General features: G+C 70.6%; 51 protein-coding genes (1 of these 51 running past the window's edge). 22 read left to right on the top strand and 29 right to left on the bottom strand.

The window, feature by feature from the left end:
• Positions 1 to 230: 230 nt before the first annotated feature.
• Together CW359_RS24945 and CW359_RS24940 are read right to left on the bottom strand one after the other, a co-directional pair.
• Positions 231 to 1967 carry a serine/threonine-protein kinase gene (locus tag CW359_RS24945; RefSeq protein ID WP_105972356.1) on the bottom strand — a complete coding sequence of 579 codons (1737 nt, stop codon included), beginning with the start codon at positions 1965 to 1967 and terminating at the stop codon, positions 231 to 233.
• 46 nt (positions 1968 to 2013) lie between these two features.
• Complete coding sequence (locus CW359_RS24940; protein ID WP_105972333.1) at positions 2014 to 2862, bottom strand: menaquinone biosynthetic enzyme MqnA/MqnD family protein; 849 nt, start codon at positions 2860 to 2862, stop codon at positions 2014 to 2016.
• Between the two features lie 325 nt (positions 2863 to 3187).
• Here CW359_RS24940 and CW359_RS24935 point away from each other — a divergent pair, with 325 nt between their 5' ends.
• Together CW359_RS24935 and CW359_RS24930 are read left to right on the top strand one after the other, a co-directional pair.
• Positions 3188 to 3391 carry a cold-shock protein gene (locus CW359_RS24935; RefSeq protein WP_053740801.1) on the top strand — a complete coding sequence of 68 codons (204 nt, stop codon included), beginning with the start codon at positions 3188 to 3190 and terminating at the stop codon, positions 3389 to 3391.
• Positions 3392 to 3542: 151 nt separating this feature from the next.
• Complete coding sequence (locus CW359_RS24930; RefSeq protein ID WP_105972332.1) at positions 3543 to 4193, top strand: class I SAM-dependent methyltransferase; 651 nt, start codon at positions 3543 to 3545, stop codon at positions 4191 to 4193.
• A 39-nt stretch (positions 4194 to 4232) separates the two neighbouring features.
• Here CW359_RS24930 and CW359_RS24925 read toward each other — a convergent pair whose 3' ends face one another.
• The 9 genes from CW359_RS24925 to CW359_RS24885 form a co-directional block, all read right to left on the bottom strand.
• Positions 4233 to 4994, bottom strand: coding sequence for a DsbA family protein (locus CW359_RS24925; RefSeq protein ID WP_232838588.1), 762 nt, complete (start codon positions 4992 to 4994; stop codon positions 4233 to 4235).
• A gap of 102 nt (positions 4995 to 5096) precedes the next feature.
• Positions 5097 to 6887 (bottom strand): 3-oxosteroid 1-dehydrogenase, encoded by a 1791-nt coding sequence (gene kstD / locus CW359_RS24920; protein WP_105972331.1) that lies wholly within the window; start codon positions 6885 to 6887, stop codon positions 5097 to 5099.
• A gap of 33 nt (positions 6888 to 6920) precedes the next feature.
• A complete protein-coding gene (locus CW359_RS24915) occupies positions 6921 to 7520 on the bottom strand; it encodes an SMI1/KNR4 family protein (protein WP_232838587.1) in 600 nt (199 codons plus the stop codon).
• A gap of 49 nt (positions 7521 to 7569) precedes the next feature.
• A complete protein-coding gene (locus CW359_RS24910; RefSeq protein WP_232838586.1) occupies positions 7570 to 8037 on the bottom strand; it encodes a hypothetical protein in 468 nt (155 codons plus the stop codon).
• Between the two features lie 14 nt (positions 8038 to 8051).
• The gene (locus tag CW359_RS24905; protein WP_105972329.1) at positions 8052 to 8378 is read right to left on the bottom strand and encodes a plasmid mobilization protein; all 327 of its coding nucleotides are present in this window, start codon (positions 8376 to 8378) and stop codon (positions 8052 to 8054) included.
• Between the two features lie 81 nt (positions 8379 to 8459).
• Positions 8460 to 9608 (bottom strand): N(5)-(carboxyethyl)ornithine synthase, encoded by a 1149-nt coding sequence (locus tag CW359_RS24900; protein WP_105972328.1) that lies wholly within the window; start codon positions 9606 to 9608, stop codon positions 8460 to 8462.
• A 164-nt stretch (positions 9609 to 9772) separates the two neighbouring features.
• Positions 9773 to 10291 carry a DUF6817 domain-containing protein gene (locus tag CW359_RS24895; protein WP_232838585.1) on the bottom strand — a complete coding sequence of 173 codons (519 nt, stop codon included), beginning with the start codon at positions 10289 to 10291 and terminating at the stop codon, positions 9773 to 9775.
• 329 nt (positions 10292 to 10620) lie between these two features.
• Entirely contained in the window at positions 10621 to 11733 is a 1113-nt protein-coding gene (locus CW359_RS24890) for a hypothetical protein (protein ID WP_105972352.1), read from the bottom strand.
• Between the two features lie 107 nt (positions 11734 to 11840).
• Positions 11841 to 13784, bottom strand: coding sequence for an AMP-dependent synthetase/ligase (locus tag CW359_RS24885; protein WP_105972327.1), 1944 nt, complete (start codon positions 13782 to 13784; stop codon positions 11841 to 11843).
• Positions 13785 to 14153: 369 nt separating this feature from the next.
• On the opposite strand from CW359_RS24885, the gene CW359_RS24880 reads away from it, so the two are divergent.
• Positions 14154 to 15032 carry a MaoC family dehydratase gene (locus CW359_RS24880; protein WP_105972326.1) on the top strand — a complete coding sequence of 293 codons (879 nt, stop codon included), beginning with the start codon at positions 14154 to 14156 and terminating at the stop codon, positions 15030 to 15032.
• 85 nt (positions 15033 to 15117) lie between these two features.
• On the opposite strand, the gene CW359_RS24875 is transcribed toward CW359_RS24880, so the two are convergent.
• The 6 genes from CW359_RS24875 to CW359_RS24850 all read right to left on the bottom strand — a co-directional run bounded on the left by CW359_RS24875 (position 15118) and on the right by CW359_RS24850 (position 19383).
• Positions 15118 to 15759 (bottom strand): TetR/AcrR family transcriptional regulator, encoded by a 642-nt coding sequence (locus CW359_RS24875; RefSeq protein ID WP_105972325.1) that lies wholly within the window; start codon positions 15757 to 15759, stop codon positions 15118 to 15120.
• A gap of 25 nt (positions 15760 to 15784) precedes the next feature.
• The gene (locus CW359_RS24870; protein ID WP_105972324.1) at positions 15785 to 16147 is read right to left on the bottom strand and encodes a DUF4229 domain-containing protein; all 363 of its coding nucleotides are present in this window, start codon (positions 16145 to 16147) and stop codon (positions 15785 to 15787) included.
• Between the two features lie 80 nt (positions 16148 to 16227).
• Positions 16228 to 16752 (bottom strand): GNAT family N-acetyltransferase, encoded by a 525-nt coding sequence (locus tag CW359_RS24865; protein WP_105972323.1) that lies wholly within the window; start codon positions 16750 to 16752, stop codon positions 16228 to 16230.
• A 66-nt stretch (positions 16753 to 16818) separates the two neighbouring features.
• The gene (mqnE, locus tag CW359_RS24860; protein WP_105972322.1) at positions 16819 to 17982 is read right to left on the bottom strand and encodes an aminofutalosine synthase MqnE; all 1164 of its coding nucleotides are present in this window, start codon (positions 17980 to 17982) and stop codon (positions 16819 to 16821) included.
• A 71-nt stretch (positions 17983 to 18053) separates the two neighbouring features.
• Positions 18054 to 18509 (bottom strand): Lrp/AsnC family transcriptional regulator, encoded by a 456-nt coding sequence (locus tag CW359_RS24855; protein WP_105972321.1) that lies wholly within the window; start codon positions 18507 to 18509, stop codon positions 18054 to 18056.
• Between the two features lie 133 nt (positions 18510 to 18642).
• Positions 18643 to 19383, bottom strand: a complete 741-nt coding sequence (locus CW359_RS24850) for a UbiX family flavin prenyltransferase (protein WP_105972320.1) — start codon at positions 19381 to 19383, stop codon at positions 18643 to 18645.
• Between the two features lie 210 nt (positions 19384 to 19593).
• On the opposite strand from CW359_RS24850, the gene CW359_RS24845 reads away from it, so the two are divergent.
• A complete protein-coding gene (locus CW359_RS24845) occupies positions 19594 to 20145 on the top strand; it encodes a rhomboid family intramembrane serine protease (protein WP_232838590.1) in 552 nt (183 codons plus the stop codon).
• A gap of 4 nt (positions 20146 to 20149) precedes the next feature.
• On the opposite strand, the gene mqnP is transcribed toward CW359_RS24845, so the two are convergent.
• Together mqnP and CW359_RS24835 are read right to left on the bottom strand one after the other, a co-directional pair.
• Positions 20150 to 21058, bottom strand: a complete 909-nt coding sequence (mqnP, locus tag CW359_RS24840; RefSeq protein ID WP_105972318.1) for a menaquinone biosynthesis prenyltransferase MqnP — start codon at positions 21056 to 21058, stop codon at positions 20150 to 20152.
• The gene (locus tag CW359_RS24835) at positions 21055 to 22512 is read right to left on the bottom strand and encodes a menaquinone biosynthesis decarboxylase (protein WP_105972317.1); all 1458 of its coding nucleotides are present in this window, start codon (positions 22510 to 22512) and stop codon (positions 21055 to 21057) included. Before CW359_RS24835 ends, mqnP begins: the two co-directional genes overlap by 4 nt.
• 96 nt (positions 22513 to 22608) lie before the next feature.
• Between CW359_RS24835 and CW359_RS24830 the strand changes: the two genes are divergently transcribed.
• A complete protein-coding gene (locus CW359_RS24830; RefSeq protein WP_105972316.1) occupies positions 22609 to 23019 on the top strand; it encodes a PLD nuclease N-terminal domain-containing protein in 411 nt (136 codons plus the stop codon).
• Positions 23020 to 23115: 96 nt separating this feature from the next.
• On the top strand, positions 23116 to 24498 hold the full coding sequence (locus CW359_RS24825) for a purine-cytosine permease family protein (protein ID WP_105972315.1): 1383 nt from the start codon (positions 23116 to 23118) through the stop codon (positions 24496 to 24498).
• A 154-nt stretch (positions 24499 to 24652) separates the two neighbouring features.
• On the opposite strand, the gene CW359_RS24820 is transcribed toward CW359_RS24825, so the two are convergent.
• On the bottom strand, positions 24653 to 26443 hold the full coding sequence (locus tag CW359_RS24820; RefSeq protein ID WP_232838583.1) for an acyl-CoA dehydrogenase family protein: 1791 nt from the start codon (positions 26441 to 26443) through the stop codon (positions 24653 to 24655).
• A 291-nt stretch (positions 26444 to 26734) separates the two neighbouring features.
• Between CW359_RS24820 and CW359_RS24815 the strand changes: the two genes are divergently transcribed.
• From CW359_RS24815 to CW359_RS24800, 4 genes are read left to right on the top strand one after another with little or no spacing between them, the layout of a single operon-like run.
• Entirely contained in the window at positions 26735 to 27160 is a 426-nt protein-coding gene (locus CW359_RS24815; RefSeq protein ID WP_105972313.1) for a hypothetical protein, read from the top strand.
• Entirely contained in the window at positions 27157 to 27624 is a 468-nt protein-coding gene (locus tag CW359_RS24810; RefSeq protein ID WP_105972312.1) for a hypothetical protein, read from the top strand. The genes CW359_RS24815 and CW359_RS24810 overlap by 4 nt, the downstream gene beginning before the upstream one ends.
• Before the next feature lie 42 nt (positions 27625 to 27666).
• Entirely contained in the window at positions 27667 to 28470 is an 804-nt protein-coding gene (locus CW359_RS24805) for an SAM-dependent methyltransferase (RefSeq protein WP_105972311.1), read from the top strand.
• 33 nt (positions 28471 to 28503) lie between these two features.
• The gene (locus CW359_RS24800; RefSeq protein WP_105972310.1) at positions 28504 to 29031 is read left to right on the top strand and encodes a GNAT family N-acetyltransferase; all 528 of its coding nucleotides are present in this window, start codon (positions 28504 to 28506) and stop codon (positions 29029 to 29031) included.
• 186 nt (positions 29032 to 29217) lie between these two features.
• On the opposite strand, the gene CW359_RS24795 is transcribed toward CW359_RS24800, so the two are convergent.
• Positions 29218 to 29403, bottom strand: coding sequence for a hypothetical protein (locus CW359_RS24795; RefSeq protein ID WP_105972309.1), 186 nt, complete (start codon positions 29401 to 29403; stop codon positions 29218 to 29220).
• A gap of 504 nt (positions 29404 to 29907) precedes the next feature.
• Between CW359_RS24795 and CW359_RS24790 the strand changes: the two genes are divergently transcribed.
• The 6 genes from CW359_RS24790 to CW359_RS24765 all read left to right on the top strand — a co-directional run bounded on the left by CW359_RS24790 (position 29908) and on the right by CW359_RS24765 (position 35083).
• Positions 29908 to 30432: a toxin-antitoxin system HicB family antitoxin gene (locus CW359_RS24790; protein WP_105972308.1), complete on the top strand. Its 525-nt coding sequence runs from the start codon at positions 29908 to 29910 to the stop codon at positions 30430 to 30432.
• Positions 30433 to 30542: 110 nt separating this feature from the next.
• Positions 30543 to 31394: a DUF4097 family beta strand repeat-containing protein gene (locus CW359_RS24785; protein ID WP_105972307.1), complete on the top strand. Its 852-nt coding sequence runs from the start codon at positions 30543 to 30545 to the stop codon at positions 31392 to 31394.
• Between the two features lie 110 nt (positions 31395 to 31504).
• The gene (locus CW359_RS24780) at positions 31505 to 32509 is read left to right on the top strand and encodes an ATP-binding cassette domain-containing protein (protein WP_105972306.1); all 1005 of its coding nucleotides are present in this window, start codon (positions 31505 to 31507) and stop codon (positions 32507 to 32509) included.
• On the top strand, positions 32506 to 33327 hold the full coding sequence (locus tag CW359_RS24775) for an ABC transporter permease (protein ID WP_105972305.1): 822 nt from the start codon (positions 32506 to 32508) through the stop codon (positions 33325 to 33327). Before CW359_RS24780 ends, CW359_RS24775 begins: the two co-directional genes overlap by 4 nt.
• A gap of 125 nt (positions 33328 to 33452) precedes the next feature.
• Positions 33453 to 33869, top strand: coding sequence for a YciI family protein (locus CW359_RS24770; RefSeq protein WP_105972304.1), 417 nt, complete (start codon positions 33453 to 33455; stop codon positions 33867 to 33869).
• A gap of 74 nt (positions 33870 to 33943) precedes the next feature.
• Positions 33944 to 35083: an RNA polymerase sigma factor gene (locus CW359_RS24765; protein WP_105972303.1), complete on the top strand. Its 1140-nt coding sequence runs from the start codon at positions 33944 to 33946 to the stop codon at positions 35081 to 35083.
• An 8-nt stretch (positions 35084 to 35091) separates the two neighbouring features.
• On the opposite strand, the gene CW359_RS24760 is transcribed toward CW359_RS24765, so the two are convergent.
• Complete coding sequence (locus CW359_RS24760) at positions 35092 to 35646, bottom strand: Uma2 family endonuclease (RefSeq protein ID WP_105972302.1); 555 nt, start codon at positions 35644 to 35646, stop codon at positions 35092 to 35094.
• Positions 35647 to 35683: 37 nt separating this feature from the next.
• Positions 35684 to 35803 carry a DUF397 domain-containing protein gene (locus tag CW359_RS24755; protein ID WP_332874994.1) on the bottom strand — a complete coding sequence of 40 codons (120 nt, stop codon included), beginning with the start codon at positions 35801 to 35803 and terminating at the stop codon, positions 35684 to 35686.
• A 325-nt stretch (positions 35804 to 36128) separates the two neighbouring features.
• On the opposite strand from CW359_RS24755, the gene CW359_RS24745 reads away from it, so the two are divergent.
• On the top strand, positions 36129 to 36467 hold the full coding sequence (locus CW359_RS24745) for a DUF7848 domain-containing protein (RefSeq protein ID WP_232838581.1): 339 nt from the start codon (positions 36129 to 36131) through the stop codon (positions 36465 to 36467).
• 15 nt (positions 36468 to 36482) lie between these two features.
• Here CW359_RS24745 and CW359_RS24740 read toward each other — a convergent pair whose 3' ends face one another.
• Positions 36483 to 36680: a hypothetical protein gene (locus CW359_RS24740; RefSeq protein ID WP_105972300.1), complete on the bottom strand. Its 198-nt coding sequence runs from the start codon at positions 36678 to 36680 to the stop codon at positions 36483 to 36485.
• Positions 36681 to 36908: 228 nt separating this feature from the next.
• Here CW359_RS24740 and CW359_RS24735 point away from each other — a divergent pair, with 228 nt between their 5' ends.
• On the top strand, positions 36909 to 38564 hold the full coding sequence (locus CW359_RS24735) for a hypothetical protein (RefSeq protein WP_105972299.1): 1656 nt from the start codon (positions 36909 to 36911) through the stop codon (positions 38562 to 38564).
• Between the two features lie 66 nt (positions 38565 to 38630).
• Here the strand turns inward: CW359_RS24735 and prcB are convergent, their stop codons facing one another.
• Together prcB and uvrA are read right to left on the bottom strand one after the other, a co-directional pair.
• Complete coding sequence (prcB, locus tag CW359_RS24730; protein ID WP_105972298.1) at positions 38631 to 39506, bottom strand: proteasome subunit beta; 876 nt, start codon at positions 39504 to 39506, stop codon at positions 38631 to 38633.
• A gap of 35 nt (positions 39507 to 39541) precedes the next feature.
• The gene (uvrA, locus tag CW359_RS24725) at positions 39542 to 42073 is read right to left on the bottom strand and encodes an excinuclease ABC subunit UvrA (protein ID WP_232838580.1); all 2532 of its coding nucleotides are present in this window, start codon (positions 42071 to 42073) and stop codon (positions 39542 to 39544) included.
• A 91-nt stretch (positions 42074 to 42164) separates the two neighbouring features.
• Between uvrA and CW359_RS24720 the strand changes: the two genes are divergently transcribed.
• Positions 42165 to 42911 (top strand): MerR family transcriptional regulator, encoded by a 747-nt coding sequence (locus tag CW359_RS24720; RefSeq protein ID WP_105972297.1) that lies wholly within the window; start codon positions 42165 to 42167, stop codon positions 42909 to 42911.
• Positions 42912 to 42996: 85 nt separating this feature from the next.
• On the opposite strand, the gene CW359_RS24715 is transcribed toward CW359_RS24720, so the two are convergent.
• From CW359_RS24715 to CW359_RS47155, 3 genes are all read right to left on the bottom strand, one after another.
• Positions 42997 to 44448 carry a hypothetical protein gene (locus CW359_RS24715; protein ID WP_105972349.1) on the bottom strand — a complete coding sequence of 484 codons (1452 nt, stop codon included), beginning with the start codon at positions 44446 to 44448 and terminating at the stop codon, positions 42997 to 42999.
• A gap of 110 nt (positions 44449 to 44558) precedes the next feature.
• Positions 44559 to 45104 (bottom strand): GNAT family N-acetyltransferase, encoded by a 546-nt coding sequence (locus CW359_RS24710; protein ID WP_105972296.1) that lies wholly within the window; start codon positions 45102 to 45104, stop codon positions 44559 to 44561.
• Between the two features lie 9 nt (positions 45105 to 45113).
• Complete coding sequence (locus CW359_RS47155; RefSeq protein WP_105972295.1) at positions 45114 to 46352, bottom strand: PucR family transcriptional regulator; 1239 nt, start codon at positions 46350 to 46352, stop codon at positions 45114 to 45116.
• Positions 46353 to 46470: 118 nt separating this feature from the next.
• On the opposite strand from CW359_RS47155, the gene CW359_RS24700 reads away from it, so the two are divergent.
• The 3 genes from CW359_RS24700 to CW359_RS24690 form a co-directional block, all read left to right on the top strand.
• On the top strand, positions 46471 to 46929 hold the full coding sequence (locus CW359_RS24700) for a nucleoside deaminase (RefSeq protein WP_105972348.1): 459 nt from the start codon (positions 46471 to 46473) through the stop codon (positions 46927 to 46929).
• Positions 46922 to 47917 carry an isopenicillin N synthase family dioxygenase gene (locus tag CW359_RS24695; RefSeq protein WP_105972294.1) on the top strand — a complete coding sequence of 332 codons (996 nt, stop codon included), beginning with the start codon at positions 46922 to 46924 and terminating at the stop codon, positions 47915 to 47917. Before CW359_RS24700 ends, CW359_RS24695 begins: the two co-directional genes overlap by 8 nt.
• A gap of 172 nt (positions 47918 to 48089) precedes the next feature.
• Positions 48090 to 49321, top strand: the 5' portion of a protein-coding gene (locus tag CW359_RS24690; protein WP_105972293.1) for a hypothetical protein. Its footprint extends 898 nt past the window's final position; only the first 1232 of its 2130 coding nucleotides appear in the window; it begins with the start codon at positions 48090 to 48092; its stop codon lies beyond the right edge, outside the window.

Raw genomic sequence — 49321 nt, 5'->3', positions numbered from 1 at the left:
ATCGGCCTGAAGGGCCTTGTCCTCAAACGCCGGACGGGCTAAAAGACCAAGCCCCGGCCGGCACCATTCGCAGCCCAGGTCGGCACCCCTCAGCCCGTCCGGCGTTTGAGGACGAGGCCGTTCAGGCCGACAGCGGGGGTCTGGGGGCGCAGCCCCCAGGGATGGGAACGGGTAGGGGCGGCGGGGGCGAGGAAAACCCACCCCCGCCACCCGCACCCCTCTCCCCTCCCCTACTCCACCTTCGACATCTGAGCCACCGGATCCCCCGCCTCCGGATTGTCCGTCTCGTACTTCAGATCGGCGCCAACCGGCGTCAGCAGCACCCTGTGGGAACCCGTCGTGCACACGTTCCTGTTCGACTTCTCGGCGATCGACGTCACGACCAGGTGGGTCGTCGTGACCTCTTTAAGAATCAGTACGTCGTCGCAGATGCCGCCGATCTGGTCGGTCTGGCGGAACGTGCCCAGTTCCTCGCCCACCGCCACCCTGCGGACCGTCACCCGGAACGTCCCCATCGGCAGCGCCCCGTCGAGCGCGACAGCCGGGCCCTCCCAGGTGCCGACGTACGACGTCGGGACCGTCACCGTGCCGCTCGCCGGATCCGGCACCGTACTCGCCGTCGTGCTAGGCACCGCGCTCCCCGCCGCCTGGCCGGAGTCGCTGTCGGCCGCCGAGTCCGAGCCGCTGATCGCGCGCCCCTCCTTGCTGTCGCCCGGCAGCAGGTCGAACAACCAGGCCGAGCCCAGCGTCACCGCGGCCAGCGCGCCCGCCACCGCGAGGGCGACCGTGCAGCTCAGCCTCCGGCCACGCCCCCCGGCCACCGGCGCCGAGGTCGCCGCCACGCTCACGGACACCTTCCCAGGCGTACGGTCGGACGGCTCGGCCTCCTTGTCGGGCTCCGCGCCCCGAGGCCCCGGCATCGCCGGCATCAGGGGCATCACCGGCGGCGGACCGAACTCGCCCGTTCCTGTCCCTGTCCCCGACCCCGACCCCACCCCGACAGCCGGCGTACCGAACCGCACGTCCGCCTCCGCCGGTACTTCCGACGCCTCCGTGACCGCCGATACCTCCGACACCTCCAGGTTCAGCAGCGCCACCGCCTCCCTGCTGACCCGCTCCACCAGCGCCCCCGGCAACCACCCGCCCGCCACCAACCGCGCCGCCCCCTCCGGAGCGAGCCGTCGGGCCACCTCCCCGGGGGCCGGTCTCGCGGACGGGTCCTTCGTCAGGCAGGACTCCGCCACCTCCCGCAACTCCCCTTCCAGGCCGCCGAGTTCGGGCTCCTCGTGCACGACCTTGTAGAGCAGGGCCGCCGACGAGTCGCCGGGGAAGGGGGAACGGCCCGTCGCCGCGTACGCGATCACCGCGCCCAACGAGAAGACGTCCGCCGCTCCCGTGACCGGCTTGCCGAGGATCTGTTCCGGTGACATGTAGCCGGGCGAGCCCACCGAGACGCCGGTCGACGTCAGGGACGCCGTACCGTCCGTCGCCCGCGCGATGCCGAAGTCGATGAGGAGGGGGCCGTCGAGGGTCAGCAGGACGTTCGACGGCTTCACGTCCCGGTGGACCAGTCGCAGCTCGTGCACCGCCGTCAGCGCCTCCGCGAGGCCCGCGCCCAGCGCCCGTACGGAATCCACCGGCAGCGGGCCGTCCCCCGTGACCGCGGCCGTCAGGGAGGGACCGGCCGCGTACGCCGTCGCCACCCACGGCACCGGGGCGTCGGGGTCCGCGTCCAGGACCGGCGCCGTCCACGCGCCGCCGACCCGCCGCGCGGCCTCGACCTCGCGGCGGAACCTGGCCCGGAACTCCTCGTCGAGCGCGAAGTGCGGGTGCACGATCTTCACCGCGACGGTACGGCCGCCCGCGCTGCGCCCCAGGTAGACCCGGCCCATCCCGCCCGAGCCGAGCCGCCCGAGCAGCCGGTAGGGCCCGATCACGGTCGGCTCACCGACGTCCAGCGGCTGCATGGCCCCCACCTCTCCCCCGTAGACCATCAGACAGGCCAGCAGCAGCCTACGGCTCCAGCAACGCCACCTCCACGTCCGCCGGGAAGCCCGTCGTCGGGCCCACCCGGCGGGCGAACTCCCGTACGGCCGCGAGCTGCGGGCCGCCGAAGCGGAAGTCGAGCGTCGTGAAGTAGCGCTCCAGGACCTGGGCGTCGAACTCCTCCCAGCGGGCCGCCTGTTCGGCGACCTTGCCGACCTCCTCCAGGGAGAGGTCGCGGGAGGCGAGGAACGCCTCGTGAACCTTCCGGGTGAGGGCCGGTTCGCGGTCCAGGTACTCCCTCCGCGCCGCCCAGACCGCGAAGACGAACGGCAGTCCGGTCCACTCCTTCCACAGCGTGCCCAGGTCGTGCACCTGGAGGCCGTAGCGCGGGCCGTCGAGGAGGTTGGCGCGCAGGGCCGCGTCCCCGATCAGCACCGCCGCGTCCGCCTCCTGCATCATCAGGCTGAGATCGGGCGGACACGTGTAGTAGTCGGGTTGTACGCCGTAGCGCTCGGCCAGAAGCAGCTGCGCCAGGCGTACTGAGGTGCGGGAGGTCGAGCCGAGCGCCACCCGTGCGCCGTCCAGGCGGTCCAGCGGGACCTGGGAGACGATCACGCACGACATCACCGGGCCGTCGCAGCCGACGGCGATGTCCGGGAAGGCGACCAGGTCGTCGGCGTTGCGGAGGAACTCGACGAGGGTGATGGGCCCGATGTCGAGTTCGCCGCGCACCAAGCGCTCGCTGAGCTTCTCAGGGGTGTCCTTCGTCAGCTCGAAGTCGAGGAGCGTGCCCGTTCTCGCGAGCCCCCAGTACAGGGGCAGGCAGTTCAGGAACTGGATGTGGCCGACGCGCGGCCGGGTGCGAGAATTGTCCACCTCGCGAGGCTAACCCTCGCGGGGTCCGGCGCACCCTCCTGGGGGTCACCGGCGAGCGTCGCCCACGACTGCTGGCCTGCGGTTGTCAAGACCGCGCGCCGCCTCTCAAACGTCCGGGTGACGTGATCTTTCCCTCTATTGCTTTCGCCTGCCCGAGTGCTAAGCTCACCGCAAGTTGCAGTTTGGTTTCCCTTGCAGTACAGAGCCTGCGGAGCATGTGACCGCGGGCTCTCGTCGTTTTCAGATGAATGCAGTTGTTTACAAGTTTTTGTTTACACCTTGCAGGTTCTGGAGCAGGGCAACCCTTTGGGCCCAAGGAGGGCTTATGGCTACCGGAACCGTGAAGTGGTTCAACGCCGAAAAGGGCTTTGGTTTCATTGCCCAGGAAGGCGGCGGCCCGGACGTCTTCGTCCACTACTCCGCGATCAACGCGAGCGGATTCCGCTCCCTCGAAGAGAACCAGGCGGTTTCCTTCGACGTCACGCAGGGTCCGAAGGGCCCGCAGGCGGAGAACGTCACCCCGATCTAAGTCGGCGGCTCTGCTGAGCCAATTACTCTGATCCGGAACGTGTGCAGTACCCAAGGAGCTCCGAGCCATCCGGCATCGGAGCTCCTGCCTTTTCCCTACCTCCGCTCGCTCCCCGGACGCGTTGTCAGTGGCCCTGGCTAGGGTCCTGCCCATGACCGACTACGTCGCCGCCACCCGCGTCTTCTACGACGCCATCGCCGAGGACTACTCCGCCCACTTCCGCTCCGTGGGCGCGGGCCGACCACTGGAGCGGGCCGTGATGGCCGCGTTCGCGGAGTTCGTACGGAGTTCGGCGGGCGGTGGCGGACAGGTCGCCGACCTCGGGTGCGGGCCCGGGCGGGTCACGGCGTATCTCGACTCGCTCGGGCTGTCGGTGTTCGGGCTCGACCTGTCGGCGTCCATGCTCGCGGTGGCCCGCCGGGAGAACCCGGGGCTGCGGTTCGAGCAGGGCTCGATGCTGGAGCTGGACCTCGCGGACGGGTCGCTCGGCGGGGTCGTGGCCTGGTACTCGACCATCCACACCCCGGACGAACGCCTGCCCGCCCTCTTCGGCGAGTTCCTGCGCGTGCTCGCACCCGGCGGCTATCTGCTGCTCGGCTTCCAGGTGGGGGACGAGCCCAGGCACCTCGACCAGCCGTTCGGGCACCCCGTGTCCATGGACTTCCTGCGCCGCCGCCCCGACCCGATCGCCGGTCTGCTGACCGACGCCGGTTTCACCCTCGTCTCCCAGACCGTGCGGGAGGCGGACGAGGAGGTCGGGGAGTCGTCCCCGCAGGCGTTCCTGATGGCCCGCAGACCGTAGGAAACTACTGAGGACACAGAGGCAACAGAGGGCGCGGGCTCAGTAGCCGTAGTCCTCGGGGTCCGGGAGCGGCTTGTAGTCCTTGTACTCCTGCCACTCCCCCGGGCGGTCCCGGATCGCCTCCAGCAACTCCCCGAAGAGCTTCCCGTCGTACAGCGCCCCGCCGATCTCCTCGGGGAGCTTGACGCCGTCGATCACGGCGGTGGGTGTGCCCGGACCCTGCCCCCGGCTCTGCTCCTCCGCCGTACCGGCGCGTTCGTAGGCGCGCTCGGAGTCGGTCACGAAGGCGCGGTACTTCATGGTCTTCACCGCCGACTCGAGGGCCGGGGTGCGCAACCCGTCGACCTGACCGGCCAGTTCGAGGAGGCGGGCGTCGGTGAAGCCGTCGTCCTCCTCCTCGGGCTGGTTGTCGTAGAGCACCTCGTGGTACTCGGCGAACCTGTCGCCCTCCAGCGCGGCGCGCAGCGCGTTGGCCGCCTTCTTCGAGCCGCTGCCGCCGAGCCGGTCGTCGAGGAAGGAGGCGAGGGTGTACTCGGCCTTCACCTCGCGGTTCAGCACGGCCTGCTGGAGTTCGTGGCCGCCACCGACCGTCTCGAACTCCTCGCAGTACGGGCACCGCATGTCCTCGTACAGGTGCACGGTCACCTCGGCGGTCGGGTCGCCGACCGTGATGGTCGTACCGTTCGCCGCGAGCTTCTCCGGCACCTGCGCGAGACTGTCGTACGGCTCCGCGTACCGCTGCCCGCACCCCGTGACGAGCAGCGACATGCCCACCATGGCCGCCGCACACACGGCGGCCATCCCCCTGTTTCGCACTTCTTGCCTCCCCAGCAATCAGCGCGACCTTAGGGCATGTTCATGCGGAACGCACAGAAATAACAGCGGCGGAGCGGTCGTGGACGGTCACAGCACCCCCGCCGCCGCGAGTGCCGCCACATAGCCGAACGTCATCGCCGGGCCGATGGTCGAACCGGCGCCGGCGTAGCTGTGGCCCATGACGGCGGCGCTGGCGTTCCCGGCGGCGTACAGGCCGGGGATCGCCGTGCCGTCGGCGCGCAGGACCCGCGCGCGGGCGTCGGTGCGCAGGCCGCCCTTCGTGCCCAGGTCGCCGGGGACGATCCGGAAGGCGTAGTACGGGGGCAGCCACAGCGGGGCCAGACAGGAGTTCGGGAGGACCGCCGGGTCGGTGTAGTAGTGGTCGTACGCGCTGTCGCCGCGTCCGAAGTCGGTGTCGTCGCCGTTCAGGGCAAGGGAGTTGAAGCGGCTGACGGTGGTGCGCAGGGCGGCGGGCGGTACGCCGATCGAGGTCGCGAGGGCGTCGAGGTTCCACGCCTTGTACGCGGCACCGGAGTTGTACCAGTCCGCCGGGAGTACGAAGGTCGGGGCGACGTCCTTGAAGAGGTAGCGGTTGCGGTAGTTCTGGTCGACGATCAGCCAGGCCGGGATGTCGGGGTCGGTGGGGTTGCGCTCGTACATGGTGTGGACGACGTCGCTGTAGGGACCGGCCTCGTTGACGAAGCGGGAACCGGCCGCGTTGACCAACAGGCCGCCGGGGAGGGTGCGTTCGGCGAGGCAGAAGTAGGGCTCGCCGGGGAGCGGGATCGCGGGCCCCCACCAGGCGTCGTCCATGAGGGCGAGGGAACCGCCGGCGCGCTCTCCCGCCCGGATCCCGTCTCCCGTGTTCTCCTTCGCGCCGACAGTCCACTCGGTACCGATGGGCTGCTGCTGGTACTGGTTGCGCATGGCCGCGTTGTGCTCGAAGCCGCCCGAGCCGACGATCACGCCGCGCCGGGCGCGGAGGAGACCGGGGGTGCCGTTGCGGGTGACGACGGCGCCGGTGACCGTGCCGGACTCCAAGTAGAGGTCGGTGAGGGGGGTGTTGAGCCAGACGGGCACTCCCGCCGAGGCCAGCCCCGCCCGCAGTCCACCGGCCAGGGCCTGCCCCATGGTGAGCGGCTTCTGCCCGAGGAGGGCGGCCTTCGTACCGCGCGCCAGGCACTCGACGGCGACGGCGGTGCCCTTCGCGTTGACGGCGGAGAGGGCGAGCCATTTGTAGTCGGCGCTGAAGACGACCATGCCGGAAGGGACGGCGAGGTAGGGCGGGTTGAGGTTGGCGAGTTCGGCGCCGAGGACGTTGCCGTCGAGCTGGTCGGGCTCTATGGAACGGCCGTTGGGGAGGCCGCCGGGCAACTCCGGGTAGTAGTCGCTGTATCCCTCCATCCAGCGGAAACGGAGAGGGCTGTTGGCCATGACGAAGGAGATCATGGCGGGTCCGTGCGCGAGGAAGGCTTGCCGGCGGGCGGCGGGGATGTCCGGTCCGACGACCGCGGCGAGGTAGGCGGCGGCCTTGGCGGGGGTGTCGGGCACGCCCGCCGCGAGGATCACGGAGTTGTTGGGAATCCAGATCCCGGCACCGGACCGGGCGGCGGACCCACCGAAGGTCGGCGCCTTCTCGACGACGACGCAGGTGAGCCCCTGTTTGGCGGCGGTGAGCGCGGCGGTCATCCCGGCGGCACCCGACCCGATCACGACGACGTCGTAGGTGCCGAGGAGGGGCGGGGTCGCGGCACGGGCGGCGGTCGCGCCGACACCGACACCGACCCCGACCGCAACACCCGCCCCGGCGGCGCCTGCCAACACGCCTCGTCTGGAAGGAAGTTGGGTTTGTCTCGCGGGGTCCGTTTCTGGGTTCATGGGGCGGGAATGTCTTACTTGGGTCTTGTGAAGTCAAGAACCATGCCCAGGGAAAACGGGCGCCGAGGGCATGGGCGGCCCCCAGTCCGACGGCAGCAGCGCCACCGAACCGTGCTTGAGCCACTCCCCGAACCGGACGGGGGTGGCCCCTCCGGGGTGGTCGAGGGAGAGCGTGACGATACGGCCGCAGGTCGCCCGCCCGTCCCACCACATCGTGCCCGCGAGCGGCCCGGTCACCGCCAGCAGCGTGGAGAACCCGCATCCGTTCTCCTGCACGACCACGGCGCCGGCGGTCTTCAACTCCTCGAACGCGTCCGCCTCGTCGGCCCAGACCCGCCAGGCGGCGGCGTACGCGGCCTCGCCCTCGAACGCCTCGGCCTCCGGCATACGGTCCATCAACTCGTCGTCGGCCCGGGCGTAGGAGTCGGGGTGCGGAAACGGCACGGCCAGCAGGGCGCGGGCCTCCGGGTGGTTCCCGGCCCACCACCACCCACGATCGGTCCGCCCGAGCCGAGCGAGCGGCCCACCGGCGCTCACCTCGCGCAGATAGGCGCGGTACTCCTGCGGGAGGGCCACGGCGAGTTCACGTTCGGCTTCGACGACCTCGGCTTCGGAGAGGGGGCGTTCTGTCATGGGGTGAGGGTAGGCGGGGCCACGGCATGCACACCGTCGAATTCATGTGTCATACGCGCTCGACGTGGACATCTCTGGGGTTCAGCACCGCCAGGTACGCCTCGATGTCCTCCGGATCGCTGGTGAAGATGACCGCGCTGCCGTGCTTCACGGCGGACAGGGCCACCCAGGCGTCCACCGCGTCCGGCTTCTTCTTCGCGGGGAGCCGCGCCTCACCCAGGGCCACACCGACACGACGCCAGTCGGTGAGGTCGGGACCGCCCGCGCATGCCATGCACTCGGGCTGACCGACCCTGGTCGCACGCATTGACGGCTCGGAGGTACGAGCCCCGGGCACGGTGCAGTCCCTCAGCACCCCGGCCAGGGCATGGACGACCGCCGGTCGCGGACGCCAGACCTGGGCCAGGACCGGCCCGAGGAGAAGTGCGCGGTGGGGCGCCGCCCTGAGACCGCCGTGCAGGGCGACCGCCTTCGCCTTGCGGTCCGCGAGGGCGATGAGCATTCCGGTGTCGTACACCGGCACCCTTGCCGTCACGCCGCGTGGCCGGGTCGGGCGGTCTCGCGGTCTTCGCCATAGACGAGGTTCAGCGCGGCCTCGACATCCCGACGCTCCTGCTCGGTCAGCTCCGGCGCGGCATCGCCCGGCTCGGTCGGCAGCGCGTCCGCTTCCGCTTCCACGCGCGCGATCAGGGCGTCGACTCCGGAGAACTGTTCCTCTATGGCCTCGCTCTCCGCCATCTGACGCGTCGCGGCGTGCACGAGGTACGCCGAGACGTCCAGCCCCGCCCGCTCCGCGTGCCGCCTGATGCGATCGGCCTGCTCCCGCTCAAGGCTGATGCTGATCCTGGTCTTCGCCACGAAGGCAGTGTATTACGCGTATTACACCCCCCTCAAGCACCGCCGAGAGCCTGCCGCCCTGGCCCGCCTTCCTCTCTGCCCCTAGGGCAGATCCGTGGCGTGCGGGTAGGTGGCCGATCGGTGTTGGAAGGACAGGATCTTCGGGTTCTGGACGACTCCGTCGCGGATCTCGATCGCCTTGCTGACCGTGATGTCCGTGTCCCAGGCCGTCGGGCCGTTCATGACCTTGCGCAGGTACGGCAGCAGGGCCTCGCTGATTTCCCAGGTGGCCGAGTTCCAGAGGTGGGACGGGCTGTGGTCGACGCCGTAGTAGTGGCAGCCCGGGCCCACCTCGTGCATCGGTTCGCCGAACGTCGTCGGGCGGGCGAAGTCGAAGCCCATGCCCTCGTCGCAGGCCACGTCCACGAAGAAGGTGCCCGGGCGGAACAGGGGCAGTTCCTCGTCCGTCACGAAGGTCAGGGGTGCGTCGGTGTCCTGGAGGACGCAGTTGACGATTATGTCGAAACCGGCCAGGTACTCCGCCAGCGGCATCGAACCGGCCGCTGTCACCGCCCGTAGACGTGTCGGGTCGTCCCGCTCCTCCTCGAAGTGCGCCATCACCACCGACGGCATCGGCGAGGCCACCGCCGCCGCCGCGCGCTGGGTGAGGACCGTGACGTCGGTGACGCCCATGGCGCCCAGGCCGGTCACCGCGCCGCGTGCCGTCGCGCCGAAGCTGATGACCACCGCGCGGAGGCGGCGGCCGTAGTGGCCGGTCAGGCCGCCCAGTTGGAGGGCGTGCAGGACCGAGCAGTAGCCGGCCAGCTCGTTGTTCTTGTGGAAGACGTGGACGCTGAAGGCACCCGAGGCGGTCCAGTGGTTCATCGCCTCCCAGGCGATCAGGGTCAGCCGCCGGTCGATGCCGATCTGCGTCATCTTCTCGTCCTGCACGCAGTGCGGCCAGCCCCACAGCACCTGGCCCTCGCGCAGTTCGGCCATGTCGTCGTGCATCGGCTTGGGCAGCAGCATCACGTCGCACTCGGCGACGAGCTGATCGCGCGTGCGCAACCCCGCCACCAGGGGGCGCAGCGCGTCGTCGGAGACGCCGAACCGCTCCCCGTAACCCTGTTCGAGGAAGATCTTCTCGCGCAGGTCCGGGGCGATCCGGTCGAGGTGGCGGGGGTGCAGCGGAAGGCGGAACTCGTTCTCCTTGCGGGAGGAGGCGAGCACTCCGAGACTCAGCAGGCTCATGTGGGGCGGCTCATTTCCGACCGGGCACGCGGTGCTCCGGCATTGCCGTTCCCCGAGGGCGACACCGCCACTGACGACGGGGTACAAGGTGCGCTCGGTAGCACCACGGTACTCCGTCCCCCGTACAACCCCAGTGCTACCGCACCGACCACCTACCGTGACGCTCAGTGGCCGCGACGCCGGTCCCGCCGCCCCAGCAGCGCCCCCACCTCCTCCCACGCCGGCCCGCTCAGCAGCGGCCGGAAGCCGGTGAACAGCGCCAGCAGCTCCGAACCCCACTGCTCGCGGAACACCGGATTCACCCGTGCGAGGTCGAGTTCGTTCGCCGCCGTCAGCTCGGCCAGGTCCTCGCACAGGCTCCGGGTCACCGTCCGGGCACCGCCCGTGAAGCGGTCGTGGAACACCGCGTCCGGCACGGCCAGGCCCGGATACGTCGCCTTGCGGTCCGTCGCGGCGTACACGTGGACGATCTCCTCCGCCTCCGGGCCGATCACCCGCGCCAGTTCGGCCCGGCGGTCGAGGGACAGCAGGGCGGTGGGGAAGCCGTCGGTGCCGTACGCGGCATGGCAGAGGCCCGCCAGCCGGAGCGCCGGCCGGGCCTCCCACGCGGCGAGCAGCCGGTACACCCGGCAGAGGTGGGCGAGCAGGGTGCCCCCGGGGTGCGCGATCTGTTCCGCGCCCAACTCCCTCAGGAATCCGACCGCTTGGGCTGCGGGCGACGGGGCGAGGGCAGAGGGAGGGGGAGGCGAAAGGGACGGGGGAAAGGGGGACGAGGAAAAGGGAGGAGAAGCGGACATGGGTGACGTCCTCTCGGTGCGCTAGTGGTCGACACCCGTCCGCTCTCCGCCCCCTGGCCCGAACGCCGGTGAGGGAGGTGCGGTACGGGTTGCCGCCTGGGCCCTTGCGACGATCGTGACGCAGCCCCCCGTACCCGGTCAATCCTGAGGTTCTGTCACCAACTCCGAGACTCCGAGAGAGAATCCCGCGGCAGCCACGGGCGGCAGCACCCGCCTCACCCCGCTGCGGGATTCCGCTGTACGACCTTCCCCTTGCCGTCCGCCACCAGCGACGCCGTGTCGCCGTCCGCGCCCGTCACACCGATCCGCAGGCTGAGGGAGCCCGTGAGGCTCTCGGCCGTCAGCTGCCAGGACTTCGGGGAGCGGACGCCGAGCGTCGCCCTCGCCTCCTTCACCAGGGCCGGGACGCGGTCGTACGGGAGGGAGTCGGGGTCGAAGACAGGCAGTTGGGCGCCCGAGGGCGGGAAGACCACCGACAGCATGCTGTCCTGTACGGACACCGTGAGCGCCTCACCCCTGTTGTCGCCCTTGGTCAGCGACTCGACCGCCTTCCGCAACTCGCCCTTGTCCAGGAACGATTGACCCGAGCCCAGGACGACCGTCCCCGAACCCGAGGACACCACCGTCGAGGACGAGGTCGAGGTCGTGGAGGACGTCGTGGTCGAGGTCGTTGTCGTCGAGTCCGAGTCGTTGATCTTGTCCATGAGGTCCGCCCGGTACGCCGTCAGTATCAGCGCCACCCCGAGCAGCACGCCCACCACCAGCGTCACCTTGTACGCGGTGCCCTCCGGCGGTTCCCGCATCAGCGTCGCCGCGGGCGCCGAGTCGAAGGCGGCGTCGGACACCCGGTCCCGCCACTCCGGTGTCGCTTTCGTGACCAGTTTCGCCTTCCACGGGCGGTCCGGCGGGAACGCGACGATCACGATGTCGCCCGGCCGGTACTTCTGCACGTCCACGAGGTTGACGCTGTCGCGCATCCGGAGGCGGAACGCCGGCCCCTCGTCCGGGGCGACCGTCAGCTCGAAGTTGATCGGTACGTCTGCCGACAGCTCGGCGCCGGTGGCCTCCAGACTCTCGATCCGCGCGAGCGCGGTGACGGGCACGACGGCCGCCAGCCGGGCCTTCGTCGGCGCCCCGGCGATCACGTTGAGCACCCCGTACACCACCGGCCCGACCAGACTCCCGATGATCAGCGGCACGTTCTCCAGAATGGCGCCCACGGCGAACGCGGCCAGCCCGGCCCCGCACACACAGCTCGACAGCAGTCCGCGGACGAGGGCCACCGGGTGGTTGTGGGTGGCCGCCGGAGCGCTCGTGATGATCGTCATGGCGTGATTGTCACCCGCCCGGGTGGCCACCGGAAGACGTACCGCCCATTACGGACGATCACCCGGGTTACCACTCACTACCACCCACTACCACCCACTACCGCTCACTACCGCTCGTACAGCCCTTCCACCTCGTCCGCGAAGTCCCGCATGATCTCGAACCGCCGCAGCTTCATCGACGGCGTCAGATGACCCGCCTCCTCGGTGAAGTCGACGGGCAGGATCGTGAACCGGCGGATCGACTCCGGGCGCGAGACCAGCTTGTTGGCCTCCTCCACCGCCCGCTGGATGACCGCCCTCAAGTCGGCGTCGTCCATGAGGAGTTCGGCCGGGACCGGGTGCTTGCCCTGCATCTGGCGCCAGTGGGTGAGACCGGGCGGGTCCAGGGTGATCAGGGCCGAGATGTAGGGGCGGCCGTCGCCGAGGACCATCGCCTGGGAGATCAGCGGGTGCGCCCGCAGCCAGTTCTCCATCGGCGCCGGCGCCACGCTCTTGCCGCCCGCCGTGATCAGGATCTCCTTCTTGCGGCCGGTGATCGTCAGATAGCCCTCGTCGTCCAGCGACCCGATGTCACCGGTCGCCAGCCAGCCGTCCGGCGCCGCCGGGACGACACCGCCCGCGCCCGGGTCCCAGTAGCCGCGCAGGATGTGCTCGCCCGACAGCTCCACCTCACCGTCGGCGGCGATCCGGACCCGGGTGCCGGGCAGGGGCCAACCGACCGTGCCCACCCGGGGTTTGAGCGGTGGCGTGACCGTGGTCGCGCCGGTGGACTCGGTCAGGCCGTAGCCCTCGTAGATCTCGATGCCAGCCCCGGCGAAGAACCCGGCGAGCGGCCGGCCGAGCGGTGAGCCGCCGCAGATCATGTAACGGACCCTGCCGCCCATGGCGTTGCGGATACGGCGGTACACCAGGGGGTCGTAGAAGGTGCGCGCGGTGCGCAGCGCGCGGCCGGGGCCGTGGCCGATGCCGTGCCGCTGGTCCTCCACCGCCTCGCTGTAGCGGCGGGCCACGTTCACCGCGCGGTCGAAGGACGAGAGCCGCTTGCCCGCCTCGGCCCTGGCGCGGGCGGTGTTGAAGACCTTCTCCAGCATGTACGGGATCGCGAGCAGGCAGGTGGGCTTGAACTCCGCCAAGTCCCCCATCAGGTCCTCGGACTTGAGGCTCGGGGCATGGCCGAGCCGCACCCCGGCCCGGATGCACGCGATGGCCACCATCCGGCCGAAGACATGGGACATCGGCAGGAACAGCAGCACCGACGCCTCCTCGTTCGTCCGGTCCCGGAAGACGGGGTAGAGGAGTTCGATGGCGTTGTCGACCTCGGCGAAGAAGTTGCCGTGCGTGAGCGCGCAGCCCTTCGGGCGGCCGGTCGTGCCCGAGGTGTAGATCAGGGTGGCGAGCGTGTCGGGGCCCAACACCCCACGCCGTACGCCGACTTCCTGGTCCGGCACGTCCTTGCCCAGCTCGGCGAGCCGGTCCACGTGGCCCTTCTCGAAGACCCACATGTGCTGGAGGTCGGGGATGCGGTCGCGCTCGGGGCCGAGGGCGGCGGCCTGCGTGACCGTCTCCGCCGCGAGGGCGACGGCGCCGGAGTCCTGGAGGATCCAGCGCGTCTGGAAGGCGGAGGAGGTCGGGTAGATGGGCACGGTGACGAGTCCGGCCGCCCACGCGGCGAAGTCCATCAGCGTCCACTCGTACGTCGTACGCGCCATGATGGCCAGCCGGTCGCCCGGCACCAGCCCCTCGGCGATCAGCCCCTTGGCCACCGCGAGCACCTGCTCGGCGAACTCGGCCGCCGACACGTCCACCCAACTCCCGTCCGCCGTGCGGCGGCTGAGGACCGTCGCCGCGGGCGCCCGGTCCGCGTTCTCGAAGGGGAGGTCCGCCAGCGAGCCGTAGGTCACGGGCGCCACGAAGCCCGGTACGGCCACCTCGCGCACGGCCCCGTCCAGTCGCCGTATCTCGGGCTCCACCAGAAGGGGCTCGCCGTCGTACCCGACAGCGGTCACGAGCTGTTGCGGGGTCGGCGAGGAGGACGGGAACGACGAGGACACTGGCGGCTCCTGTGGCGTGCAGCGGCCTTCCGGGGCGTACACCTCCGGGTGGCGTGTGCCACGGGTGTACGACGTCGGCGGGTGCCGCTGGTCAGAAACCGGATCGTACGGCTCGCACGTGTGGGGTTCGTGCGGGTTCGGGGGTGGTGGAGCGGCGGGGGTGTGGAAGCTCAGGCTTCGCACAGGTTACCGGTGGGTCAACTTGCCCTGTCCTGAGTGTTTTTCACGTTAGCACCGGCCCCATGCGCCTTCCTAGGCCTTCTTCACACCTTCCGTTGCCGATCGGGTCGTGTCCGTCAGGGGCGACTTAGGGCTTACCTCCGGTAACCTTACTCAAGGGTAAGTACGATTTCGAGGTGGGAGTCGAGCATGGCCGAGCGCAGTCCCCGTACCCTCGACCGGCCCCCGGCCCTCGCGCCGCTGCTCGCCCGGGGCGCCCTGCTCTCGCCCGTCAAGAAGGCCGCCCTCAACAGGCGCCACCCGGAAGCCGGTTGGCCCCGAACCCGCCTCGTCCTGCCCGGCGTACGCATCGACCTCGCCCGGCTCGCCGCCTACGAACGGGTCTGCGGCTTCCCCGTCGGCGACGACGCCCTCCCCCTCACCTATCCGCACGTCCTCGGCTTCCCGCCGGCGATGCGCCTGATGACCGACCGCACCTTCCCGCTGCCGCTGCTCGGCCTCGTCCACACCTCGGTGGAGATCGTCCGCTGGCGCCCGCTGACAGCCACCGGGCGGTACGAACTCTCCGTGTACGTCGATGAGTTGGCGGCGCATCGGCGGGGGACGGAGGCGTCGGTGCAGACGGAAGTGAGGGAGGGGGAGGAGTTGGTGTGGGAGTCGCGGAGTACGTACCTGGCTCGGCATGGAGGTGGGGGGTCCGCCGGGGTGCCCGCAGGGGGGTCCGGCTCGCCCGAGGAGCGCGAGGTGCTGCCTCATGTCGCCGAGTGGCGGCTCGGTGGGGATGTGGGGCGGCGGTACGGGGCGGTTTCCGGTGACCGCAATCCCATCCACCTGTATCCGGTCACCGCTCGGCTCTTCGGGTTTCGGCGTCCGATCGCCCATGGGATGTGGACGGTCGCGCGGTGCGTGGCGGCGCACGGGGTGCCGGGGGCGGCGATGGTTCGGGTGGAGTTCAGGGCGCCTGTGTTGTTGCCGGGGGTGGTGGATTACGCGGCTGATGGGTTCGGGAACTTCGAGTTGCGGGGTGGGGGGCGGGTGCATTTACTGGGGGAGGTTCGGGCTGTTTGAGGTTGTCGGTTCGGTGCGGCAGCGTTGTGGCTGGTCGCGCAGTTCCCCGCGCCCCTTGAGGGGCCTGCGACCCCATCAAGAGCCTCTAGCTCGGGGGTGTCCATGGGGCGCCCGCCATCATGCTGGCCAGGCCCGCCCACGCGAAGTTCATCAAGGTCGTCGCCGCCTGTTTCGCTGTCACGCCCGGGGTTGCGTTCGCCCAGGCCGCCAGGGATTCCGCCGCGCCCACCAGCGCCTCCGCCAGGCCCGCGACCTCTCGTTCCGGGAGGGACGGGTCCCGGTGGGCGTCTCGGGCCGCCGTGACTATGAGTTGGGTGACGAACGCGACGAGTTCCTCGCGCATCGCCGTCGCCTCGGCCGCGAACGGTTCGCCATGGGTGCGGGCCTGGAGGTGGAGTACCGACCAGCCGTCCGGGTTCTCGGCGGTGTGCGTGAAGAACGCGCGCAGGCCGTCCCAGAGTTGGCGGTCGGCGGGGAGCGCAGGTTCGACGCCGGCGCGGACGGCGGCTGTGAGCTTGCCCGCCTCACGGCGGATGCAGGCGGTGAACAGCTCTTCCTTCGAGTTCAGGTAGAGATAGACCAACGGCTTGGAGACACCGGCGAGTTCGGCGATCTCGTCCATCGACGCGGCCATGTAGCCACGCTGCCCGAAGGTCCGTACGGCCGCGTCCAGCATCTGCTGCTCACGGACGGCACGCGGCATCCGCTTGTTCTTCACAGCGCCCATGGGGCAAGGGTAATTGGGCCTGAAGTCAGGAAGGCTGGCCTTGAGTCTGGCTCTGGGTCTGACCCTGAGTCTGGCTCTGGGTCTGGGCTTGAGTCTGGGACTGCTCGCGTGCCGCCTCGTCGACCGCCTCGTCCTCCTGGCTGCGGTTCGCCTCCAGGTTGGCCTTGACGCGGTCCACCCTCTCGACGATCTGCACCGACGCCCGGTCCCGCTCCTTGCGGAGCACCACGAAGCTGATCGGCGCGGAGATCACGAGGGCGAGCAGCACCACCCACATGCCGTTCGAACCGCCCAGACCACGCGGGGCGACACCGGTGTAGACGGCGCCCCAGACGACCACCAGGCAGCCCACCAGGATGCCGAAGCGCATCAGCGTGTAGCGGAGCATCTCAGTCCACTTCTCTTCCGGTCCAAAAACGGGCGTCATCCAGTGAAACACGCCCAGGTCCGGATCTTGCAGCGGGGTGCTCAGAGCAACGGGAGCAGCATCGTGACGCTGTCGCGGTCGTCGCCGGGTGCGACGCGTATCGCGCCGGGTACGCGGCCGACCTCCTTGTAGCCGCAGGAGCCGTAGAAGCGCTCCAGGCCGTGTCCGCCCCGGCAGCCGAGCCGTACGGCCTCGATTCCGTCGAGCCCGCGCGCGGCGTCGGCGACGGCCGCCATCAGGTCACGGCCGTACCCCTTGCCCTGGTGCCTCGGGTGCACCATCACCGTGTAGACCCACAGCCAGTGGGTCTGCAGCCGGTGGGCGTTGAACGTGAGGAACGCGGTCGCGGCGACCCGCCCCTCCTCGTCGTGCCCGACGAGCAGCCTGGCGGCGCCGACCGCGAGGTTCACGAACTGTTTCACCAGCTCGGGACGTATCTCGTCACGCGTGACGGGCGCCACGAAGCCGACGGCGCCGCCCGCGTTGGTGACGTCGGTCCAGAGGTCGAGGATGCCGTCGCGGAGGGGGGTGTCGACGGCGGGGTCGAGGGTGAAGGTAAGAGTCACTGGGCAATGGTAACCCTTACCTTAGCGCGGGCCCCTTCCGAGAGGGGCCCCACTGGAGACTGGCCCTCACACCCGCATCGGCTGCGGCGAGTCCCGACGCGCCGGGTCCGGGCCGTCGTACTCCCGGATGATCTCGTACCGCGTGTTGCGCTCCACCGGCCGGAAGCCGGCGTCCCTGATCAGGTCGAGGAGGTCCTCGCGGGTGAGCTTGTTCGGGGTGCCGTAGTTGTCGGCGTCGTGGGTGATCTTGTACTCGACGACCGAGCCGTCCATGTCGTCGGCGCCGTGCAGCAGGGCGAGTTGCGCGGTCTGGACGCCGTGCATGACCCAGAAGACCTTGACGTGCGGGACGTTGTCGAAGAGCAGCCGGGAGACGGCGAAGGTCTTGAGGGCCTCGGCACCGGTCGCCATCTGCGTACGGGCCTGGAGCCTGTTCCGTACCTTGCCGTCCTGCATGTCGACGAAGTCGTGCTGGTAGCGGAGCGGGATGAAGACCTGGAAGCCGTTCGTCTCGTCCTGGAGTTCACGCAGGCGCAGGACGTGGTCGACCCTGTGCCGGGGCTCCTCGATGTGGCCGTAGAGCATCGTGCACGGGGTCTTGAGGCCCTTCTCGTGCGCGAGGCGGTGGATCCGCGACCAGTCCTCCCAGTGCGTGCGGTGGTCCACGATGTGCTGGCGGACCTCCCAGTCGAAGATCTCGGCGCCACCGCCGGTCAGGGACTCAAGACCCGCGTCGATCAGCTCGTCGAGGATCTCCGACGCCGTCAGTCCGCTGATCGTCTCGAAGTGATGGATCTCGGTCGCCGTGAACGCCTTGAGGGAGACCTCCGGAAGGGCCGCCTTCAACTCGCGCAGCGAACGCGGGTAGTACCGCCACGGGAGGTTCGGGTGCAGGCCGTTGACGATGTGCAGCTCGGTGAGGTTCTCGCCCTCCATCGCCTTGGCGAGCTTCACCGCCTCCTCGATGCGCATCGTGTACGCGTCCTTCTCGCCCGGCTTGCGCTGGAACGAGCAGTAGGCGCAGGAGGCGGTGCACACGTTGGTCATGTTGAGGTGCCGGTTGACGTTGAAGTGCACGACGTCACCGTTCTTACGGGTGCGCACCTCGTGGGCCAGTCCGCCGAGCCAGGCCAGGTCGTCCGACTCGTACAGCGCGATGCCGTCCTCGCGGGTCAGCCGCTCACCGGCCCTGACCTTCTGCTCCAGCTCGCGCTTGAGTCCGACGTCCATACCCACTCCCACACCCTTCGTCCGGCGATCCGCCAAGTCCGTCAACACGCCCAACCGTACGACCAGCCCGCTCAGACCTCCTCAGGCAGGTCTCCGACCCGGTTCTCCCACTTCGTGGAGAGCACGACGGTCGTACGGGTCCTGGAGACGCCCTGGATCCCGCTGAGCCGCCGGATGGTCTTCTCCAGACCGTCGACGTCGCTGGCCCGCACCTTGAGCATGAAGGAGTCGTCGCCCGCGATGAACCAGCAGTCCTCGATCTCCCCGAGGTCGCGGAGCCGGCGTGCCACGTCCTCGTGGTCGGCGGCGTCGGAGAGCGAGATGCCGATGAGCGCGATGACCCCGAGGCCGAGCGAGGCGGAGTCGACGGTGGCGCGGTAACCGGTGATGACACCGGCCGCCTCCAGCCGGTTGATGCGGTCGGTGACACTGGGTCCCGACAGACCGACGAGGCGCCCCAGCTCGGCGTAGGAGGCCCGGCCGTTCTCCCTCAGGGCCTGGATGAGCTGCCTGTCCACGGCGTCCATGCGATCGAGCCTTCCGATGAAGAATCCTGAGGATTGCTGAAGTTGCTGGTGCTGCTGCTGAAGTTGCGAGTGCTGGTGCGAGTGCTGCTGGAAGTGATGAGTGGTGTGTCGGCTTACTGATACGGACCCGGCGTCAGCCGTTATCAGTACGGGACGTGCGAGGAGTGGGGGCCGTCGGCCCGGCCCCGCCGCCGAGTTCGCCCTCCCAGCGGCGGTACAGCCCGTGCGGCACCCCCGCCGCGTCGAGCACGCGCCCGGCGACGAAGTCCACGAGGTCCTGGATGTGCGTGGCCCCGGCGTAGAAGGCGGGCGAGGCGGGTACGACGCTCGCGCCGGCGTCGTCCAGCGTCACGAGGTGCCGCAGCGTCTGCCCGTTGAGCGGCGACTCGCGCACGGCGACGACAAGAGCGCGCCGCTCCTTGAGGGTCACACTGGCCGCCCGCTGCAGCAGGTCCTTCGACAGCCCGAGGGCGACTCCGGCCACACAGGCGGTGGAGGCGGGCACGATCAGCATGCCCTTGGTGACGTACGACCCCGAGGACGGCCCCGCCGCGAGGTCACCGGCACTCCAGTGCCGTACGCCGCCGAGGTCCACGTCGAAGGTGTCGGGCTTGCCGTCGGCCCCACGGGCCAGCCATTCGCCCAGGTCGTCCCGCCAGTGGGCGTCCCGGAAGGCGATCCCGGTCTCGTCGAGCAGCGTCAGCCGGGAGGCCCGGGACACGACGAGGTCGACGGACTCGCCCGCGTCGAGGAGACCGCGCAGCACGGCGGCGGCGTATGGCGTGCCGGAGGCGCCGGACACCCCCACGATCCAAGGCGCGCGCGGCGTCTCTCCTGGCTTGAGTGGGTTCACGGGACCGAGCTTATCCGGCATCGTGGGGTGGGAACCGGGGGAGGGCGCCCGGGCGTTCCCTGGGGGGACGAGTTGATTCGTCCGTGATGGACGGGGTGGGGGTCCGGTATGCGCGAGAAATGGAATCCGGCGCGGCTGAGCAGACCGGTCCGGGCGGGCGCTGGCGGGCCCGCGCCGACGGGCGGCGGCCTGCTGTCCGGTGGGGAGCGCGCGCTGGCCGCAGCCAAGCTGATGCTGGCCTGGGTGGCTCTGCTGTGGCTCCTGGAGGTCGTCGACACGCTGAGCGGCCACGAGTTGGACGGCCTGGGCATCACCCCTCGTACGACCTCCGAGCTGGTCGACATCGTCCCCGCCGCCTTCATCCACTTCGGCTACGCCCATGTGGCCGCCAACAGCGTCCCCCTGCTGGTCCTGGGCTTCCTCGCGGCCCTGGGCGGCCTGCGCCGGTTCGCCGCGATCTGCGCGCTGATCATCGTGGCCGACGGCCTGGGCGTGTGGCTGACAGCCCCGGCCCCCACGAACACGGCGGGCGCCTCCGGCCTGATCTTCGGCCTCTTCGGCTACCTGCTGGTCACGGGCTTCGTGGAACGCCGCCCCCTGGGCATCGTGATCGGCGTCGTCGTGGCCGCCGTCTGGGGCACGGCGTTCCTGGCGGGCCTGTCCCCGGCCCAGACGGGCGTCAGCTGGCAGGCGCACCTGATCGGGCTGGTGGCGGGGGTGGGCGCGGCGGTCGTCTTCCGGCGCCGGACCACTGAGACGACCCGCCTGGCTCCGGGCCTGTAGGCCACTACGGCTTGAGGCCCCGGGACAGCAGGTCCAGCAGCGCGCACACGAACAGGGCGATCCCGATGAACCCGTTGACGCTGAAGAACGCCCTGTTCAGCCGTGACAGGTCATTGGGCCGCACGATCCGGTGCTCGTACACGAACGCCCCCGCCACGATCACCAGCCCCAGCCAGAAGAACGCCCCCGCGTCGGTGGCGAGCGCGTACCAGGCCAGCAGGGCCGTCGTCAGGCCGTGGCAGACCCGCGCGCCCCACACCGCCGCCGGGATGCCGAAGCGCGCCGGTACCGACAGGACGCCGGTCTCGCGGTCCGTCTCGACGTCCTGGCAGGCGTAGATCAGGTCGAAGCCGCCGATCCAGATGCCGACCGCCAGGCCCAGGATGACCGCGTCCCAGGACCAGGAACCCGTGATCGCGAGCCAGCCGCCCACCGGCCCCATCGCCTGGGCGAGGCCCAGGATGGCCTGCGGGAAGTTCGTGAACCGCTTGCCGTAGGGGTACACCACCATCGGGATCACCGCGACGGGGGCCAGCGCCAGGCACAGGGGGTTCAGCAGGGCCGCCGAGCCCAGGAAGATCACGACCGCGATCAGCGCGCCGGTCCAGGCGTGCTTCACCGACATCGCGCCCGTCACCAGCTCGCGGTGCGCCGTACGCGGGTTACGGGCGTCGATCTCGCGGTCGATGATCCGGTTGACGGCCATGGCGAAGGTGCGCAGGCCGATCATGCAGATCGTGACCAGGAGCAGCTTGCCCCAGTGGATGTTCTTGTCGGCCTGGAACATCGCCGTGAGGGCGGCGATGTAGGCGAAGGGCAGCGCGAAGATCGAGTGCTCGATCATGACGAGGCGCAAGAACGCTTTCGTGCGCCCCGGCTGGGGCAGTTCAGCGGATGCGGATGCAGCACTCACAGGCCGTATTCCTTCCAGCGTCTGTCGACCGTGGCCGCCGTCTCCGGGTCCGACACCACCATCTCCGGCCACCCGCCGTCCCGCGTGTACCCCTCCTCGGGCCACTTACGTGTCGCGTCGATGCCCGCCTTGCCGCCCCAGAACTGCTGGTACGAGGCGTGGTCGAGATGGTCCACCGGACCCTCCGCCACCGTCAGGTCGCGGGCGTAGTCCGTGTTGCCGAGCGCCCGCCAGGCGACCTCGTGCAGGTCGTGGACGTCGCAGTCGGAGTCGACGACCACGATCAGCTTGGTCAGGGACATCATGTGGGCGCCCCAGACCGCGTGCATGACCTTCTGCGCGTGCTTCGGGTACTTCTTGTCGATCGCGACGATCGCGCAGTTGTGGAAGCCGCCCGCCTCGGGCAGGTGGTAGTCCACGATGTCCGGGACGATGATCTTCAGCAGCGGGAGGAAGAAGCGCTCCGTCGCGCGGCCCAGCGGGCCGTCCTCGGTCGGCGGCCTGCCCACCACGATCGACTGGAGCAGCGGGCGCCGCCGCATCGTCACGCAGTCGATGGTCAGCGCCGGGAAGGGTTCCTGCGGCGTGTAGAAGCCCGTGTGGTCGCCGAACGGGCCCTCCGGGAGCATCTCCCCCGGCTCCAGCCAGCCCTCCAGCACGACCTCCGCCTGTGCCGGCACCTGCAACGGCACCGTCTTGCAGTCGACCATCTCGATCCGCTTGCCCGCGATGAACCCGGCGAACAGGTATTCGTCGATGTCACCGGGGAGCGGCGCGGTGGACGCGTACGTCACGGCCGGCGGGCAGCCGAAGGCGATCGCGACCGGCAGCCGCTCGCCCTTCCGAGCCGCCACCTGGTAGTGGTTCCGGCTGTCCTTGTGGATCTGCCAGTGCATCCCGATCGTGCGCTTGTCGTGCCGCTGCAGGCGGTAGAGCCCGAGGTTGCGGATGCCGCTCTCCGGGTCCTTGGTGTGCGTCAGGCCCAGGTTGAAGAAGGAGCCGCCGTCCTGCGGCCAGGTGAACAGGGCCGGGAGCCGGTCGAGGTCCACCTCGTCGCCCTTGAGGACGACCTCCTGCACCGGCGCGCTGTCCGACTTCACCTTCTTCGGCGGTACGTGCGTCATCGCGCCGAGCTTGCCGAAGGCCTCCCGCACGCCCACGAAGCCGTGCGGCAGCTCGGGCCGCAGCAGCCCGCCGATCTTGTCGCTGATGTCCTCGTACGACTTCAGTCCGAGGGATTTCAGCAGCCTGCGGTCGGTGCCGAACACGTTCATCGCCAGTGGCATCGCCGACCCGCGCACGTTCTCGAAGAGCAGCGCGGGTCCGCCTGCCTTCTGCACGCGGTCGACGATCTCCCCGACCTCCAGATACGGGTCCACCTCGGCCTTGATGCGCTTGAGGTCACCCTCGCGCTCCAGCGCCCTGAGCAGGGAGCGAAGATCGTCGTAAGCCATGCGTTCCAGTATCCGTCACCCACTACCCTGGACTGGTCAGCGGGGGCCGGACGCGACCGTCAGCGCGCCCGGACAGCGACTCAAGGGGATCGATACATGCTCCGGGTGCTGATCATCCTGGTGCCTCTCGCACTGAGCATCTACGCGTTCATCGACTGCGTCACCACGCAGGAGAAGGACGTCCGCTTCATGCCCAAGCCCGTATGGGCCATCCTGATCCTGCTGTTCCCCCTGGTCGGCTCCATCTCCTGGCTGATCATCGGCCGCGACCGCGCCACCTCCCAGCGCATGGGCGGCTCCTCGGGCGGCGGCCAGTGGGTCGCCCCGGACGACAACCCCGAGTTCCTGAAGTCCCTCAAGGACGACAAGGCCGAGAAGGCCACGGAGCCCGAAGACAGTGAACCGGTGAAGGACGACGACGCCCACCTCCGCGACTGGGAGGCCGACCTGCGCCGCCGCGAGGAGGAGCTGAAGCGCCGGGAGAACGGCGAGGAGCCCAAGGAGTAGCACCGGGGAGCAGTACAAGCTGTACGCCGACGAGCCCCCCGAAGCGGACAATGCGCCCCTGGGCCGGGCCGGACGGGGGCCGGACACTTACCTCGCATGACGACTGCTCCCGCCAGTACCCCTGCGAGCCCGGCCCCCACCTACGGCGACAAGGTCATCGCCGTGGAGACGGCGGGCGCGGAACCCATCCCGGACGCCGAACGGCACGGCGGCCCGCTCCAGTTGCTGTGGACCTGGGCCTCCCCCAACATCGAGTTCGCGACCGTCTACATCGGCGTCATCTCGGTCCTGTTCTTCGGGCTGGACTTCTGGCAGGCGTCGGCGGCCCTGCTGCTGGGCACCGCGCTCGGTGCGCTGACCCACGGGATCCTCTCCCTCGACGGCCCCCGGTTCGGCGTACCGCAGATGGTGATCGGCCGCTTCTCCTTCGGCCACAGGGGAAACCTGCTGCCCGCCGGTGTGAACGCCCTTGTCGCGGGCGTCGGTTGGTTCGCCGTCAACAGTGTGAGCGCCGCTTTCGCCCTCAACACGCTGACCGGGCTGCGTCCGCTCCCCTCCCTGCTGCTCGTGGTCGCCGCCGAGATCGTGATCGGCTTCATCGGCCACAACTTCGTCCACGCCTTCGAGAAGTACGCCTTCCCCGCGCTGGCTCTCGTCTTCCTGCTCGCCGGGGTCTGGACCTTCAAGGAGGCCGACCTCGGCGCACCCGGCGCCGGCGGCGGCATCGGCGGCTTCCTGCTCGCCTTCAGCGCCGCCTGGGGCTACACCGCCGGCTGGAACCCGGGCGCCTCCGACTACTCCCGCTACCTCCCCCGTACGGCCGACCGCTTCCGCACCGCCCTCTACCCTGCCCTCGGCCTCTTCGTCTCCGTCGCCGTCGTGGCGCTGATCGGCGCGGCCTCGGCGACGATCGTCGCTCCCGAGGGCGCGTCCCCGACGGCGGCCTTCACGGGTCATCTCCCGGGCTGGCTCAGCGACTTGGTGCTCCTGGCGATCATCCTGGGCGCGGTCTCGGCGAACGCCCTGAACGTCTACTCGTCCGCGATGTCGGTCACCTCGCTGGGCTTCCGGCTCCCGGTCTGGCTGGGGCGCGGCGCCATCGTCGTACTGTGCGGGCTCGCGGGTACGGCGGCTGCCTGGTCGTCGCTGGCGGACGCGGGGGCGGCGTACGAGGCGTTCCTGCTGGTGATCGCCTACTGGGTGGGGCCGTGGCTGGGGGTGGTGCTGGTGGAGCGGTGGCTGCGGGCGCGGACGCCTGCGGAGGTGCTGGACGCTCGGCTGTCCGACCGTTCCTTCACCAACTGGCCGGGAATCGCCGCCCTGTTGGCGGGCATCGCGGTGTCGGTGCCGCTTTTCTCCAACCAGGAGAAGTACGTGGGCTGGGTGCCGGACCGGTGGCCGTCCTTCGGCGATGTCACGTGCCTGGTGGGGTTCGGGGTGAGCGCGGGCCTCTACTGGGTGTTGCGGCGGGTACGTTGATCTGTACATGGATCGATTTGTCGATCGGCCGGGCGTACATCCCCCACACGCCCGGCGCGCTTCATCGGCTGTTCCGGTTGAGCGTTCGCCTCGATTGACCTCTGCATCAATCAGACGTCATGCGCACGTCATTTTTACGCCAAGAACAGCTTGCTCACGCGCCGCTCAGCATCGGCAGCGACGACAGGTGTTCCTCCGGGACGTCGAAGGCCTGCGTCAGGGCGCTGAGGTGCGGCGCCAGCCGGGTGGCGAGGGTGTGCAGGGCCTCCGGGATGGCGCGGACCTGCCCGGTGGTGAGGGCGTGCTCGGCGAGCAGCAGACCGCTGCGGGCGCTGATCTGACGGAGGAGGAAGAGTGCGCTCAGGTCCTCCAGGACGGCGCGGGTGATCGGGTCGGAGACCCGGGTGCAGGCGGCGAGTAAGGCGTCGGCGGCCAGGCCGACCGTGTACACCTCCACGAGGTCGAGGGCGGCGTCGGACGCGTTGTTCCAGCGGCCGAGGGCGTCGCCGCCGTCACCGCGCCGCAGGTCGCGCCGGGCGGCGAGGTGCCAGTAGCGCTCGGCCGTGGTGAGGGCCCGGCGCAGCAGGCCGGGGTCGGTGAGCGGTTCGTCGCCGGTGGCCGGGGCGGGTTCCGGCGCCAGCTCGTGGCCGAAGATCATCTCGGCGCCGGCCTTGCAGCAGATCGCCAGGTTGTCCCCCTCGGCGGTGATGCCGCCGTCCATGTTGGCGGCCATGTCGGCGAGCCCGTTGGCGGGGAACAGCCCGCGCGCACCGCAGCGTTCGCGGCTCTCGGTGGCGATCTCGCGGGCCTGCCAGGTGACCCAGGCCTTGGTGACGGCGACGGTCCGCTCGGCGTCGGCGCGTTCCTCGGGCGCGTGGGTGACCCAGCGGTCGGTGGCCGCGCGGTGCAGGAAGGTCATGGCGTAGGCGGTGGCGGTGTGGTCGAGGAGGCGGGAGTGGTGGCTGCGGTGGGCGGCGAGCGGGACGCGCTGTCCGGCGACCGGCCCGGAGATGTGCCGGGTGTGGGAGTAGCGGACGGCTATGGCGAGCGCCGTACGGGCGACGCCGACGCCGCTCGCGCTCATGCACAGTTTCCCGGCGGTGACGCGGCTGATGGCGTGCAGGAACCGCTTGCGCGGGCTGCCGACGGAGCTGACGAGACTGCCGTCGGGCAGGAGCTGTCCGTGGACGCCCTGGATGAGGGCGGTGCGGGGCAGCCGTACCTGGTCGAAGTTGGTGGCGCAGTGGTCCACGGAGGCGCCGACGCGCTCGGGCAGCAGGGTGACGGTGACGCCGGGCAGGGTGCCGTACTCGTCGCTCAGCGGGGTGAGGAAGAGGAAGGCGCCCAGGTACTTGTCGTCGACGAGCAGCCGCGCGGCGACGACGGCGGTCTTGGGGCCGCCCGCCGAGCTGGTGTTGGGCATGTACTTCTGCGCCCCTGGATGTGGCGTATGAAGGACGAACTCGTCTCTCTCCCGGTCGTACCGGGCGACCGTCTCCAGCGCCGGTACGTCGTTTCCGTGCGCGCGCTCGGTGCACAGGAACGTGCCCATACGGGTCATGGTGGTGAAGTCCGCCAGCTCGCGGGGCGGCGACACCTGGTCGTCGACGACGCTGCCGAGGAACAGGTTGTAGTGGATTCCGGCCACGGTGACGGTGGCGCCGTCGACCGGGCAGGTCCACTCGTGCAGTGCCGCGAGTCCGCGCGGATCGCTCGCGAACTCCTCGGGTGCGGGTACGTCGTCGTTCAGGGCGCGCAACCGCTCGTAGGCGAGCTGCCACCGCTGCTGCGTGCCGAGCCCGGGCCGGTACCGGAACAGTTCGTTCGAGACCGCCTTGCGCCAGCGGCCGTGGATCTCGTTTCCGTCCGAACCGTCCTGGAAGAGGAGGCTCGTGATGGCGCTTTGATCGAGGACTGGATGGGGTGTGCGTGTCTCGGTCGTCATGATGATCAAGATGCCCATCGTGCTTCTGGGATCAACCAATAGTGACCAGGAGCACTTAAGAAATTGACGAATATGCGGCATTAATGGACAGGAATCGGTCGAAGTGAGGCAATGCCGATTGAGTTTACTTCGAACATTTAATCGAATTCAGCGAGGCACCCGAAATCCGCTAACCGGAATCCAGTTCGAATGAATCGGAGTCCTGAATTCCGGTGTTACTGATGGGGTCGTTCACAGGATTCTGACTGGAACGTTGGCGCGGGACGGCCATGGCGGGTAGAAGGAGAGGCGATGACGACTCTCTCCTTCGCCACCTCCGACGCGAGCTTCGGCGCACGGCTCCTGCCCGCCGAGGCGCGTGTCCTGTACGAGGCACTGAGCTTCTGTTCCCCGACGGACGCCACCGACGCCTATCTGCGCCTGCTGCTGGGCGCCGGCCAGGCGGTGGTCGACGATCTCCTCGAACGCCTGGGTGGGCGGCACGAGGAGCCCTTCGACATCCGGTTCCGTGCGGACGAACTGCACGTGCTGCTGAGCGCGTTGACGAACGCGGCCACCCATTTCGTCCGGGCCGACGGTCGGTTCGACCCGGAGGCATTCCACATCAGGCTGGGCCACTTCCGGCAGGAGTTCGACGCGCTGGCCCTGGCCATCAACAACGCGGCGTACCTGGCGTACGAGGCGGGTACGAGCGGCGCGGACCCGGGGGCCGAGTGATACTTCGCTTTCAACTCACGCGGGACGGCGCGGAGTTCGTCGCGCGAGTGCGGCCGTACCAGGCACATGTGCTGCACCGGGCGCTGACGTTGCAGCTCGGGGAGCCGGACGCGGCGCTCGCGATCCGGCTCGGCGCGGGCCGGGGGACGGTCCGGGATCTTGCCGGGCGTTTCGGGAGTGAGTGGACGGCGACGCGCGAACTCCGGTTCGCCCTGGGCGAGTTGCATGTGCTGCACGGTGCGCTGACGGGCGCGGCGGTGCTGTTCGTGGAGCGGGGTCTGTTCTCGGAGAGGGCGTTCCACGAGGCGACGGAGTCGTACCGCGAGCACTTCGACGCGCTGGCGGCAGGGCTGGTCGAGGCGGTGTCGCCCCCGGACACCCCGGACATCGCAGTCGCCCCGGACCCCGCATCACCCCAGTCACCCCAGTCACCCCAGTCACCGCAGTCACCCTCGGCGCATTGAACTACCCTCACCGGACAGGCAGTTGACCGGAGGGAACGCAGGGTGAGTCAGGATCACGTCCGGATCGAGGACATCGACACCAGCAAGCCGCACCCCGCCCGGATCTACGACTATCTGCTGGGCGGCAAGGACAACTACGAGGTCGATCAGCAGGCGGGCGAGGCGCTGGCCGCCGCCGCGCCCGAGGTGCGGGTCGGGTTGCGGGCCAACCGGGCCTTCATGCGGCGGGCCGTGCGGCACGTGGTCGGCGGTGGTGTGCGCCAGATCCTCGACATCGGCACCGGGCTGCCCACCTCGCCCAATGTGCACGAGGTCGCGCAGGAGCTGGTGCCGGCGGTGCGGGTCGCGTACGTCGACAACGACCCGATCGTGAAGGCGCACGCCGACGCCCTGCTCAGCCGCACCGGCGGCGGGACGAGCACCGTACTCGCCGATCTGCGCGATCCGCGGGCCGTCCTGGACCACCCCGACGTCCGCCGGGTCATCGACTTCGACGAGCCGGTCGCGCTGCTGCTGGTGGCCGTCGTCCACTTCCTGACCGACGCGGACCGGCCCGGGGAGATCCTCGCGACCCTGCGCGACGCGCTGCCGACCGGCAGTTTCCTGGTCCTCTCGCACGCCACGGGCGACTTCGCGGACCGCACGGACGCGCAGGCGGAGTACAGCAGGAAGGCCACCGCCAGCCTGAATCTGCGTCCCCGCGCCGAGGTGGAGCGGTTCTTCGACGGCTTCGAACTGGTCGAGCCGGGGCTGATCCAGGTCCCGTTCTGGCGGCCGGACGGGCCGGCGCCGGAGCGGGCCGGGGAGATCGGCATCTACGGGGGTGTGGCCCGCAAAAACGGGTGACCTACGGCACCCGGCGGGGTGCATCATCCGTCCATGAGCCTTCGCACCCACTGGATCACCCGGGCGGAAGAACCCGGCACCGGCGACGCCGCCGCCATCCGCACGATCGACCTGGCGGCCTTCGACACCCCGCTGGAGGCCGACCTCGTCGAGGCCCTGCGCACCGACACCACCGCCTGGATCGGCGGCCTGTCGATCGTCGCCGCCGCTCCGGACGGCACGGTCGCGGGCCACGCGCTCCTCACCCGCTGCCACATCGGCGACACCCCGGCCCTGTGTCTGGGCCCGGTCGCCGTGCTCCCCGAGCACCAGAGGACGGGGGCCGGTGCGGCGGCGATCCGTACGGCACTCAAGGCGGCCGGGGACGCGGGCGAGCGCTACGTCACGGTGCTCGGGCACCCGGCGTACTACCCACGGTTCGGCTTCACCCGGGCCTCCGCCCACGGCATCGGCGTCACGTTCGACGTACCGGACGAGGCGATGATGGCCCTCGCCCTCGACGCCCCCGCGCATCCACTCCCCGGCGGGACCGTCCGGTACGCGGCGGCGTTCGGGGTCTAGTGTCCGGAGGCCCGGCGCCGAGGGCGGGTTCACCCGGCGCCGCGCCTCACCCGACCGAGTACGGACGGCGTCCTGTCGTCACCCGATCCGACCGTCACGGCGTCGGCCATGACAGTCGGATCGGAACAGCGGTCCGGTGTCAGGGGGCTGTCGCCGCCCCGCCACCTGCCGTCAGCCGCGTGGCGCTCACTCGAAGTACATGCCAAGAGTGCCGCCGAAGACCCAGAAGGCGCTCCGCCACTGGTTGCCGAGGAAGGTGCCCTGGGAGTCGTAGAAGCTGATGCTGATCCAGCCCTGCCACCACCAGTCGGGCACGATCCCACAGCGGTACTTCCCGACCTGCTTGTCGAAGTTGTCCCACGGCGACCACACGTAGTCGCCGTTCTGGTTCGTGCCGTCGATCGTGTAGTACTGGATGTCCTAGTGGCCGGGGGCCAGACACACCTCGACCTGAGCCGAACCCGCGGCGGCTGCCTGCGGCGCCGCGACAGGCGACATCAGCAAAGCCAACGCCGCGATGACCAGCCCCAGCGCCGCCAGGACCGCTCGCCCCCGAGTCCATCTCTGTCCGATCCATCTCTGTCCGACGAGATTCACTGCGTTCTCCTTGCTGGATCCCATTGCCGTCGCTTCCCCGGTCGAGCCGGCCGCTGTGAACCGCTACTGACCCGCTACTGACCCGCTGCTGACCCGCTGCTGACCCGCGACGATGACGATCACGAAGCTAGGCCTCGGTAGTGCAGAAAGAATGCTCTCGCCCGACGACCGACTCCCGGCACTCACCCGCGGCACCATTCGGCGCCATCTGACGCCATCTGACACCACTAGGTGCCATCGAGGCTTGCATTGGCGCCATGACGGTGCCACACTGGCGTTATGGACCTCACCCCGTACGTCGACTCCCTCCGCCGTGAACTCGCGGTGGCCGCCGAAGCCGGTGGCGTCGAAGCCCGTGAGCTGGCCGACAGACTCACCGCTCCCCTGGAGTCGGCGACCCGGCTGATCATGCTCAACGTGCTCTCCGCCGCGACAGACGAGATCACCCGCGAACTCGCCCCCGGTTCGGTCGACGTCCGGCTGCGCGGGCTCGACCCCGACTTCGTGGTGACACCACCGCCCAGCTACGACGGCGCCACCGCCGAGCAGGCCGCACCCGCCGAACCACTCAGGGCTCCTGCCTCGGCCCCGGCCGACGGCGACGAGGGCGGCATCGCCCGCGTCAACCTGCGGCTGCCGGCCCACCTCAAGGCCCGAGCCGAGGAGGCCGCCGCCCACGAGGGCCTGTCGGTCAACGCGTGGCTCGTGCGCGCCGTGTCGGCGGCGGTCGACGGCGGCACCCGGCCACGTACGCCGGAGAAGACGCAGTCCGTCGGACAGAGCTTCACCGGCTGGGTGCGCTAGCCGCACCCCGGCCCAGACCGGACAACCCGCATCTCTCCACCCGCATCTCTTCACCCACACCACGTCCCACCAGCAGGGACGCCCCAACGAGCCACGAGGACGGGACAGCCATGCCTTCTTTCGACACTCCCGAACCGATCTCCGTCACCGCCTACGTGTACGCCGGTTCCATCCAGTTCACGGCGGGCGACCGCGCCGACACCGTCGTCGAGGTGCGGCCCCGCGACCCGAAGAAGGACCTGGACGTCCGGACGGCCGACCAGACCGAGGTCACCCACACCGGCGGCACCCTGACCGTCACCACCCCCAAGGCCAACCTGCTCGGGCGCGGCGGCACCGTCGACATCTCGGTGGAACTGCCCACGGGCTCGAACATCGACGTGACCGGCGCCGCCGCCAGGGTGCTCGGCGAGGGGCGGCTCGGCGACGTACGCGTGAAGAGTTCGGCCGGTGACGTCCGCCTCGACACGACCGGCCCGTTGCAGCTGAAGGTGTCGCACGGTTCGACCTTCGTCGACCGGGTCGACGGCCCGGCCGAGATCACCAGCAGCACCGGCGACGTACGCGTCCGCCTCGTCGACGGCTCGGCCGTGCTGAAGAACTCGCACGGCGCCACGACCGTCGGCGCGGTCACCGGCGACCTGCGGGTGAATGGTGCCAACGGTGCCATCGACATCGCCCGCGCCGATTCCTCGGTCACCGGCACCACCACCAACGGCCTGCTCCGTATCGCCGAAGTGGCCCGGGGCAGCGTCCAGTTGGAGACCTCCAACGGCTCGATCGAGGTCGGCATCCGCGAGGGCTCCGCCGCCTGGCTCGACGTCAGCTCCAACCGAGGGCAGGTGCGCAACGCGCTCACCGCGTCCGAGGCGCCGGAGCAGTCCGGGGACAGCGTCAAGGTCCACGCCCGGACCAACTGGGGCAACATCGACATCGTTCGGGCCAAGGGTGGTAAGGGCTGAGGGTTCCCTCCGCACCCAGCACCTCGGCACCTCCGGCACCATTCCCCTCCCTGCAGCTTCCCCTTCCCCCTCATCTCCCTTCTCCGGAGGGCCACATGCCTTCATCTGTCATGCCCACGTCCAGCAACATCACCAGCGCCGCCATCGCGGCCCAGGGGCTGCGCAAGGCCTACGGCGACAAGACCGTCCTCGACGGCATCGATCTACGCATCCCCGCCGGGTCCGTCTTCGCGCTCCTCGGGCCGAACGGGGCCGGCAAGACCACCGCCGTCAAGATCCTCTCCACCCTCATCTCCGCCGACGACGGTCAGGCCCAGGTCGGCGGCCACGACCTCGCCACCGACCCGCAGGCCGTACGGGCCGCGATCGGCGTCACCGGGCAGTTCTCCGCCGTGGACGGACTGATCACCGGCGAGGAGAACATGCTCCTCATGGCCGACCTGCACCACCTGCCCCGGGACGAGGGCAGGAAGGTCGCCGCCGAGCTGCTGGAGCGGTTCGATCTCACGGACGCCGCGAAGAAGCCCGCCTCCACCTACTCCGGCGGCATGAAGCGCCGACTCGACCTCGCCATGACCCTCGTCGGCAACCCCCGGATCATCTTCCTCGACGAGCCCACCACCGGACTCGACCCCCGCAGCAGGCACAACATGTGGGGCATCATCCGGGGGCTCGTCGCCGACGGCGTCACCGTCTTCCTCACCACCCAGTACCTCGAAGAAGCCGACGAACTCGCCGACCGCATCGCGGTGTTGAACGACGGCAAGCTCGTCGCCGAGGGCAGCGCGGAGGAATTGAAACGCCTCATCCCCGGCGGACACGTCCGGCTCCGCTTCACCGACCCCGACGCCTACCAGTCCGCCGCCACCGCCCTGCGCGAGGTCACCCGCGACGACGAGGCACTCGCCCTCCAGATCCCCAGCGACGGCAGCCAGCGCGAACTCCGCTCCACCCTCGACTGGTTGGACTCGCTAGGGATCGAGGCGGACGAACTCACCGTCCACACCCCGGACTTGGACGACGTGTTCTTCGCCCTCACCGGCCCGACCAGCGGGACCAGCCCGGCCTACCACCCGGCCAATACCACCGACTCGCCCAAGGAGAACGCCCGATGAGCACCCTCTCCCTCGCCGTCCGCGACTCCAACACCATGCTGCGCCGCAACCTGCTCCACGCCCGCCGCTACCCCTCCCTCACCCTCAACCTCCTGCTGACCCCGGTCATGCTGCTCCTCCTCTTCGTCTACATCTTCGGCGGCGCGATGAGCGCGGGCATCGGCAGCAGCGGCGGTATCGGAAGCGCCGGGGGCGGCGGTGGGGCGGACCGTGCCGCCTACATCGCGTACCTCGTCCCGGGCATCCTGCTGATGACGATCGGCTCGACCACCATCGGCACGGCCGTCTCCGTCTCGATGGACATGAACGAGGGGATCATCGCCCGTTTCCGCACGATGGCGATCCACCGCGGCTCGGTGCTCGTCGGGCATGTCGTCGGCAGCGTGATGCAGGTGCTGGCCAGCCTGCTTCTCGTCGGCGGCGTCGGTGTGGCCATCGGGTTCCGCTCCACCGACGCCACCGCACTGGAGTGGCTGGCCGCCTTCGGCCTGCTCGTGCTGTTCGCCCTGGCGCTGACCTGGATCGCGGTCGGGATGGGCCTGTCCAGCCCGAACCCCGAGGCCGCCAGCAACACGGCCATGCCGTTGATCTTCCTGCCGCTGATCTCCAGCACCTTCGTGCCGATCGACGCGATGCCGGGCTGGTTCCAGCCGATCGCCCAGTACCAGCCCTTCACCCCGGCCATCGAGACCCTGCGCGGGCTGCTCCTCGGCACCGAGATCGGCAACAACGGCTGGATCGCAGTCGCCTGGTGCGTGGCGCTGGCCGCGCTCGGTTACCGCTGGTCGAGGTCGCTCTTCGACCGCGACTCGAAGTGACTCGAAGCGACTCGAAGTAACGGCAAAAAAAGTCGTACGACGATGTCGAGAACCCGCGCCCCGCTCCGTCCCTGGTGTGAACGCGACCAGAATGGGCCGCACAGGCACAACCCAGGAGACACACCATGGCCAAGTACCTGCTGCTCAAGCACTACCGAGGCGCCCCGGCCGCCGTCAACGACGTCCCCATGGACAAGTGGACGCAGGACGAGATCACGGCGCACATCCAGTACATGCGGGACTTCGCGGACCGGCTGGAGAAGACGGGCGAGTTCGTCGGCGGTGAGGCGGTGGCCCCCGAGGGGGCGTGGGTCCGGTACGACGGTGAGGGGCGCCCGCCGGTCACCGACGGGCCGTTCGCCGAGACCAAGGACCTGATCGCCGGCTGGATGATCATCGACGTCGACACGTACGACCGGGCAGTCCAGCTGGCCGGGGAGCTGTCGGCGGCGCCCGGAGCGGGCGGCAAGCCGATCCACGAGTGGCTGGAGGTACGCCCGTTCCTGGCGGCGCCCCCCACCATCCCGGACTGCCCCCACTGATGACGTCACCGAACAATTCGACGTCATCGGCGTCACCGGCCCCGTCGGAGTCATCGGAGTCATCGGAGTCGTCGATGAACGAGGCCCTGCTACGGAGCCTCACCCCGAGCGTGCTCACCGTCCTCGTCCGCCGCGGAGCAGATTTCGCGGCGGCCGAGGACGCGGTGCAGGACGCCCTGGTCGAGGCGGTACGCGTCTGGCCGGCCGACCCGCCCAGGGACCCGAAGGGCTGGCTGGTCACGGTGGCCTGGCGCCGCTTCCTGGACGCGACCCGGGCGGACACCGCCCGCCGTCGGCGGGAGGACCGCGTGGACGAGGAACCGGCCCCGGGCCCCGCCCCCGCCGCGGACGACACCCTCCAGCTCTACTTCCTCTGCGCCCACCCGTCCCTCACCCCCTCCTCGGCGGTGGCCCTCACGCTCCGCGCGGTCGGCGGGCTCACCACCCGCCAGATCGCGCAGGCGTACCTGGTCCCCGAGGCGACGATGGCGCAGCGCATCAGCAGGGCGAAGCGCACGGTGTCCGGCGTACGACTGGACCGCCCCGGCGACGTCTCGACCGTCCTGCGCGTCCTCTACCTGGTCTTCAACGAGGGCTACTCCGGTGACGTGGACCTGTCTGCCGAGGCGATCCGCCTGACCCGGCAACTGGCGACGACGATCGACCACCCCGAGGTGGCGGGCCTGCTGGCCCTGATGCTGCTCCACCACGCGAGACGGGAGGCCCGCACGACCCCCGACGGCAGCTTGGTGCCCCTGGCGGACCAGAACAGAGCCCTCTGGGACACGACCGCGATCACCGAAGGCGTGGCAATCCTCCAGACGGCGCTCTCCCGGGACCGCCTGGGCGAGTTCCAGGCCCAGGCGGCCATCGCGGCACTCCACGCGGACGCGCCGACCGCCGGGGAGACGGACTGGGTCCAGATCGTGGAGTGGTACGACGAGTTGGCCGGCCTGACGGACAACCCGGTGGTCCAGCTGAACCGAGCGGTGGCGGTGGGCGAGGCGGACGGCCCACGGGCGGGCCTGGCGGCCCTGTCGAAACTGGACGACTCACTCCCCCGCCACACGGCGGTGGCGGCCTACCTGCACGAACGAGACGGCGACACGAAAACGGCGGCACGCCTATACACGGAGGCAGCCCAAAAGGCCCCCAACCTGGCAGAACGCAACCACCTGACCCGCCAGGCGGCCCGCCTCAACGCCAGCCGCTGAAGGCGACGTCAGCGAGAGTCGCCCTCGGGCTCAGGGCGCGGGAGTTCGTCGAGGTCGAGGGTGAAGACGCGGCCGTCGGCCAGGGGAATGGGGAGCTTGCCGGTGCCGTACTTGTGGGTGTGCGCCGCGATGTAACCGGTGGCGGTCGGCTGGGAGTGCAGGACGACTTCCTGGGCGTAGGGATCAACGACCAGGTAGACGGGGATGCCGTAGCGGCCGTACTTCGCGGTGCAGTCGTCGTAGTCCTTGCGCGCGGAGGAGGTCGAGACGACCTCGGAGATCAGCAGGACGTCCTCGAAGCTGTAACGCTTACCTTCCTTGCGGGCGTCCTCGCGCAGGATGGCCAGGTCAGGGGCGGAGTTCTCGTCGGCGGGGAAGTCGATGCAGACGTCGGAGACGGTCTTCGCACGGCGCCCGAGGGACACGCTCGTGCCGTACTGCATCACCTTGATCGTGCTGGAGTGCTCGAAGCTCCGCGGGGTCAGGATCACCTTGCCGTCGACCCCGAACAGGGCCGTGTACCCCTCAGGGAACTGGGTGCGCATGATCGCGTCGACGCTCACGGACTGCTCCTTCCGGCGCCCGGTCAGGACACACCCGTCAGCGAGCCGTGAACGCCACGAACTCCGCCCAGGCGGCACGGGTTACGACAACCACCGGACCGCCGGGAGCGACCTTGCTGTCACGCACCGGGACGACGCCGGGGAATCCGGGGGCCACTTCGATGCATGGCTGTGGCGTGCGTAATCGGCTGGATCATTGGTGAAGTGCCCCTGGCTCAGCGACTCCGAGTACACCCAGCGCTCACCGGCGAGGTCGATCAGGGACATGGAACTCTTCGGCGGGACGAGCCCGAGCGCCGCGTTGCTGACCCCCGTCCCGGAACCGTCCTCCGCGTTACGTCGTGCCACGCGTCCTCCCGATGAACCCTCTTGTGCCAGTACCCCGTTCGCACGCCTCATGCGTTGAACCGGACCGTTCCCCTCAGCCACTCTCGATACACCCAGAGTAATGACGAGTGGTGACGTATGTACGGAGTTGGCGCATGACGACAGAGGAACAGCGGCAGGTCGAGGCCGACCGCAGTCGCGAGGCCGACACCAACGTGCTGCTCCGACGCCACCAGCGCCAGGCCCACCCCGGCGCGAGCAGGCGCCGTATCTTCCGGTACCTGCCCTACGTCGTCGTCCAGGACGGCTCCGCCGAGCCGGAGTACGAGGCGCACTGCGTCTCGGGCGACGAGGACGAATGCGGGGCCGGGTCGGGACGGCACCCGGACCCGGCGAAGGTCGAGGAGTGGCAGCGCCTGCACACCCAGGAGACCCACCACACCCGCTACCGCCGCAGCTTCGCCGACTACTCCGTGCTGGAGCCGATGGGGTGAGCGGGTCGGCGGGCCTCAGTCGGCGAGGAAACGGTGGGCCGCCAGGCCCAGCGTCCCGAGGCCCAGAAAGGCCGCCCCGCCCGCCCCCAGCGCGGTGGGCAGATCGCTCCCCACCGCTTGGAACAGCGTGAACGCGGCGACTGCCGCCACGGCTCCGGCGAGCCAGATGACCGCCAGCCACACCGCACGCAAGGACCGCCCGTCACCCGTCATTGTCCGTCCCCCGTTCTTTCTGTCCGTGGGGGCGGCCGAGCGGCGTACGCGCCGTGGAAGCGTCGCCCGCCACGAGCGGAGCGCACCCCCACCGGTACTCGGCGCCCCTGTCCGCCTCGCACGGTTACGACCGTACGGGGGTAGACCGTCCTCGTCGGCATGTGCTGCCACTCCCGGTCGGCGCTGCAATAAATGGCGGCCGGGACCGATGGGGGGGGAGGCGCCGGCATGTCACCACACCGTGCCCGAGGGCGGCCGTACGGGGCACCCGACCAGAACCGCGCCAACTCGGCCGACGCGCCCGCCAGTTCACGTACCGCCTGGCTGCTGCGCGTGAACCGGCTGCACGGGCCCGAGCCGAAGTGGGTCGCCCTGACCGCCTTCGCCCAGGCCTTTCCCGGCGGGCTGTGGACGGGCGACGTGAGCACCAGCACCGTCTCGCGGTGGGAACGGGGCCGAACCGACGTACCCATCATGGCAGTTCGGCGGTACGAGGAGATGCTGCGCCTGACCCACAGCTCCCTGTCCTCCACCGTCGACATGCTCAACCGCTACGCCAACGGAGTCGTCCGCTCGCACCAGTTGACGCCCCGGCGGGCCCGGCGGCCCGCGTCCGGAGCCCAGCGGACCAGAGCGCTCCTCGAACGGGCCCTGGGCGACGCCCTGATGGGCGGAGCCGAGTGGGACGAGTTCACCGCCAGCCTCGCCGCGTACCCCGCTCCCCTGCGCGCGGACTCCGACTGGAGTGCCCTCGCCGAACGGCTCGTCATGGAGACCCTGTTGTCGGAGGGCGTGCCGTGGCGGCTGCGGCACGAGAGCCTCAGCCGCCTGCTGACGCATCCGGCGGCCCGGCCCGCGATGGTCTCCGCGTGCCTGGACTGGGCCCGCGACGGGTCCAGCCCGCCGCTGATCGAGGCCATGAGCCTGCTCGACGCCAGTTCCCATCCCGACGCCGCGGCCGGTGTCCTCGGCCAGCTGGAGCATCCGTCCACCGACAAGGCCCACCTCGGCGCGCTGCTGGCCTGCGTCCGCAAGGTGCCCCTCGGCCACTTCTCCGACCGCCAGTTGCGCCGGGTCGCCCTGGTCACGGCCGAGCTGCTGCACCAGCACGACGAACTCCACGTTCAGACAGGGGAGTTGGCCGCGAGTGTGCTGCGCGGCCTCCCACCCGGTGCCGTACCCGCCTCGGTACGGTCGGCGGTACGCCGGCTGCCGAGCGCGCGGACCGGCCGGCCGCCGTCGCCGCACCGGGACGTCGCCGACCGCGTCGCCCTCACCGCCGTGAGCGGTATGCCACGGCAGACACCGCAGTACGAGGAGGTCCTGCTGCCCGCCCTGCTGGCGGAGGTGCTGTTCGGGTCGCAGCCGGACGAGCGGATCTTCACCGCGATGCTCATCGCGAGCACGCCCTACCGCCCTCGCGTCGCGGCCTCGCTGGCACACGAGTTGGCCCGTATGCCGGTGGCCCGGGACCCGGAACTCGCCACCCGCATCCTGTCGGCGCTCGCGTCCCTGGGCGGCCCCGACGAACGCCCCCTGGTCCAGTCCCTGGTCCTCTCCCCCTCTCTGCCCGGCGAGGTCGTCAGCGGCGCGGCCGACGCACTGGGACACATGCGGGGACGAAGCCCCGACCCGTTCTGGCGGGCCGCCCTCCACCCCCGCCGCACAGGGACGGCTCCTGACCTGCCGAAGCAGTCGCCGAGGCACGTGCCGAACGAACTCCTGTACGCCCTGGGCGTGGACAGCCGTACGTCCCTGCTCCGCGAGGTCTCGGACGATCCCGGACTGTCGGCGCAGGTGCGGGCCCGGGCCCGGTGGTGGATCGACGTGCCGGTCCACGTCCGCGAGAGCGTCACGAGACACCGGGACGACCACACGGCGTGATGCGATGTCGTGTCGAGTTGCGCGAGGTGACGTGACGCTACGCGATGTCGCCTGATGCGGCCGGGCTCAGCGGGGCTGGGCCGTCGGCCCGTCCGGTTGGTTGCGTCTTGCCTCCACCATCTCGTGGCTCAACTCCGCTGTCTCCTCCTCCGGGAGGCGTTCGAAGCCCTCCTCCGTGATCACCGAGACGATCGGGAAGATCCGGCGCCCGATGTCCGGGCCGCCCGTCGCCGAGTCGTCGTCGGCGGCGTCGTACAGGGCCTGGAGGGCGGCGAGGGCCGCCTCGCGGCGGGACAGGTTCTCGCGGTACAGCTTCTTCAACGCGCCCCGGGCGTACGGCGATCCGGACCCCTCCGCGTGGAACCCGAACTTCTCGTACGTCCCGCCGACGACGTCGTACCCGAAGATCCGCCCCCGCCCGCTCCCTCCTTCGCCGTCGCCGGGCTCGTATCCGGCGAGCAACGGCACCACCGCCAGCCCCTGCATCGCCTGGTCCAGGTTCTGCCGGATCATGGCGGCGAGCCGGGTGGCCTTGGCCCGCAGGGACATCGCGGCGCCCTCGATCTTCTCGAAGTGGGTCAGCTCCACCTGGAAGAGCTTCACCATGTCCAGCGCCATCCCGACACTGCCCGCGAAGGCGACCGCCGTGTACTCGTCGGCGGGGTGCACCTTCTCCAGGTCCCGCTGGGCGATCAGGTTGCCCATGGTGGCCCTGCGGTCACCGGCGAGCAGCACGCCGTCGCGGTAGGTCAGCGCCAACACCGTTGTGCCGTGCGGGAATCGGTCCGGGTCGGGGCGGGTGCCCGGAGGCAGGAACTGGTCGTCCCTGTGCAGCAGTTCGGGCCGGTGCGCCGCCAGGAACTCCGTGAACGACGAACTCCCGGGCGTGAAGAACTCCCCGCCCAACCGCCCGCCCAACCCGTCGAATCGACTCTCCGTCATTTCCGCCCCGCCTCCCCCTCGCCGATGAACGACTCCTACCAGGCGGCGCCGCCCGGGAAACCGTCCCCGCGCAGGAACGCCCCCGTCCGGGACCCGGCCACCTCCGCCACCTGCTCCGGCGTCCCCTCCGCCACCACCAGCCCGCCCCCGGCGCCGCCCTCCGGGCCGAGGTCGACGAGCCAGTCGGAGGCCCGCATGACGTCGAGGTTGTGCTCGATCGTGACGACCGAGTGCCCCGCGTCGACGAGTCGTTGGAGTACGTCGAGCAGGCGGGCGGTGTCGGCGGCGTGCAGGCCGGTGGTCGGTTCGTCGAGGAGGTACAGGGTGCGGCCGGTCGCTCGGCGCCCCAACTCCTTGGCCAGCTTGAGGCGTTGGGCCTCGCCGCCGGAGAGGGTGGTGGCCGGCTGACCCAGCGGGAGATAGCCGAGGCCCACGTCCGAGAGGCGTTGGAGGCGGGCCGCGACCTGCCGTACGCCCCGGAAGACGGTCAGCGCCTCGTCGACCGTCGCGGCCAGCACCTCGGCGATGGAGTAACCCTCGTAGCGGACCGCGAGGACCTCGCTCCCGAAGCGACGGCCCTGACAGTCCGGGCACCGCACCTCCACGGCGGGCAGGAAGTGCATGTGCACGGCGAGCACGCCCGCCCCCTCGCACCGCTCGCAGCGCCCGCCGGGCACGTTGAAGGAGAAGGAGGCCGGCGTCAGCCCCCGCACTCCCGCCTGCGCCTGCGCGGCGAACAGTTCGCGCACCGGCGTGAACACATCCGAGTACGTCGCCGCGTTCGAGCGCGGCAGACGGCTGATGGGTTCCTGGTCGATGGTGACGACTTTGTCGAGGTGCTCCCACCCGTCGATACGGTCGTGCTCCCCCGCCGAAACCGACACCGAACCTGACTCCGCCGACGCCCGCGCCGGGTCGAGGCGTTGCCGCGCCACCCGCCCCAACACGTCCAGTATCAGCGTCGACTTGCCCGACCCGGACGGCCCGGTGACCGTCACCAGCCGCCCGAGCGGAATCCGCACGGTGACGTCCCGGAGGTTGTGCGCACGAACTCCGCGCATCACCAATTCCCCTTCTGCCGCCGGCCGTTCCTTCCGTGCGGGCTGCCGCAGCCGCCCCGACAGATACGCCCCCGTCACCGACCCCTCCGTCGCCGCCACCTCCTCCGGCGTCCCCGAGGCGACGACCCGGCCGCCGTCCCGCCCGGCGCCCGGACCGATGTCGACGACGTGATCGGCGGCCCACAGGACGTCCAGGTCGTGCTCGATGACGAGGACCGTGTTGCCGAGGTCGCGCAGGCGGCGCAGTACGTGGACGAGGCGGGCGGTGTCGGCGGGGTGCAGTCCGATGGTCGGCTCGTCGAGGACGTACAGCATGCCGGTGAGGCCGGAGCCGAGCAGGGCGGCGAGGCGCAGCCGCTGTGACTCCCCGGCGGAGAGGCTGACGCTCGACTGGTCGAGGGTCAGATAGCCGACCCCGGTGTCGACGAGCCGCCGTACCCGCTCCGCCAGGTCGGCCACGACGGGCTCGGCGAGCCGCCACTCGCCCTCGGTGGCACGGGACGCCAACCCACCTACCCAGTCGGCGAGTTCGGCGAGCGGCAGGCGGGCCGCGTCCGTGATCCCGAGCCCGTGCACGGTGACGGCCCGGCTCTCGCTGCGCAGCCGGGTCCCGGCGCAGTCCCCGCAGACCTCCTTGACCATCGAACGCTCGGCCTTCTGCCGGTAGTCGGTGTCGTCGATACGGTCGGCGTAGCGCCGCATGAAGGCGGTGACGACACCTTCGAAGCGGCCTGCGGAGACGGTGGCCGGGGGTTCGATGCCACCGGCGGGCAAGTGGCGCGTGAACTCGGGCGACTCGACCCCGTACAGGAGCAAGTCCCGTGCGGCCGGTGCCAGTTCGGCCACCGGTAGGTCGACGTCGAAGGCTAGGCCGTAGTGCAGGCCCGCTGCCCGCAGCAACTGCACGTTCCGCTCGACGAGTTGGCGCGGCCAGCCGCGTACCGCCCCGGCGGTGACGCTCGACTCCTCGTCCACCAGGGTTCGTACGTCCACCCTGATCACCTCGCCGAGGCCGGTGCAGGAGGGGCAGGCACCGGCGGGCTTGTTGAAGGAGAAGGAGCCCATGGGGAGTTCGGGCACGGAGGCGGCGCAGTGCGGGCAGTTCGCGGGCGCGGCGGGCTCTCCGCAGTCCGGGCAGGGGCGTACGCCGATGCGGGACCACAGCAGCCGCAGGTAGGTGAAGACCTCGGTCGCCGTACCGACCGTCGAACGCGGGCCGCGTCCCGCCGGCCGCTGATCGATGCTGACGGACGGCGAGAGCCCGGTGATGGAGTCGACGGAGGGCCGACTGACCCCGGCGGTCGCGACACCCCACGCCTCCATGTACTGCCGGTGGCTCTCGCGGTGCAGGGTGTCGAGGGCGAGCGTGGACTTGCCGGAACCGGAGAGACCGGTCATGACGACCAGTTTCCGCTTGGGGATCGTGAGCGAGACGTTCTTCAGGTTGTGGAGACGGGCGCCTTTGATGTGCATGACGGAGGTGCGGTCAGCTGAGGCTTCATCCATACCTTCAAGTTTTTCATTGAAGTTCCTGTTGGGACTTTGGGGCGCAAAGTCTGGGCTCTACTGCCCCTAAGCTTCAAATCCGTGATGAACCATGAATCATGAACCGCGACTCCGTCCCGTCGACCTGGCCCGGCTGTCGGGACTGTCGACGCAGCAGATCCGGAACTACGAGGACGCGGGCGTCCTGCCCCCGGCGGCGCGGACGGAGTCCGGATACCGGGTCTTCGGGGACGCACACCGGCGCGCGCTGCTGACGTACCGGGCACTCCAGGCCGGTTACGGCCCACTGGCGGCGACCGCAGTCATGCGCGCCGTGCACGGCGGCGACGTACCGGGCGCCCTCGCGCTGGTCGACGAGGCGCACGCCGGGATGCACGAGCAGCGGACGGCACTGCGGGCGACCCGCGAGGCCCTGGAGGCACTGGCCGGCCGCAGGCCCCCGCCGCAACCGACACCACCGACACCCGGTACGGCCGACCTGCGCATCGGCGAGGTGGCCGCGCTGCTCGGCGTACGGACGTCCGCCCTACGCGTGTGGGAGTCGGCGGGACTCCTCACCCCGCCCCGCGAACGAGGCACCCGCTACCGGCAGTTCGGCCCCGACGACATCCGCGACGCCCGGCTGATCCACACCCTCCGCCGCAGCCACTACCTCCTCGACCAGATCCGCCCGGTACTGGACGAACTCCGCCGCGAGGGCAGCACGGAGGCCCTGCGGGCGGCGGTCGCGACCCGTGGGGAGGCTTTGGCGGGGCGCACGCGGGCGATGCTGACGGGGGCGGGGCGGTTGGCGGAGTACATCGAGTACGTCGAGCAGGGCACCGCCGACAGCAACTGACTTGCACGGGGCATCAGTTGACCTGCCTCCGAGGCCCGCGGATGCATCCCCAGCCCATGCTCCGCGCACATGGGCACCATCCTCCCTAAGGCATCAGCCGCCGTATCAGCTGCCGCATCACCGTACGCGGCAGCGCCGGATTGCTCGCCGCCGCCCGTGCCACCTGGTGGTCCTCGTCGGCGAGCAGCTCGACGACCGCCTCGGGCAGGAGTGCGGGGTGTCCCGCTGCGGCGGATCTCCCGTCGGTGACCGCCAGGCAGGCGAGCAGGGCCTGCGGGGTCGCGTGCGGATGTCGGGCGATCTCGCGGAACGCCTTGTGCACAGGCGGCCGGTGGCGGGTCAGGTCCTCCAACAGGGCCCCGGACGCACCCGGGTTGCTCGCCACCTTGGCCAGGACCCGGACCCCGTGCCGGTCGACCATGGCACGCAACCGCGCCTCGGAGAGGCCGGGGTGCGGGGCGATGGTCTTGAGGACCTTCGCGTCGGGGTCGGTGGCGAGCGCGTCGCGGATACCGGCGGGCAGGTCTCGGCGGACGGCCAGGAGCATGCGTACGGTCGAATCCCTCGACCGGGCCAGCTCCTCCGACTCGGCGGGGGTCGCCGTCGCGATCCGCGGGAGCAGGACGGCGCCGATCTTCGTGGTGGCGACCAGGCGGGTGAGGAGGTCGAGCGGCACGTTCGGGTTGTGCGCGAGGTGGCGTCGTACGTCCGGGTCCTCGTCCTCGGCCAGTACAAGCATCAGGGCGTCGTCGGTCGTCGCCGGGTTCTCGGCGAGGTCGGCGCGGACGCACGGCACGGGGTCGGCGGCGAGGCGTCGGCCCAACTCCGGGGGGAGGTCGGGGCGTTGGGCGAGGGCCTGGCGGAGCATCGGCGACGGGTGGTCCGCGAAGGCGACCGCGGCTTCGGTGGGGGTCGAGGGGTTCCGCAGGGCCGCGTGCTGTATGTGGAGGACGGTGATCTCGTAGGGGTCGTCGACGGAGGTGTCCGTGTCCGGTGGTGGGTCGTCGTGCCCTTCACCTGCAAGCAGAGCCAGCAGCACGGCCGGCGGCACCGCCTCGTTCCAGGCCAGTGCCCGGCGGACCTGGGCGTGCGGATGCGCCGCGAGCCTCGCGGCGATCTCGGGGGACGTCGTGCACAGGGCGAGTTCGTCGACGACCCGTACATCCGGGTCGGCGGCGAGCGTCTCGGCCACATCGAGCGGGAGCCCCTTGCAGGCGGCCAGCCGTTCCCGGCGCAGGAAACACGGGTCCGCCACCAGCACCCGGGCCCACTCCGGCTGCCCGCGCCCCTCGTCGAGCAGCGCGAGCGCGGTGTCCGGCTCGGCGACGGGATCGACGTCGGCCGCGATCAGCCGACCCGCACCGGCCAGCCGTACACCGCTGTCCGGGACCCGCGCGAACAGCGCCAGCGCCTGCTCACGGCTGAGGTCCGCGCGCTCGGCGAGGTCGTCCACGAAGTCGACGTCCGCGACGGCGACCTCGATCAGCCGGTCGACCAGCTCGGACGGCAGCGCGGGGTTGGCGGCGAGCCCGCTCAGGACAGCGGCGTCGGCGTGGACATGGGCGGGGTCAGGGGTGGAGTCAGGAGTGGAGTCATGGTCGGGGGCGGGGTTCACGGGGGCATTGTGGCCGGGTGCCGCCCCTGCGTTCATCTGCTTTTACGCCCCTGCGGCAGCCGCTCGCCCAGCCACTGCTCCGCCTCCCACGCCTCGAACCGCTCCAGCTCCGTGAAGCCCAGCTTCTCCGCGAGCCGCATCGACGACTTGTTGGCCGTCTGGGTCGTGAGGATCACCGGCTCGTCGGGGAACACGGTCGTCAGCCAGTCCAGTGCCGCCTCGCACGCCTCGGCCGCGTAGCCGTGTCCCCATGACCTCGGCAGGAACAGGTAGCCGAGGTCCAGCTTGCCCTTGGCCGCCGGGCGGCTGTGGGTCGTCGCCCTTCTGAGGAGGAGCTGGCCGATCATCTCGCCGTCGAGTTCGACCACGAAGCTGCCGGGCCGGTGCCCTGGCGTGCCGGGCATCTCGCGCTCAAGCTCGGCGCGCGGGCGGGGGCCGCCGAGGTAGGTGTGCACCTCTGGCGAGGCATGCAGTTCGATGAACGTCGGCCGGTCGCGGGCCTCGGACTCGCGCAGGACCAGTCTCTCGGTCCTGATCGGCTCCGGCGGCGGCCAGGCAATGCGCCCAAGATCTTCCATCCGCGCACGCTAACAGGCGATCAGGGCAGCCGAGTTGGGCCGCACCACCCGCCACGCGCACGCCGCCGTGAGCAGCTCCCCCAGCAGATCCGGGTCGTCGATCTCCAGGCCGAGCAGCGACTCGATGCGTTCCAGGCGCTGGTACAGGGACTGGCGGCCGATGTGGAGGAGGGTTGCCGTGCGGGTCGGGGAGCAGCCGTTGCGGAGGTGGACCTCCAGGGTGCGGACCAGGTCGCTGGGGTGGGCCGCCTCCCAGGCCAGCAGCGGGGCGAGGGTGTGTTGGACCAGCCGGGTCAGGCGGTCGCGGTTGGCCTCGACGCCGCCTCGGGTCAGTTCGCGTTCCAGGGCCAGGGCGCGGGACGACGTCACCAGGGGGCCCTGGGGTGCGGGCGGCTCCGGGGGCGGCACCGTCAGGGCCAGTTCCAGGGTCGTACGGGCCGCGCGCAGCGTCTCGCTCCAGCGCAGCCAGCCGTCGCCGGCGTCGACCGCGTGGCCCACGGCGACGGTCAGGCCGGGGGCGGTCGTCGTACGGAAGGCCTCCTGCACCGCCCGTACCGGGTCCCGGTCCCTCGCCAGTACCGCGATCAGGGCCAGTACGTCCCCTGGGAACGCCGCCCGCAGCACCGAGCCGCCCAGCGTGCGTGCCGCCCGGTCCATCGTGCCGACGTCTCGGGTGCCGTGCACCGATACGCCGATCAGGCGGGCCCCCGGTCCCGGGTGGAAGCCGGACAGCGCGGCCCTCGCCTCGACCTCGGGCTGGTTCAGGGGCTGGCCGTCGGCCAGGTCGGCGAGCAGGGCGGCCGTGTGGTCGTCGCCCCAGGGGCGGACCGGCGTACGGCCGGACAGGCCGCGGGCGACGATCGCCCGGTTGGCGGCCTCCGTGATGCGGACGAAGGGGACGACCCGGTGGAGGGCGAGGAGGGGCAGGCCGAGGCGGTGGGCCTCGTCCGTCACCTCGGGCGGCATCGTCGGGAGCGAGCGGCCGATCTCCACCGCCAGGGCCGCCGCGCCCCGGGCGGTCAGCTCGCGGACGTACCGGCGCCGGGCCTCCTCGGCCGTGTCGGTGAGCCCGAAACCGTTGGTCAGCAGCAGTTCGCCGCCGTCCAGGAAGTTCGCGCCCTCGTACACCTCACTGGAGTGCACCCAGCGCACCGGACGGTCCAGTGCCGAGCGGCCGGTGAGCAGTTCGGGGTCGGCCGCGCGGACCGGGTCGAGGGCCAGGACTTCTCGGAGGGTGAGTGCGGGCACGGGTGCCTCCCAAGGCGCTGACACTTCGTCCTGCTGGGGGATGTCCGGAGAGTACTTTCCGCACGTTGCCCCGGTGTTTCCGTCGAAGGAGAGTGGACCCATGAATCAGCAGCATCCGATGGCTCCGCTGGATCCGGCCCAGGCCCGCTCCTGGCTCGCCGTCGCCCTGGACGAGGCCCGTGCCGGGCTCGCCGAGGGTGGTATCCCGATCGGCGCCGCGCTCTACGGGGCCGACGGCGCGCTCCTCGGGCGCGGGCACAACCGGCGCGTCCAGGACGGCGACCCCTCGACGCACGGGGAGACGGCCGCGTTCCGGAACGCGGGACGGCAGCGTTCGTACCGTGGGACGACCATGGTCACCACGCTCTCGCCCTGCTGGTACTGCTCGGGTCTGGTCCGGCAGTTCGGGATCTCCCGGGTGGTCGTCGGCGAGGCCGTGACCTTTCACGGTGGCCATGACTGGCTGGCCGAGCACGGCGTCGAGATCGTGCTGCTCGACGATCCCGAGTGCGTCGGCCTGATGCGCGACTTCGTCAAGAACAATCCCGCACTGTGGAACGAGGACATCGGTGAGTGACCCCACGTCGGCAGCGGCCCCCACCGCCGCCCCGCGCATTCCGACCATCGACCTGCGGCCCTGGCTCTCCGGGGACCCCGACACCCGCGCCGCCATCGCCCGTACCGTCGACGAGGCCCTCCAGACCGCCGGTTTCCTGCTGGTCACCGGGCACGGCGTCGATCCCGCGCTGCGGGCCGGGGTGCGGGAGGCCGCCCGTGCCTTCTTCGCGCTGCCCGCCGAGGTCAAGGAGCGGTACGCGGTGAAGGTCGGCGGGCGGGGGTGGCTCGGGCCCGGGGCCGAGGCCAACGGGTACTCGGAGGGGACCGAGACTCCGCCGGATCTGAAGGAGTCGCTGTCCTTCGCCACCGACGAGCCCTTCGACGATCCGGTCGTCGACGCCGAGTGGTACGCGCCCAATGTCTGGCCCGCCGAGGCACCCGAACTGCGGGCGCTGTGCGAGGAGTACCTCGGCCGGATGGGCGAGCTGGAGAAGGAGCTGCTGACCCTGCTCGGGGACGCGCTCGGGCTCGAACCCGACTTCTTCTCCCGGCACATGGACCATCCGACGTACGGCTTCAACATCAACTGGTACCCGGGTATCGAGGTCGTCGGGGAGCCTGAGCCGGGGCAGTTCAGGATCGGGCCGCACACCGACTTCGGGACCGTCACCATCCTCGACCGGCAGGCCGGGAAGGGCGGGCTGCAGGTCTACACGGACGACGGCGGCTGGGAGGACGCGCCCTTCGACCCCGAGGCGTTCACCATCAACATCGGTGATCTGATGGCCCGTTGGACCGGAGACCGGTGGCGGTCAGGGCGGCACCGGGTGCTGCCGCCGCCGGCCGACGCGCCCGCCGAGGAGCTGATGTCGCTCGTCTACTTCGGCGAGTGCACCCCGGGCACGATCGTCGAGTCGGTGCCCGCGCCGGTGGGCCGGGTCGCCTACGAACCCTTCGACTCGCACGTCTACCTGCGGGGGCAGCTGGACTCGATCACGGTCGACTGAACCGCCGTACAGGGCTTGGCATCGGGCCGATAATTTCGTAACTCAACGGACATCCCGCCATCTGGTCCGATGCAACTCCCTCTTCTTACACTGGGGTTACTGCGACAAACAGCACACCGCGACAAACAGCACACTGAACAGCAGTATGGGCAGCCCCAGGGGGAGGGATGCGGTGCTCAGACGGCTGCACGGACGCGGGGCGCTCTTCGACACCGAACCGCCGGGGCTCGCACCCCGGCTCATCGGTCTTCGGCCCCACCATCACATCGCCGCCCCGCTCGAACACCCCCGTGAGCCGCCGTTCGTCGTCCTCACCGCCGGGCGCGGCCTCGGCAAGAGCGCGGTTCTCGGCGAGTTACGCGCCGCCTACCAGGGGCACACCCCGATCGCGCTGATCGACTGCGAGGACCCGCAGTTCACCGGGTCGTTCGAGTCGCGTCCGGCGCAGGCCTGGTCGCCGCTCGCGCAGGCCCTCCTGGTGATCGCCGAGCAGCTCGCCGAGCCCGTCACGGGCGCCCGGCGGATCGCCTTCCCCCGGCTGATGTCGGGGCTGATCGCGGTGGCCGCCGGGGGCTGGGGCAACGCCGACACCGAGCGCATCCGGTGGGAGGTCCAGCGGATGCTGCTGCTGGGCGAGAGCGGCTCCTGGTTCACCGGCTTCGCCGCCCGCTGGGCGGGCCGGGTGGCGGCGAAGGCGGTCGCGGCGGCCGTCAGCGACGACCCGCTGGTGACGGCGGTCATCGAGGCGACGCTGGAGGCCATGACGGACCGTTCCTCGGGTTCGCGCCAGCGCCGGGCCTCCACCTGGTACCGCACCTATCCGAACGCCGGTGACCGCGCCGAACTCGGACTCCGGCTGCTCTCCGACCACTTCAGGGCCGGCGGCACCTCCCGCGAGCACGCGGAGCGCTATCTCGTCCGCGCCCTGCTCGCCGACCTCACCGACGCCTACGCCGGAGTGCGCGCGCACCTGCAGCGCCTCGGGCGTCCGCTCGTGCTGGTCGACAACGCCCAGGGGTCGCCGGGCCGTGAACTCATCGAGCAGGTGCTGCGCGACCGCTCCGAGGGCATCCACGACCAGGTCGCCTTCATCGCCGCCGTGCGCGGCAGCGGCGGCAGCAGCGGCCGGTCCGCGCTGCGCAACGCCGTCCGCCGGGACCTGCGCGAGACCGCCCAGCGCACCCGCTGGACCGCCGCCGACACGGCCGCCTCCCGCGCCCTGCTGGTGTCGCTGCCGCCGCTCTCCTCCGACGACACCCTGCACATCGTCGACGCGGTCTGTACGGGTACGACGGTCGCCGTCCCGCCCGAACTCCCGCCCGCCACCCACCGGTTGACCTGCGGGAACCCCCTGGGCATCGCCCTGCTCGCCGAGTCCGCCCGGCAGAACCTGCCCCGGCTGCC

It is taken from the genome of Streptomyces geranii (assembly GCF_002954775.1).
Classification (GTDB): domain Bacteria; phylum Actinomycetota; class Actinomycetes; order Streptomycetales; family Streptomycetaceae; genus Streptomyces; species Streptomyces geranii.
Note: the sequence above shows the minus strand (reverse complement) of the source record. Positions and strands in the feature narration are given on the sequence as shown.

Coding starts and splice junctions, on each gene's coding strand:
- CW359_RS24945 (WP_105972356.1), bottom strand. CDS start 1,967: ATGCAGCCGCTGGACGTCGGTGAGCCGACCGTGATCGGGCCCTACCGG.
- CW359_RS24935 (WP_053740801.1), top strand. CDS start 3,188: ATGGCTACCGGAACCGTGAAGTGGTTCAACGCCGAAAAGGGCTTTGGT.
- CW359_RS24930 (WP_105972332.1), top strand. CDS start 3,543: ATGACCGACTACGTCGCCGCCACCCGCGTCTTCTACGACGCCATCGCC.
- CW359_RS24925 (WP_232838588.1), bottom strand. CDS start 4,994: ATGGCCGCCGTGTGTGCGGCGGCCATGGTGGGCATGTCGCTGCTCGTC.
- kstD (WP_105972331.1), bottom strand. CDS start 6,887: ATGAACCCAGAAACGGACCCCGCGAGACAAACCCAACTTCCTTCCAGA.
- CW359_RS24915 (WP_232838587.1), bottom strand. CDS start 7,520: ATGACAGAACGCCCCCTCTCCGAAGCCGAGGTCGTCGAAGCCGAACGT.
- CW359_RS24900 (WP_105972328.1), bottom strand. CDS start 9,608: ATGAGCCTGCTGAGTCTCGGAGTGCTCGCCTCCTCCCGCAAGGAGAAC.
- CW359_RS24890 (WP_105972352.1), bottom strand. CDS start 11,733: ATGACGATCATCACGAGCGCTCCGGCGGCCACCCACAACCACCCGGTG.
- CW359_RS24880 (WP_105972326.1), top strand. CDS start 14,154: ATGGCCGAGCGCAGTCCCCGTACCCTCGACCGGCCCCCGGCCCTCGCG.
- CW359_RS24875 (WP_105972325.1), bottom strand. CDS start 15,759: ATGGGCGCTGTGAAGAACAAGCGGATGCCGCGTGCCGTCCGTGAGCAG.
- CW359_RS24870 (WP_105972324.1), bottom strand. CDS start 16,147: ATGCTCCGCTACACGCTGATGCGCTTCGGCATCCTGGTGGGCTGCCTG.
- mqnE (WP_105972322.1), bottom strand. CDS start 17,982: ATGGACGTCGGACTCAAGCGCGAGCTGGAGCAGAAGGTCAGGGCCGGT.
- CW359_RS24855 (WP_105972321.1), bottom strand. CDS start 18,509: ATGGACGCCGTGGACAGGCAGCTCATCCAGGCCCTGAGGGAGAACGGC.
- CW359_RS24850 (WP_105972320.1), bottom strand. CDS start 19,383: ATGCCGGATAAGCTCGGTCCCGTGAACCCACTCAAGCCAGGAGAGACG.
- CW359_RS24845 (WP_232838590.1), top strand. CDS start 19,594: ATGCTGGCCTGGGTGGCTCTGCTGTGGCTCCTGGAGGTCGTCGACACG.
- CW359_RS24835 (WP_105972317.1), bottom strand. CDS start 22,512: ATGGCTTACGACGATCTTCGCTCCCTGCTCAGGGCGCTGGAGCGCGAG.
- CW359_RS24830 (WP_105972316.1), top strand. CDS start 22,609: ATGCTCCGGGTGCTGATCATCCTGGTGCCTCTCGCACTGAGCATCTAC.
- CW359_RS24825 (WP_105972315.1), top strand. CDS start 23,116: ATGACGACTGCTCCCGCCAGTACCCCTGCGAGCCCGGCCCCCACCTAC.
- CW359_RS24820 (WP_232838583.1), bottom strand. CDS start 26,443: ATGACGACCGAGACACGCACACCCCATCCAGTCCTCGATCAAAGCGCC.
- CW359_RS24815 (WP_105972313.1), top strand. CDS start 26,735: ATGACGACTCTCTCCTTCGCCACCTCCGACGCGAGCTTCGGCGCACGG.
- CW359_RS24800 (WP_105972310.1), top strand. CDS start 28,504: ATGAGCCTTCGCACCCACTGGATCACCCGGGCGGAAGAACCCGGCACC.
- CW359_RS24790 (WP_105972308.1), top strand. CDS start 29,908: ATGGACCTCACCCCGTACGTCGACTCCCTCCGCCGTGAACTCGCGGTG.
- CW359_RS24785 (WP_105972307.1), top strand. CDS start 30,543: ATGCCTTCTTTCGACACTCCCGAACCGATCTCCGTCACCGCCTACGTG.
- CW359_RS24780 (WP_105972306.1), top strand. CDS start 31,505: ATGCCCACGTCCAGCAACATCACCAGCGCCGCCATCGCGGCCCAGGGG.
- CW359_RS24775 (WP_105972305.1), top strand. CDS start 32,506: ATGAGCACCCTCTCCCTCGCCGTCCGCGACTCCAACACCATGCTGCGC.
- CW359_RS24770 (WP_105972304.1), top strand. CDS start 33,453: ATGGCCAAGTACCTGCTGCTCAAGCACTACCGAGGCGCCCCGGCCGCC.
- CW359_RS24765 (WP_105972303.1), top strand. CDS start 33,944: ATGAACGAGGCCCTGCTACGGAGCCTCACCCCGAGCGTGCTCACCGTC.
- CW359_RS24745 (WP_232838581.1), top strand. CDS start 36,129: ATGACGACAGAGGAACAGCGGCAGGTCGAGGCCGACCGCAGTCGCGAG.
- CW359_RS24740 (WP_105972300.1), bottom strand. CDS start 36,680: ATGACGGGTGACGGGCGGTCCTTGCGTGCGGTGTGGCTGGCGGTCATC.
- CW359_RS24735 (WP_105972299.1), top strand. CDS start 36,909: ATGTCACCACACCGTGCCCGAGGGCGGCCGTACGGGGCACCCGACCAG.
- prcB (WP_105972298.1), bottom strand. CDS start 39,506: ATGACGGAGAGTCGATTCGACGGGTTGGGCGGGCGGTTGGGCGGGGAG.
- uvrA (WP_232838580.1), bottom strand. CDS start 42,073: ATGGATGAAGCCTCAGCTGACCGCACCTCCGTCATGCACATCAAAGGC.
- CW359_RS24720 (WP_105972297.1), top strand. CDS start 42,165: ATGAATCATGAACCGCGACTCCGTCCCGTCGACCTGGCCCGGCTGTCG.
- CW359_RS24710 (WP_105972296.1), bottom strand. CDS start 45,104: ATGGAAGATCTTGGGCGCATTGCCTGGCCGCCGCCGGAGCCGATCAGG.
- CW359_RS24700 (WP_105972348.1), top strand. CDS start 46,471: ATGGCTCCGCTGGATCCGGCCCAGGCCCGCTCCTGGCTCGCCGTCGCC.